Consider the following 57,671-nt stretch of genomic DNA (forward strand, 5'->3'; position numbering starts at 1 on the left):
ATGGTGCATCCGGGAGGATTCGAACCTCCGACCGCTCGGTTCGTAGCCGAGTACTCTATCCAGCTGAGCTACGGATGCAAATGGCGGTGAGGCGGGGATTCGAACCCCGGATGCAGCTTTTGACCGCATACTCCCTTAGCAGGGGAGCGCCTTCAGCCTCTCGGCCACCTCACCAACACGCCTCTTGCGAGTGCTTCGAAGAACTTGTTTCTGCTCATCGTCGCTGCGTGGCGCACATATTACTTTCTGGGACTTATAAGTCAAACAATTTTTCCAGAGCTTTTATCGTTTGCACATTTCACGCGCAATTAGTCTGCAAAAACGGCAAAAAGAGTGTTTTATCAACAGATAAATTGGCGATTTCCTGAAGGAGTGAACAAACGGAAACTTCGCAGGAAAAGGCATTACGCGCAGTGGAATCGAAAAAATGGGGAAGACGAAGAAGAAAAGAGAAGAAAAAGAGTAACTCAATCAGGTTGCGCCTCACCAGACAGGTGAGACGCGGAAACCTTAGTAACTGGACTGCTGGGATTTTTCAGCCTGGATACGCTGGTAGATCTCTTCACGATGGACAGAAACTTCTTTCGGGGCGTTGACGCCAATGCGCACCTGGTTGCCCTTCACCCCTAAAACTGTCACGGTGACCTCATCGCCTATCATGAGGGTCTCACCAACTCGACGAGTCAGAATCAGCATTCTTTGCTCCTTGAAAGATTAAAAGAGTCGGGTCTCTCTGTATCCCGGCATTATCCATCATATAACGCCAAAAAGTAAGCGATGACAAACACCTAAGTGTAAGCAGTCACGGCATCACATTCTGTTAAACCTAAGTTTAGCCGATATACACAACTTCAACCTGACTTTATCGTTGTCGATAGCGTTGATGCAAACGCTGCGGATTGAAGTCCGCAGCGTCGACTTACGCTTATAATTTTTACAGTTTTGCGCTAACCCAGCCTTTCACACTGGCTAACGCTGCCGGCAGAGCAGCAGCATCCGTACCACCGGCTTGCGCCATGTCCGGACGACCACCACCCTTGCCGCCTACCTGCTGAGCGACCATCCCAATCAGTTCCCCTGCTTTCACGCGGTCTGTCACATCCTTAGACACGCCCGCAATCAGAGAAACCTTACCTTCAGCAACTGTTGCCAGTACGACAACAGTAGAACCCAGCTGATTTTTCAGATCATCAACCATGGTACGCAGCATTTTCGGTTCAACGTCCGCAAGCTCGCTGACCAACAGCTTCACGCCGTTGATATCAACTGCTTTGCTGGAAAGGTTCGCACTTTCCTGCGCTGCGGCCTGTTCCTTCAATTGCTGCAATTCTTTTTCGAGCTGACGCGTACGTTCCAGTACGGAACGAACTTTGTCACCGATAGTCTGGCTATCACCTTTCAGCAGCTGCGCAATATCGCTTAAGCGATCGCTCTCAGCATGCACGGTATTCAGCGCGCCTTCACCGGTCACGGCTTCGATACGACGAACGCCCGCAGCGGTGCCAGACTCGGAGATAATACGGAACAGACCGATATCGCCCGTACGGCTGGCGTGAGTACCACCACACAGTTCGGTAGAGAAATCACCCATACTCAGAACACGCACGTGGTCATCGTATTTCTCACCAAACAGCGCCATTGCACCTTTGGCTTTCGCCGCCTCGAGATCCATGATGTTCGTTTCAATCGGCAGGTTACGACGAATTTGCGCATTCACCAGATCTTCAACGGCACGGATTTCGGCAGGCTTCATCGCTTCGGTATGCGAGAAGTCGAAGCGCAGCACTTTATCGTTAACCAGTGAGCCTTTCTGCGCCACGTGCGTGCCCAGAACCTCGCGCAGCGCCGCATGCATCAGGTGCGTTGCGGAGTGATTGAGACGGATCCGCGCACGACGCGCTTCATCCACATCAGCCTGCACCGCATCGCCCACTTTCAGAGAACCCGCAGACAGTTTGCCGATGTGACCAATCGCCTGACCATATTTTTGCGTGTCGTTCACGGCAAATGCAAAACCAGCACCTTTCAGTTCGCCTTTATCGCCAACCTGACCACCGGACTCTGCATAGAATGGCGTCTGGTCCAGAACAACGACAGCGTCCTGACCGGCGTTAATGGCATCTACCGCTTTACCATCAACAAACAGCGCGGTGACTTTGCCGTTCAGTTCCAGGTACTCGTAGCCTTTAAATTCAGAAGCACCATCAACGCGAATCATCGCATTGTAGTCTGCACCAAAGCCGCTGGCTTCACGCGCACGACGGCGCTGTTCTTCCATTGCAGCTTCAAAGCCAGCTTCATCAACCTTAATGTTACGCTCGCGGCAAACGTCTGCCGTCAGATCAACCGGGAAACCGTAGGTGTCATACAGACGGAATGCGGTTTCGCCGTCCAGCGTATCGCCGGACAGTTTCGCCAGTTCTTCATCCAGCAGCGCCAGACCACGCTCCAGCGTACGCGCAAACTGCTCTTCTTCGGTTTTCAGAACCTGCTCAACCATAGCCTGTTGACGCTTCAGCTCTTCGCCCGCAGACCCCATCACGTCTACCAGTGGACCAACCAACTTGTAGAAGAAGGTATCTTTCGCACCCAGCATGTTGCCATGACGTACCGCGCGACGAATGATACGACGCAGCACATAGCCACGGTTTTCATTCGACGGAACAACGCCATCGGCAATCAGGAACGCACAGGAACGGATATGGTCGGCGATAACGCGCAGTGACTTGTTGCTCAGATCGGTCGCGCCGGTGACTTTCGCCACGGACTCAATCAGTGAACGGAACAGGTCAATTTCATAGTTGGAGTTAACGTGTTGCAGCACGGCCGCAATACGCTCCAGACCCATACCGGTATCCACGGACGGTTTCGGCAGCGGTTCCATGGTGCCGTCAGCCTGACGGTTGAACTGCATGAAGACGATGTTCCAAATCTCAATGTAGCGATCGCCATCTTCTTCCGCGCTTCCCGGAGGCCCACCCCAAATGTGGTCGCCGTGGTCATAGAAAATTTCGGTGCACGGACCGCAAGGACCGGTATCACCCATCTGCCAGAAGTTGTCGGAAGCATAAGCTGCGCCTTTGTTATCACCAATGCGGATGATACGTTCGCGCGGAATACCGACTTCTTTTTCCCAGATTTCATAGGCTTCATCGTCAGTTTCATAGACGGTGACCCACAGACGTTCTTTTGGCAGGGCAAACCAGTTTTCACCGGTCAACAGTTCCCATGCGTATTGAATGGCGTCGTGTTTGAAGTAATCGCCGAAGCTGAAGTTGCCCAGCATTTCGAAAAAGGTATGGTGACGTGCAGTGTAACCGACGTTTTCCAGGTCGTTGTGCTTACCGCCCGCCCGCACGCAACGCTGCGAGGTGGTTGCGCGGGAATAATTACGCTTGTCGAGGCCAAGGAAAACATCCTTGAACTGGTTCATCCCGGCGTTGGTAAACAACAAAGTAGGGTCATTGTTCGGTACCAGGGAGCTGCTGGCAACTACCTGATGTCCTTTACTATGGAAAAAATCGAGAAACGCCTGACGGATCTCAGCGGTGCTCTTGCTCATAATTATCCTGAAGAAATCAAGCTAACGAAATGTCATTACCAGCATCGGCATGCAAACTGCGCCTCTGGCAATCGAAAAGTGGGAATAAGATAAGTTTTCTTTACTGGGAAGTAAAATCCCGTATGCGCTCAATCGTCAAAATTTCGCCATATTGCCTGAATATCTTCCATCAGATAGCCGCGATAGAGCAAAAAACGCTGGACCTTTATCTTATCTGAAAAATCCACAGGTAAAGGTTCTCCGTATTTCCGGACGGCCTGCTCACGCGCAAGCAGCGCCCAGTCAATTTCACATTCGCACATAGCACGCTCAATGGCCTTACGCGCGATCCCTTTCTGATTTAGTTCCTGGCGCACGCGGGCAGGTCCGTAGCCCTTACGGCTACGGCTGGCGATAAACTGCTGAACAAATCGGTCATCATCAAGATAACGGCTTTCAATACACCAGGCGATGACCTTGTCATAATCCTCCGGCGTAGCATCAATGTCTTCCGGTCCATTTTTTCCCATCACCGGAGCGGCCAGCTTGCGCCGCAGTTCCTGCTCGCTGTGATCGCGCATCGCAAGTATTCGCACGGCGCGGTCAAGTAATCGGGAGTAAGCAGAGCGGCGGGAAGTTGAATCTGTCATATTGAGCCTTCAGAAATGGAAAAGGGCTGCATGATATGCAGCCCTTTTGTATGCGATTGCGTCAGACTATCAGAAATCTTCGTTGGTTTCTGCTACGTCTTCACCACTGTCATCAACGGAGAAATTGGGCGTTGAATCCTGGTTATTGAGCAGTAACTCGCGTAATTTTTTCTCAATTTCTTTTGCGGCAGCCGGGTTTTCTTTCAGCCAATTGGTTGCGTTCGCTTTACCCTGACCGATTTTCTCACCGTTATAGCTGTACCATGCACCGGCTTTTTCAATCAGCTTCTCTTTCACGCCCAGGTCAACCAGTTCGCCGTAGAAGTTGATACCTTCGCCGTAAAGAATCTGGAATTCAGCCTGTTTAAACGGTGCTGCAATTTTGTTTTTCACGACCTTAACGCGGGTTTCGCTACCGACCACGTTATCGCCCTCTTTCACCGCGCCAATACGACGGATATCCAGACGGACGGAGGCGTAAAATTTCAGGGCATTACCACCGGTAGTGGTTTCCGGGTTACCGAACATAACGCCAATCTTCATACGAATCTGGTTGATGAAAATCAGCAGCGTGTTGGACTGCTTCAGGTTACCGGCCAGCTTACGCATTGCCTGGCTCATCATACGTGCCGCAAGACCCATATGAGAGTCACCGATCTCACCTTCGATTTCAGCCTTCGGCGTCAGTGCAGCAACGGAGTCAACAACGATAACGTCGACTGCGCCAGAACGCGCCAGCGCGTCACAGATTTCCAGAGCTTGTTCACCCGTATCCGGCTGAGAACACAGCAGGTTATCAATATCAACGCCAAGCTTACGCGCATAGACAGGATCCAGCGCGTGTTCTGCATCGATGAACGCACAGGTTTTACCTTCGCGCTGTGCGGCGGCAATAACCTGTAATGTCAGCGTTGTTTTACCGGAGGATTCTGGCCCGTAGATTTCGACGATACGGCCCATTGGCAAACCGCCCGCGCCCAATGCGATATCCAGAGAAAGCGAACCGGTGGAGATGGTTTCCACGTCCATGGAACGGTCTTCACCGAGGCGCATGATGGAGCCTTTACCGAATTGCTTTTCGATCTGGCCCAGCGCTGCCGCCAACGCTTTCTGTTTGTTTTCGTCGATAGCCATTAATTACTCCTGTCATGCCGCTTTCGGGTTAAACCGTGAAACGTGATAGATAAAGTTCTGTTGAGGCAATTATACTGTATGCTCATACAGTATCAAGTATTTTGTAGAAATTGTTGCCACAGGGTGTGTAACGCATACGCAGTCGCCTGACGGCGTACCGACTCACGGTCGCCGCTAAAGCATTCCCGGCGGGTAATCCCCTCGCCGCTTGCGCTGGCAAAGGCAAACCATACCGTCCCCACAGGCTTTTCTTCGCTACCGCCATCGGGTCCTGCGATACCGCTAATCGAGACGGCGAAGTCTGCACGGGCGGCTTTTAGCGCGCCAATCGCCATTTCAACGACCACCGGTTCACTCACCGCCCCATGCTGAGCCAGCGTTTCTTCGCGCACGCCAATCATCTGCGCTTTGGCTTGGTTGCTGTAAGTGACAAACCCGCGTTCAAACCAGGCGGAGCTTCCGGCAATATCCGTAATAACTTTAGCCACCCAGCCGCCGGTGCAGGATTCCGCCGTCGTCACGGTTGCACCGCGCGTTTTCAGCGCCAGGCCAACCTGCTCGCTTAACTGCATCAGTTCACTGTCGGTCATTTCAGCCTCTGTCAGTTAAAAAAATATGCCGGACAAGATAGCACTTTCATAACCAATGTGGGGATGAGGAGAACGTTTTACGAGGGGGATTCCAAAAATTGCTCCGTTGCAGAAATAAGACCTGCCGGATAGCGATGCCAGAGCATCTTATCCGGCCTGCAAGTAAAATCTTCCTGTAGGCCGGTAACGCGCGATTACTGCACACGCGCCAGCGCCACCGCCTGGCCCAATTGCCACACGGCCATCGCGTAATGCGTGCTGTGGTTGTAACGGGTGATGGTGTAGAAGTTCGGCAGTCCATACCAGTACTGGTAGCCGGTGCCAACATCCAGACGCAGCAGGCTGGCCTGCTGATGATTCCCCAACGACTGCTGCGGTGTCAGGCCAGTAGCGGCAAGCTGAGAAATGCTGTATTGGGTTTTAAAGCCATTCGCAAGACCCGGTGCCTGTCCATTTGCAGGTACTGCCACGGTATCGCCTTTCACCCAGCCGTGCCCTTTGAAATAGTTCGCCACGCTACCGATGGCATCAACCGGATCCCACAGGTTAATGTGACCATCGCCATTGAAATCAACGGCATATTGTTTATAGGAAGATGGCATAAACTGGCCGTAGCCCATTGCCCCCGCGAAAGAACCTTTCAAATCGAGCGGATCGTCGCTTTCATCCCGCGCCATCAGCAGGAAGGTTTCCAGTTCGCCAGAGAAGTATTCCGCCCGACGAGGATAGTTAAACGACAGCGTCGCCAGCGCATCCAGAATCCGCGTTTTACCCATCACGCGGCCCCAGCGAGTCTCTACGCCAATAATGCCAACGATAATTTCCGGCGGTACGCCGTAGACCTGCCACGCGCGGTTCAGGGCATCTTCATATTGGTTCCAGAACGCCACACCATTTTGCACGTTGTCCGGGGTGATGAACTGTTTGCGATAGCGCAGCCATGCGCCGTTAGGTCCGGCTGGCGGCTGCGTTGTGGGTGCCTGGCGATCCATCAGACGCAATACTGAGTCCAGGCGCTTGGCCTGCGACAGGATTTCCTGCAACTGCTGGCGGTCAAAACCATGCTTGTTCACCATTTTCTCAATGAACTGCTGCGCGTTCGGATTATTGGCAAAATCGCCGCCCGTTTGCATGACATTGTGCTGCGGCTCAAGCAGGAATCCGCCGGATGGCGTACCCGTAGTCGTTTGAGTCTCTGAAGGTTTAGGTTTGCTGCTACAGGCAGCGAGCAATACGAAAAGGGGAAGTAACGCTACATAACGACGCTTGAACATGAGACATCCATTAAACAAATTCAGCCTGGGGGAAGTATGGTAAAGCATCCTCCGTCACACAAGGAAGCAGTTGTCGCTCTCCTTCACAGAATTTCCCCCCTCTTGCACTTCCGCCCGGCACAATTGCGAGCCTTCACGCATTATCTTTCAAATTAAAATATTTATCTTTCATTTTGAGATCAAAATAACACTTTTAAATCTTTCGATCTGATTAAAATTAATTACCGTTTGGCAAGATAACTAAAAACCCCTACAGGAGAGAATAATGATCGACACCATCACACTCGGTGCTGAGTGGTTTATCGGGTTGTTCCAGAAAGGCGGAGAGGTCTTTACCGGCATGGTGACCGGTATTCTCCCCCTGCTGATCAGTTTGCTGGTCATCATGAATGCGCTGATTAACTTTATCGGTCAGCAGCGTATTGAACGTTTTGCCCAGCGCTGCGCCGGAAACCCGCTGTCCCGCTACCTGCTACTGCCGTGCATCGGCACATTCGTTTTTTGTAACCCTATGACGCTGAGCCTGGGCCGCTTTATGCCGGAAAAATACAAGCCCAGCTACTACGCCGCCGCCTCTTACAGTTGCCATTCAATGAACGGCTTGTTCCCACACATTAACCCCGGCGAACTGTTTGTTTATCTGGGGATCGCCAGCGGACTGACTACGCTGGGCCTGCCGCTCGGCCCGCTCGCGGTGAGCTATTTGCTGGTCGGTCTGGTAACCAACTTCTTCCGCGGCTGGGTAACCGATTTCACTACCACCATCTTTGAGAAAAAAATGGGCATCCAACTTGAGCAGAAAGTCCATCTGGCGGGGGCAACATCATGACGCATATTCGTATTGAAAAAGGTACCGGCGGCTGGGGCGGCCCGCTTGAACTGGATGCCGTTCCGGGCAAGAAAATTGTCTATATCACTGCCGGAACGCGCCCGGCGATTGTCGACAAACTGGCGAATCTGACCGGTTGGCAGGCCGTTGATGGCTTCAAAGAAGGTGAACCGCCGGAGAATGAAATTGGCGTGGCGATCATCGACTGCGGCGGCACGCTGCGCTGCGGGATCTATCCAAAACGTCGTATCCCGACGGTGAATATTCACGCTACGGGTAAATCCGGCCCGCTGGCTCAATACATTATCGAAGATATCTATGTCTCTGGCGTAAAAGAAGAAAACATTACCGTTGTCGGTGAAGCGTCCGCTACACCAACGCCGACAAGCAGCACTATCGGTCGCGATTACGACACCAGCAAAAAAATCACTGAACAGAGCGATGGCCTGCTGGCAAAAGTTGGGATGGGTATGGGTTCCGCCGTTGCGGTACTGTTCCAGTCCGGACGCGACACGATTGATACGGTGCTGAAAACCATTCTGCCGTTTATGGCATTCGTCTCGGCGCTGATTGGCATCATTATGGCTTCTGGTCTGGGAGACTGGATCGCCCATGGACTCGCGCCACTGGCCAGCCATCCTCTGGGACTGGTGACGCTGGCCCTGATTTGTTCTTTCCCGCTGCTGTCGCCTTTCCTCGGCCCCGGTGCGGTCATCGCCCAGGTTATCGGGGTACTGATCGGCGTGCAAATTGGTCTGGGAAATATCCCGCCACATCTGGCGCTACCGGCCCTGTTCGCCATTAACGCCCAGGCTGCATGCGACTTTATTCCTGTCGGGCTGTCGCTGGCCGAAGCGCGCCAGGACACGGTTCGCGTCGGCGTGCCATCGGTTCTGGTGAGTCGTTTTCTGACCGGCGCGCCTACCGTTCTCATCGCCTGGTTTGTTTCCGGCTTTATTTACCAATAAGAGGCACCCAAAAATGACCGTGATTTATCAGACCACCATCACCCGCATCGGCCAGAGCGCCCCGGATGCACTCAGCGACCAGATGTTGATTACCTTTCGTGAAGGCGCGCCCGCGGATATCGAGGAGTTTTGCTTCATTCATTGCCACGGCGAGCTGAACGGTTCGTTGCAAGCTGGGATCCAGTTCGAACTAGGCCAGCATCACTATCCGGTCACGGCCGTTGGCAGCGTGGCGGAACAAAACTTACGTGAACTGGGACATATCACCCTGCGTTTTGACGGACTGAGTGAAGCGGAATTCCCCGGCACCGTACACGTTGCAGGCCCCGTACCGGACGGTATCGTGCCGGGCTGTATTTTGAAGTTTGTTGCTTAAGATTGAAGGAGATAAAGATGAATCAGGTTGCCGTTGTCATTGGTGGAGGCCAGACCCTTGGCGCATTCCTTTGCCGTGGGCTTGCGACAGAAGGATACCGCGTCGCGGTGGTGGATATTCAAAGCGATAAAGCCGCCAACGTGGCGCAGGAAATTAACGCCGAATTTGGCGATGGCACCGCCTACGGTTTTGGCGCCGATGCCACCAGCGAGCAGAGCGTGCTGGCGCTGTCGCGCGGAGTGGATGAAATATTTGGCCGCGTCGATCTGCTGGTTTACAGCGCGGGTATCGCTAAAGCCGCGTTTATCAGCGACTTTCAGCTTGGGGATTTCGACCGCTCGCTGCAGGTGAATCTGGTTGGCTACTTCCTCTGCGCACGTGAGTTCTCACGCCTGATGATTCGCGATGGCGTTCAGGGACGCATTATCCAGATCAACTCCAAATCAGGGAAAGTGGGCAGTAAACACAACTCAGGCTATAGCGCGGCAAAATTTGGCGGCGTGGGCTTAACCCAGTCACTGGCGCTGGATCTGGCGGAATACGGCATTACCGTGCATTCACTGATGCTCGGCAATCTGCTGAAATCACCGATGTTCCAGTCGTTATTACCGCAATATGCAACCAAGCTTGGCCTCAAGCCAGACGAAGTGGAGCAGTACTACATTGATAAAGTGCCACTCAAACGCGGCTGCGATTATCAGGACGTGCTGAACATGCTGCTGTTTTACGCCAGTCCAAAAGCCTCTTACTGCACCGGGCAGTCCATCAACGTGACCGGCGGTCAGGTGATGTTTTAATGTTGAATTGCCGGATGGCGGCTGTGCTTATCCGGCAAAATCAAAGGAGTACATTATGGTTTCAGCACTGATTACCGTCGCCGCTATCGCCTGGTGTCTGCAACTGGCGCTCGGTGGCTGGCAAATATCCCGCTTTAATCGGGCTTTCGATAAGCTCTGCCAACGGGGTCGGGTTGGCGTGGGGCGCTCCGGCGGACGTTTTAAACCCCGCGTGGTGATCGCCATTGCGTTAGATGAGCAGCAGCGGATTACCGATACGTTATTTATGAAAGGTCTTACGGTATTCGCCAGACCGGGCAAAATTGCCACAATAATGGGCAAACATCTTGATGAATTACAGCCTGATGTGATCTTTCCCCATGATCCGCTTTCGCAGAATGCACTATCATTGGCGCTTAAACTGAAACATGGGTAATTTCGTTGTGAATGCTAATAGCTTGCGAAATTATCATTTTGCAACCTATACCCTAAATAATTCGAGTTGCAGGACGGCCAACGCACATGCAACTTGAAGTATGACGGGTATATACATAAGTCAGGGTAATCACGCCTATGAAACCTCGTCAGCGTCAGGCTGCCATACTGGAGCACCTGCAAAAGCAGGGAAAATGCTCAGTTGAAGAACTGGCCCACTACTTTGACACCACCGGTACGACCATTCGCAAAGATCTGGTCACTCTGGAAAATGCCGGAACCGTCATTCGCACCTATGGCGGCGTAGTATTGAATAAAGACGAATCCGACCCGCCAATCGATCACAAAACGCTGATCAATACGCATAAAAAAGAGCAAATTGCCGAAGCCGCCGTTCGCTTTATTCACGATGGCGACTCCATTATTCTGGATGCGGGCAGTACGGTGCTGCAGATGGTGCCGATGCTCAGCCGCTTTAGCAACATCACCGTCATGACCAACAGCCTGCACATTGTCAACGCGCTTTCAGAGCTGGACAACGAGCAAACCATCCTGATGCCCGGCGGGACATTCCGTAAAAAATCTGCGTCATTTCACGGTCAGCTGGCAGAAAACGCCTTTGAGCAGTTCAGCTTTGATAAACTCTTCATGGGCACCGACGGCATCGATCTTAATGCCGGTGTGACCACATTTAATGAGGTGTTTAGCGTCAGTAAAGCGATGTGCAATGCCGCTCGCGAAGTCATTCTGATGGCTGACTCGTCAAAATTTGGGCGCAAAAGTCCCAATGTTGTGTGCAGTCTGGAAAGCGTCGACAAATTGATTACCGATGCGGGTATCGACCCTGCATTTCGTCAGGCGCTGGAAGCAAAAGGGATTGAAGTAATCATAACCGGAGAAACCAATGAGTGATGCACTACTGAACGCGGGCCGTCAGACGTTAATGCTGGAGCTACAGGAAGCCAGCCGACTACCAGAACGACTGGGCGATGATTTTGTCCGCGCTGCCAATACTATCATCCACTGTGAAGGCAAAGTGATTGTTTCCGGGATTGGCAAGTCAGGCCATATTGGCAAAAAAATCGCGGCAACCCTCGCCAGCACCGGCACACCCGCCTTTTTTGTGCATCCGGCAGAAGCGCTGCACGGCGACTTAGGCATGATTGAAAGCCGCGATGTCATGCTGTTTATCTCCTACTCCGGCGGGGCTAAAGAGCTGGATCTCATCATTCCACGCCTGGAAGACAAATCCGTCGCTCTGCTGGCCATGACCGGAAAACCGACCTCGCCGCTGGGTCTGGCAGCCAAAGCGGTGCTGGATATTTCAGTAGAGCGTGAAGCCTGCCCGATGCGCCTGGCGCCAACCTCCAGCACCGTCAACACGCTGATGATGGGCGATGCGCTGGCCATCGCCGTGATGCAGGCGCGCGGGTTTAACGAAGAAGATTTCGCCCGTTCCCATCCGGCAGGTGCACTGGGTGCGCGCCTGTTAAATAAAGTGCATCACCTGATGCGCCGTGACGATGCTGTACCACAGGTAACGCTCACCACCAGCGTCATGGATGCGATGCTGGAACTTAGCCGTACGGGTCTTGGCCTGGTGGCAGTCTGCGACGATGCCTCGCTGGTAAAAGGCGTCTTTACCGACGGCGACCTGCGCCGCTGGCTGGTTGCCGGTGGGGCGCTCACCACTGAGGTTAGCGAGGCGATGACCCACAATGGCGTTACGCTGCAGGCGCTGAGCCGCGCCATTGACGCCAAAGAAGTCCTGATGAAGCGCAAAATCACCGCCGCACCGGTGGTCGATGAAAACGGTAAACTCACCGGTGCTATCAACCTGCAGGATTTCTATCAGGCCGGTATTATCTAATCCTTCAGCCCCAGACGTTTCGCCAGCCGGTGCAGGTTGGCGACGTCTGTTTCCAGCGCCCGCGCGCTCGCCGCCCAACTGTGATTATTTTGCGCCATCGCCCGGCGGATCATCTCCCGCTGGAATGACTCCGTTGCTTCACGCAAGTTATGATGCAGCGGAACCTCAGGAAGAACCTCCGGCGGCGGGACAGAACTGTCATCCTGTAAAGCAAAATGCTGCGTTTCCAGAACCACTTCACCCCCTGCCCTTGTCGCCCTTGCCAGAACCACCGCCCGGTGAATGGCATGTTCCAGTTCGCGCACGTTTCCGGGCCAGCCGTAACTCAACAGATGGCTACGCGCACCGGGGCTTAACACTACGCGGGAAAGTCCCAGCCGCAGCCGACATTGCTCGCAAAAATAGCCGGCCAGCAGCACCACATCTTCGCCGCGTTCACGCAGCGGCGGCACGAAAAGGGGAAAGACGCTCAGCCGGTGGAACAAATCCGCACGGAAATTTCCGGCCAGCACCTCTTCGCGTAAATCACGGTTGGTTGCTGCCAACACGCGTACGTCAACGCGCAGGCTGCGATCGTCACCCACGCGCTGAATATCACCGTACTGCAACACGCGCAGCAGCTTAGCCTGTAGCGCCAGCGAGAGTTCGCCAATCTCATCTAAAAACAGCGTCCCGTTATCGGCCATTTCAAACTTACCGCTACGATTGCTGATAGCCCCGGTAAAGGCCCCCTTTACGTGACCAAACAGTTCGCTTTCCGCTACGCTTTCCGGCAACGCAGCGCAGTTCAGGTACACCAGTGGATTTACCGCACGCGGCGAACCTTCATGGATAGCTTTAGCCACCAGTTCCTTCCCGGTTCCCGTCTCACCGCTGATCAAAACATTGAGATCGGAGCCCGCAACAATCTCGATCTCTTTTTTCAGTTGCATCATATTGGGCGACAGGCCAATCATCTGGGTTTCCGTCACCTGCTCGAAGGCCGTTGACGAGCCTGGCAGCATGTTCTGGCTTTCCAACTGTTCAATCAGCAGCGCATTACTGAGCGCGCCCGCCGCCAGCGCGGCAATCAGCCTGAGTTCTTCATCGCTGAACACATCGAACTGATCAGGCTCCATGCCATCCAGCGTGAGCGCCCCGATCAGATTTTGTCCGGCAAACAGCGGCAATCCGATACAGGCATGCACCTTCAGGCTCTCCTGGCCTGGGATCAGCCCGTCGTAAGGATCGGGCAAATCGCTGTCGGCAGGAAAACGTACCACGTCTCCGGCACGGGCAATCGCTTCCAGACGAGGATGCCCTTCCAGCGTAAAGCGCCTGCCGAGAACATCCTGCGCCAGCCCATCGATTGCCAGTGGAATAAACTGTCGCGACTCATAGCGCAGCAATGCCGACGCATCGCACTCCAGTACCTGACGCAGGGTGGTTATCAGGCGTTGAAAACGATCCTGATGTCCAATACCGCTTTGTAATTCAATGGCGATGCCCGCCAGCACGTCTACGGAAAAGCTCATGGCTACCTCATTGTCATTTTGACAATTCATATTGTCATATTGACAATAAAATACATAGTCATTTTGACTACCACCTTATAGGCAATAAACAGTAAACACTTTAAAATCAAATAAATACAAAGTTGGCACACAACCTGCAGTTAGCAAAACATCTTTTTTGAAAAACGCTGAATTAATTGAGGTTGCTATGTCTATTCTGGTTAAAAATAACATTCATTGGGTTGGCCAACGTGACTGGGAAGTGCGTGATTTCCACGGAACTGAATACAAAACACTGCGCGGCAGCAGCTACAACAGCTATCTCATCCGTGAAGAAAAAAATGTCCTGATTGATACCGTAGACCACAAGTTTAGCCGTGAATTCGTGCAGAACCTGCGCAGTGAAATTGACCTGGCAGATATCGACTACATCATCATTAACCACGCGGAAGAAGACCATGCCGGTGCGCTGACCGAGCTGATGTCCTGCATCCCGGACACGCCAATCTACTGCACCGCTAACGCCATTGACTCTATTAACGGACACCATCATCACCCGGAATGGAACTTCAACGTGGTAAAAACTGGCGACAGCCTGGACATCGGCAACGGTAAACAACTGATCTTCGTTGAAACGCCGATGCTGCACTGGCCGGACAGTATGATGACCTACATGACCGGCGACGCCGTGCTGTTCAGTAACGATGCCTTCGGCCAACACTACTGCGACGAACGTCTGTTTAACGACGAAGTTGACCAGACCGAGCTGTTCGAACAGTGCCAGCGTTACTACGCCAATATCCTGACGCCGTTCAGCCGTCTGGTGACGCCGAAAATTACTGAGATCCTCGGCTTCAACCTGCCGGTCGATATGATTGCCACTTCCCACGGCGTAGTGTGGCGCGACAACCCGACACAAATCGTTGAGCTGTACCTGAAATGGGCGGCGGATTATCAGGAAGACCGCATCACCATTTTCTACGACACCATGTCCAATAACACCCGCATGATGGCGGACGCAATTGCCCAGGGCATCAACGAAGTCGACCCAAATGTAGCGGTGAAAATCTTTAACGTCGCCCGTAGCGACAAAAACGAAGTCCTGACCAACGTCTTCCGCTCTAAAGGCGTGCTGGTCGGTACTTCCACAATGAACAACGTGATGATGCCGAAAATCGCTGGTCTGGTGGAAGAGATGACCGGCCTGCGTTTTCGTAACAAGCGTGCCAGCGCCTTTGGTTCACACGGCTGGAGCGGCGGTGCAGTAGACCGTTTGTCCACACGTTTGCAGGATGCCGGTTTCGAGATGTCGCTGAGCCTGAAGGCCAAATGGCGTCCGGACCTCGATGCGCTGGAACTGTGCCGCCAGCACGGCCGTGAAATTGCGCGTCAGTGGGCGCTTGCTCCACTGCCAGAAACCCCTGTCAAAGCCGCATCCAAAGAAGAAGAGTGCGCCTGCGCCGCTGCGGCTGCCGCCGATCTTGGTCCCAGCATGCAGTGCAGCGTGTGCCAGTGGATTTACGATCCAGCAAAAGGTGAGCCGCTGCAGGATGTCGCACCGGGTACACCATGGAGCGAAGTTCCGGACAACTTCCTGTGCCCGGAATGTTCATTAGGTAAAGACGTCTTCGACGTACTGGCAACGGAGGCAAAATGAGTCACGGCATTGTCATCATTGGTTCGGGCTTCGCCGCCCGCCAGTTAGTCAAAAATATCCGGAAGCAGGATGCGAATGTTCCGCTGACCTTGATTGCCGCGGACAGCATGGATGAGTACAACAAGCCCGATCTCAGCCATGTTATCAGTCAGTCGCAGCGTGCAGACGACCTCACCCGCCAGTCGGCGGGGGAGTTTGCCGAACAGTTTAATTTGCGCCTGTTCCCACATACCTGGGTAACCGACATCAACGCCGATGCCCACGTAGTGAAAAGTCAGGACAAGCAGTGGCAGTACGACAAACTGGTGCTGGCGACAGGGGCTTCAGCCTTTGTACCACCGGTTAGTGGGCGTGAGTTAATGCTTACATTGAACAGCCAACAAGAGTATCGCGCCTGTGAAACGCAGTTGCGTGACGCCCGGCGAGTGCTGATTGTTGGCGGTGGCCTGATTGGTAGCGAACTGGCGATGGATTTCTGTCGTGCCGGTAAAGCGGTGACGCTTATCGACAACGCCGCCAGCATTCTGGCCTCGTTAATGCCGCCGGAAGTCAGCAGTCGTTTACAGCATCGTCTGACCGATATGGGTGTGCATCTGCTGTTGAAATCCCAGCTTCAGGGGCTGGAAAAAACGGCCTCGGGTATTCGCGCCACGATCGATCGTAGCCGCAACGTAGAAGTCGATGCGGTGATTGCCGCCACCGGCCTGCGCCCGGAAACCGCGCTGGCGCGTCGCGCCGGATTGAACATCAATCGTGGCGTCTGCGTCGACAGCTACCTGCAAACCAGCCACCCGGACATTTATGCCCTCGGCGACTGTGCGGAAATTAATGGTCAGGTTCTGCCGTTCCTGCAGCCGATTCAGCTGAGCGCCATGTATCTGGCGAAGAACCTGCTCGGCGGCAATGCGCCATTGAAGCTGCCAGCGATGCTGGTAAAAGTCAAAACGCCAGAGTTGCCATTGCATCTGGCCGGGGAAACCCAGCGCCGCGATCTAAACTGGCATATTGCCGCCGAAGCGCAGGGTATGGTAGCCCGAGGGATGAACGACGAAGGTCAATTGTGTGCCTTCGTCGTCAGTGAAGACCGGATGAAAGAGGCCTTTGCGCTGCTGAAAACGTTGCCCGTGTAAGTCTGTGATGCCGGATGGCGCCGCTTCTCGTCTTATCCGGCCTACGAGTGAGTATCTATTTGTAGGCCGGATAAGGCGCAGCCGCCATCCGGCATTCTACGCTTCACTTAACACCCGCGCTGCAGCAATCACGCCCTGCCCCAATGACAATCCACCGTCGCCCGCCGGTAAACGCTGCGGGAACAATAAGGTAAAATCATGCAGATAAAATGCCAGCCGGGATGACAATAAGCGGTTATGCATCACGCCGCCGCTGAATACTAACGTTTCAATTCCGCGCGTTTCGGCCTGCTCACGCATCAGCGTGGCAAAACCGCGCGCCAGCGCATCGTGAAACGCCCACGCTCTTTCTGCAGGGGCGGTCTGCCAGGTCAGCCATTGCTGCCAAAAAACCGCTAAGTCCAGTTGATTGCCATTAAGCGGCACCGTAACAGGGTGATCAACGCCTGCACACTGCGATGCCAGCGCCTCCAGCGCGCAGGCAGCCTCACCTTCATAACTCAACGATTCCGGCGCACAACGCAGCGCGGCGGCAACCGCATCAAACAAGCGCCCGCACGACGATGCCAGTGGGGCATTGATTCCCCGCTCGATGGCGCGCGCCAGTACGTTCCAGTTTTGCCGTTGCAGCGCCGATGTTTCCGGGTAACCCTGCCAGTCAGGAACAAAGCGCAGGCACTGCGCGAGCAGATTGCGCCATGGCTGTTTTGCCGCCAGATCGCCACCCGCCAGCGCTACCGCTGGTAAACCGCCAAGGTGTTCGCATTCACGATAGTTGACCCGCAGACATTCGCCGCCCCACAGCTCGCCATTTTCCCCCATGCCGATACCGTCCAGCGTCAGAGCAATCACGTCGCCACCGTCGAGCGGCCAGCCGTGCTCGGCCAGACATGCCGCAGCATGCGCATGGTGATGCAGTACCGTTTCGGTTGGCAGATTCATTTCGCTGGCCCACTGGCTGGAAACATAGCCAGGGTGCGCATCATGCACGATACGCTGTGGCGTAAAATCATAAATGTTCTGGATCAGACGTAACGCATCACGCCACTGCAGCTGAATGCCATCATCGCTGAGATCGCCTAAATGCTGGCTGATAACCGCCTGTTCGCCGCGCACTAGGCAGAAAGTATTTTTCAGATCCGCGCCTAAGCACAGCACTGGCGGCACGTCACGAAATCCCGGCGGCAGTGCTATCGCATCCGGCACGTAACCCCGGGAACGACGCAGCATTTCCCCGCTGTCACGCACCACGGAGTCATCCATCCGCTGCACAATTTCGCGGTTATGCAGCAGAAAACCATCGGCAATCTCACGTAAATCTTCCAGCGCCTGCGCATTGGTAATAGCAGGTGGCCTACCGCTAAGATTGCCGGAGGTCATTACCAGCGGACAATTCATCACTTGTAAGAGCAGATGCTGCAACGGATTCGCGGGCAGCATGACGCCTACTTCCGTTAACCCTGGCGCAATGCCCTCGCTCAATGCAGCGACATAGCATTTCTGCACCAGCACGATTGGCGCGGCAGGCGTTGTCAGCAAACGACGCGCGGGTTCAGGTAATCCGTCATCAGCAGGCAGCATTACCGCCAGCGGTTTCGCCGGACGGTGTTTACGCAACCTGAGCAGCGCGACGGCGTCATCATTGCGCGCATCGCACACCAGATGAAACCCACCAATCCCTTTAACGGCCACAATGCCGCCTGCTTTCAGCTGTGCCACCGCCGCCTGCAGGGCGTCTTCTTTTTCAGCCCGCACGTCAGTACTGATCCATTCCAGATGCGGGCCGCATGCCGGACAGGCAACGGGCTGGGCGTGGAAGCGACGGTCATACGGATCGCGATACTCTTTGTTGCACTGCGGACAGAGCGGGAATGACGCCATGACGGTCAGCGGACGGTCATACGGCATGGCGCGGATAATGGTAAAACGTGGACCACAGTGGGTACAGTTGATAAAGGGATAACGATAGCGGCGTTCGTCGGGGGTGTTCATTTCAATCAGACATTCGGGACAGGTCGCGGCGTCCGGAACGATCTGCGTATTCATCGTACCGCCAGCGCTTTGGCGAATAGTGAAATCGGCAGGCTGTTGCGTCCAGGCGAAAGGTTCGCGCTCAACGCTATCAATGCGCGCCAGCGGCGGGCAGTGTTGGTGCAACTGCGCAATAAACTCCGCCGGATCTTCTTGTAAGCGCACAACCACACCGTCACCGTCGTTACACACGTCGCCATGTAGCTGTAACCGTTGCGCCAGTTGCCAGACGTAAGGGCGAAATCCGACGCCCTGTACCTTGCCGCGAATACGCAACTGTACGCCGGAGGGGGTGTTTATTGTCATTAGATTATTCCCGCAGTCATCAATCCCGGTTAGCCTGATGGCGCGATGCTTATCAGGCCTACGGGGATGCGAACAGTAGGCCGGATAAGGCGAAGCCGCCATCCGGCATAAGTACTACCGTATTTTACGCGGAATTTCAGATATCAGAACAGCAAAGATGCGGTGGAATCCAGCGCCGCGCGACGGCGTTTTTCAGCGCTCAGTTGCTCAAGTTTATTGCGATCCACATAAATCAGCGCGTGAGTCGGGCAGACTTCCATACAGGCAGGACCGGCCTCACGGTGGTGGCACAGATCGCACTTATTGGCTTCGGCTTTTTCTGCGCGGACGTTCAGACCTGCCCCACTATTACGTACAACCGGGCGCACAACCACTTCCATTGCGCCATAAGGGCAGGCCACAACGCAGGTTTTACAGCCAATACAGCGTTCCTGCATTACGTGGACAAAGCCTTTATCACGGCTGATTGCACCGTTCGGACAGACATTAGCGCACGGCGCGTCTTCACACTGGCGGCACAACGTCGCCGTGGAGACATTAACGCCTTTGATGACGTGAATGCGGGGTAAAAAGGTTTCAGGGGTCAGCGATGCGCAGTCCTGGTTATCCTGATGGGATACCACGCAGGCCACTTCACAGGTACGGCAACCAATGCATTTATTGGCGTCTGCAATGATGAAACGGTTCATCAATTTCTCCAGCAATGACAGATTATCTGCCGAAGCATTCACAAATCGTGCCAGATTTTAATTTACTGTTATTAAAGGTTTTTTATTTTTATGAATACAAGAAAGGCGTGTCATCGTCACTAGTGACGATGACAAATGACAGCCGTCAGGACGACACGGGCGGCGCAACAGAGTCGCGTTGAATGAGTTCACCGGTGAAGGTTTTTGGCGGGGTAAACGCCCCGTCCCCTAGCATAAAAATCAGCCGTCCAATCGTTTCCTGGATCATTTCCGTCACCGGGATTTTGACGCTGGAAAGCGCAGGAATAGTGTATGGTGCAATGGCGATATCATCGAAGCCAATCACCGACACCTGTAAAGGCACGCGCACACCATGGGCGTGTAACTGCTTCATCGCGCCAATCGCCATATCGTCATTGCTGGCCACCAGCGCTGTAAAATTGACCTTACGTGAAAGCAAAGCCTCAACGCCCGCAGCACCGCAGGCCGGCGTCCACTTTCCTTTAACAATCAAGTCATTATTAAGCGAAATACCATGATGCGCCAGCGCATCTTTATAGCCTGAAAGTCGCTCCACGCCGGTAGGTGAATCCATCGAGCCGGTAATAAAACCAATCTCTTTGTGCCCGGCGGCAATGAGCTGAGTAACGGCGTTAAAGCTGGTCTGCTTTTGATCGCACCACACGCAGTGGCTGGTGTTTTTCCGCAGTCGTCGGTTAAGCACCATAATCGGCTGACTATGGGCGTCGATGATATCGTCTATCTCATCCACGCTGAGAAAACGCGGATAAATCATAATCGCGTCGCAGCGTAAGTCCAGAAGGTATTGGATCGCCTGGCGTTCTTCCTCAGCGCTATGCTTACCATCAGCCAGCAACAGCTGACGTCCCTTATCCTCCGCCATGCGTGCGGTATGAAACAACAGTTCGCTGAAATAGACGCCGTGATAAAGGGTGTTCGTCACCACCAGTCCCAGCGTCTGCGTGGTTTTCGCCGCCAGACTGCGCGCCAGCAAGTTAGGGCGATAACCACTCTCTTCAATGGCCTGAAACACGCGGTCTTTGGTCTCCTGGCTGACGTAGCCGTTCCCGGAAAGCACCCGGGAAACCGTCGCTTTCGACACACCGGCACGCTTCGCCACCTCCAGCATCGTGGTCATATTACTCATCCCTTTTTTCTCAATGTGACGCAGTGTACTGCACCGTTTCGCCGCTGTCCTTGCTGCTAAATCGCAGACGCTGACATCTGGTGATCGGAGTCACAATTACAAAAAATGATCAAAATTAAACCTTGCTCATTACTCATAAATTAAACATGATTTTGTGGAACCGGTTTCCTATCTGCGTTTCATAACCCAGAAAAGCGACCCAACGTAAACGGATAAAACATAACGTACCCTACTGATAAAACAGGATTAAATCCGATGTCCAAGAATTATGCAGCGCTGGCGCGCTCCGTTGTGACGGCTCTGGGAGGCGTCGACAACATCACAGCAGTGACCCACTGTATGACCCGTTTGCGTTTCGTTATCAAAGATGACTCGCAGGTCGACAGCGCGACGCTGAAGACGCTTTCTGGCGTACTTGGCGTGGTGCGTAGCGATAACCAGTGCCAGGTGATCATCGGCAACACCGTTTCACAAGCGTATCGCGAAGTGGTCAGCCTGTTGCCTGCCAATATGCAGCCCGCTGAGCCACAAACCAAACCCCGACTGACGCTGAAGCGGATTGGCGCGGGGATCCTTGACGCGCTGATCGGCACCATGTCCCCGTTGATCCCGGCGATTATCGGCGGATCAATGCTCAAGCTGCTGGCAATGATCCTCGAAATGACCGGCGTGCTGGAGAAAGGATCGTCCACGCTCACTATTCTGACCGTTATCGGCGACGGCGCATTTTTCTTCCTGCCGCTGATGGTCGCCGCTTCGGCAGCCATCAAATTCAAAACCAACATGTCGCTGGCAATCGCCATCGCAGGTGTACTGGTGCATCCCAGCTTCATCGATCTGATGGCGAAGGCCGCGCAGGGTGAGCACGTTGAGTTTGCCCTGATCCCGGTGACGGCGGTGAAATACACCTACACGGTGATCCCGGCGCTGGTGATGACCTGGTGCCTGTCATACATCGAGCGTTGGGTGGATCGCATCACCCCGGCAGTAACCAAAAACTTCCTGAAACCAATGCTGATCGTGCTGATCGCCGCGCCGCTCGCCATCGTCATCATTGGCCCGATCGGCATCTGGATCGGTAGCGCAATTTCAGCGCTGGTGTATACCATTCACGGCTATCTCGGCTGGCTGTCGGTGGCCATTATGGGCGCATTGTGGCCGCTGCTGGTGATGACCGGTATGCATCGCGTCTTCACGCCAACCATTATTCAGACCATTGCCGAAACCGGAAAAGAAGGCATGGTGATGCCGTCTGAAATCGGCGCCAACTTGTCGTTAGGCGGTTCATCACTGGCAGTGGCATGGAAAACCAAAAACCCGGAACTGCGTCAGACGGCATTAGCGGCCGCCGCCTCTGCCATCATGGCGGGGATTTCCGAACCCGCGCTGTATGGCGTAGCGATCCGCCTGAAACGACCACTGATTGCGAGTCTTATCAGCGGTTTTATCTGCGGTGCCGTTGCCGGCATGGCCGGGCTGGCGAGCCACTCCATGGCGGCTCCGGGCCTGTTTACCAGCGTACAGTTTTTCGATCCGGCCAATCCGATGACTATCGTCTGGGTGTTTGGCGTGATGGCGCTGGCGGTGGTGCTTTCCTTTGTATTAACACTGATTCTCGGCTTTGAAGATATTCCTGTCGAAGATGCCGCCGCGCAGGCCAGAAAAAACCAGGCCGCACAACCGGGCAATATCAATGGAGCCAGCATTTGACTGGTATGAACTGAGGTTAATTATGTCTGTTTTTCCGCAAGGATTTTTATGGGGCGGCGCACTGGCCGCCAACCAGTCTGAAGGGGCGTACCGGGAAGGTGGCAAAGGGCTGACCACCGTCGATATGATCCCCCATGGCACAAACCGCATGCCCGTCAAACTGGGACAGGAAAAGCGCTTTACGTTGCGGGATGACGAATTTTATCCCAGCCATCAGGCGATCGACTTTTATCATCGCTATAAAGAAGATATCGCGCTGATGGCGGAAATGGGGTTTACCGTTTTCCGTACTTCCATTGCCTGGAGCCGCCTCTACCCCAACGGTGATGAGCTGACGCCGAATGCAGAGGGTATCGCGTTTTACCGGGCGGTGTTTGCCGAGTGTAAAAAATACGGTATTGAGCCATTAGTCACGCTGTGTCACTTCGATGTGCCGATGCATCTGGTCACCGAGTACGGTTCATGGCGCAACCGTAAAATGGTGGAGTTCTTTACCCGCTACGCCCGTACCTGCTTCGAGGCCTTTGACGGGCTGGTGAAGTACTGGCTGACATTCAACGAAATCAACATCATGCTGCACAGCCCTTTTTCAGGTGCCGGACTGGTGTTTGAAGAAGGCGAAAATCAGGATCAGGTGAAATACCAGTCCGCCCACCACGAACTGGTAGCCAGCGCGCTGGCGACGAAAATTGCCCATGACGTTAATCCGCACAACCAGGTCGGATGCATGCTGGCGGGCGGTAATTTTTATCCTTATTCCTGTAAACCAGAAGATGTGTGGACCGCGCTGGAAAAAGACCGCGAAAACCTGTTCTTTATTGATGTGCAGGCGCGCGGGGCTTATCCCGCATACTCAGCCCGCGTGTTTCGCGAAAAAGGCGTTGTGATTGAAAAAGCCCCGGAAGATGACGATATCCTGAAAAACACCGTCGATTTTGTCTCGTTTAGCTATTACGCATCGCGCTGCGCCTCGGCGGAAATGAACACCGGCAATACCAGTGCTGCCAACGTGGTGAAATCGCTACGTAATCCATACATTGCCGCCAGCGAATGGGGCTGGGGCATCGATCCGCTCGGTCTGCGCATTACCATGAATATGATGTATGACCGCTACCAGAAGCCGTTGTTTCTGGTGGAAAACGGGCTGGGGGCGAAAGATGAAATTGATGCTAACGGTGAGATCAATGACGATTATCGCATCAGCTATTTACGCGAGCACATTCGCGCCATGGCCGACGCGATTGAAGATGGCGTGCCGCTGATGGGTTACACCACCTGGGGCTGTATTGATCTGGTTTCAGCCTCGACCGGTGAGATGAGTAAGCGTTACGGTTTTGTGTATGTGGATCGCGATGATGCGGGCAATGGCACGCTGGCGCGCACCCGTAAGAAATCATTCTGGTGGTACAAAAAAGTGATCGCCAGTAACGGCGCCGATCTGGCGTGACGGAGCTGCCGGAGGGGTCCACTGCCCTCCGGCAGACGTGCGTATTTTCATTTATTGCATTCAAAATGTGGAATCGTCCTTCCAGTTTCAGGTTTGCCCCCACGCGTTTTTACTGGCATTTTATTCAGTAGTTTTTAATCCTGGTCGTTCACCACAAGGAAACGTGCATGTCTGATAAAAATGGCACAACAGCAGTGGCTATAACCAAACCCGTACGTCGATTGAAAGTTGGCTATGTCAGAAAACGCCATGAAGATCCCAAAACGGGTTACACGCGACGAATCAGTCGGCACGCTTCACTCACGCTGAATGGCGACTGGCTGGAACAAGCTGGGTTTCCTACCGGTACGGCAGTGAGTGTGTCAGTGATGCAGGGGAAATTAATTATTGAGCAGGTCATTGAGTAACGAGGAAGGCGGGAAACAGGCCGGATGTCACTCACATCCGGCACTGATACGGTTTACTCTTCCGGCGCTTCAAGCTCGGAGAATCCACCGTGTCCTTCCCAGTCGGCTAATCGCTGATAGACGGTATCGACCGCATCTTTGATCGGTTGTGTCATCGGGTAGTAAAAACCGACAATATCCGGCTGAATGCCAAGGAAAATCACCTCGCCAACGTCATCTCTCAGCTGATCGACCAGGTAGTTCAGCGGCATGTTGTGGGTGGTCATCATGAACATCTCGGCAATATCATCAGGATCGATAATACGGATTTCACCGGGGTTGAGGCCCATGTCGGTGGCATCCACAATCAACAGACGCTGCGGGCGCAGTTCACGGATCGCGACGATGTCGTTTTCCGGCGCGCTGCCGCCGTCAATGACCACCCAGTTGCCTTGAGGGTTTGCGGCACACATTTCGGCCAGCAGGGGACCCGCACCGTCGTCGCCCATCATGCTGTTACCCACACATAATAAAACGTCAGTCACGGTGTCTCCTCACCATCAGATAGATGGCGCTTTCCTGGTGAATGTCGTGCAGCATGCTGAGCATCAGTTTGCTCCACTCCTGCTGCTGCGGGGTCTGCACGGCACGCGCATCGTCGAACGCGCGCGCCAGCATTTGCACATGGTTGAAATCGATGACGATCTCGCCGTACTTCGGCACACCTTCCATTTTCCGGCGGGCTTCACTGCCTTCGGCAAGCGTGGCAATCCACGCCAGATAGTCATCCCACGGACAAGTCAACGCCGCTTCCAGGCAATCGATGATCCCGAGGTGGTGACCAATCGCCAGGCTGTAATAGACAACCTGCTGCGCCTCGGCGGGCGTCGCATCGTTCTCATCAATAAACTTACGGCTCAGTTGGCTGAACACCACCGTTTCACTCATCGGATACGTGCCTCTTCAACAACATGGTTAAGATGGGTGACGATCTCGGTCAGACGCGGATCGTTTTCCGCTTCCAGCCAGCGCGTCACCTGGTGCTCGCCCTGCCCTAACTGCGTCATATAGTCATCAGCAATCTGACGGCCGTAGCGATAACCCGCCAGACGGCGAGCTTCGCGATCAACCTTCACGCGCAGTGGTTGAACCATATCCGGATGCAGAATTTCGGCAGGCTGCCCATCCAGTTCACCTGGCGCTCGCGCGTGAATTTTCTGTTCCAGCAGACCCAGCGCCATGGCAAAACCGTACAGCGTGGCTGCAGGCGTTGGCGGGCAGCCAGGGATATACACATCCACCGGTACGATTTTGTCCGTGCCGCCCCATACGCAGTATAAGTCGTGGAAGATACCGCCGCTGTTGCCGCAGGCACCGTAAGAGATACAAATCTTCGGGTCTGGCGCAGACTGCCAGGCGCGCAGCGCCGGAGAACGCATGGCACGGGTTACCGCGCCGGTAAACAGCAGGATATCCGCATGGCGTGGGGACGGTACCACTTTGATGCCAAAACGTTCGGCGTCAAACAACGGAGACAGCGTGGCGAAGATTTCGATTTCGCAACCGTTGCAGCCGCCGCAGTCCACACGGTAAACGTACGCTGAACGCTTGATGCTTTTTAGCAGCGACGCTTTCATGCTGGCAATGGATTCATCCACCGTCATCGGTACCGGAATACCGTTGGCGTCACGTGGGCCTAATAAATTGCTCATCAGCTGGCCTCTTTCATATGGCGAGTCAGTTCAATACGGTCAGACGGCACCAGACATTTCTGGCGCTTACAATCCGGGCAGGTCTCAAAACTTTCACGGTGGTTTTCCGCACGGGAATCGCCGTTGTGCTTCAGCAACGCAATGGCGTAATCAATCTCTTTTTGTACCGCAAACGGGCGGTTACATACGCGACAATGACACAGCGCAAAGCGAGACTGCTGCAGGAAATCCTCTTTCTTCCACACCGCCAGCTCATATTCCTGCGACAGCTTGATTGCCGCCGTCGGGCAAACTTCTTCGCAGCGGGCGCAGAAGATGCAGCGACCGAGATTGAACTGCCACGCCAGTTCATTGGTGACCAGATCGGTTTCAACCGTCAGCGCATTCGACGGGCACGCATTCACACAGGCCGCGCAGCCAATGCACTGCTGCGGATTGTGTTCCGGTTTGCCACGGAAGTTTTTATCGACCGCAATCGGCTCCAGCGGATACGACGACGTCGGTGCCCCGGTTTTGATGACTTTTTTGATAAAGGTAAACATGGCGATTCCTTATTTCAGCGGCGAGTTTTTACGCTCGATGCTGTAGCGCTCAAGTTCTTTGTACGGCACGACTTTGCTCTTCTTCTTACGCACATCAACCACGGTCATACGGTCAGTACAGGAGTAGCAAGGATCGAGACTACCGATAATCAGCGGCGCATCGGAAACGGTATTGCCACGCAGCATGTAGCGCAGCGTCGGCCAGTTGGCGTAGGTCGCCGCACGGCAGCGCCAGCGATACAGTTTCTGGTTGTCGCCGGTCATGCTCCAGTGGATGTCATCTCCACGCGGCGCTTCAGCAAAGCCCAGTGCGAAACGGTGAGGAATATAGGTAAAGCCTTCTACCATCAGCGGACCGCCCGGCAGGTTATCCAGACCAAAGTCGATCATATTCAGTGCGGTGTAGACTTCATTAATACGAACTTTCAGACGAGAAATAACGTCGCAGCCCTGTTCGCTATGAACTTCCATCGGCAGCAGACCATAGCCGACAAACGGGTGATCGGCGCGGGTATCACGCGCGTGGCCGCTGGCGCGTACCATCGGGCCGACGTTACTGAAGTCGCGGGCAATTTCCGGATCCAGACGACCAATACCGACAGTACGCTGTTCCATGTTCGGCGTGCTGAGCAGCATATCGACCAGTTCCTGCACGTCACGACGCATCTGCTGCGCCAGTTGACGGGTCTGGATCATATCTTCTTTCAGCAGATCACGACGGATACCGCCGATCAGGTTCAGACCGTAGGTTTTACGTGCCCCGGTGAGGATCTCCGCCATTTTCATCGACGTTTCACGCACGCGGAAGAACTGCATAAAGCCGGAGTCAAAACCGGTGAAATGGCAGGCCAGACCGAGGTTCAGCAGATGCGAGTGCAGACGTTCCACTTCCAGCAGAATGGCGCGGATCATCTGCGCACGCTCCGGCACCACGATGCCCATCGCATTCTCAACGGAGGTGGTATAGGCGGTGCTGTGGGCAAAGCCGCAAATGCCGCACACACGGTCGGACAGGAACGTGACTTCGTTGTAACCCATGCGGGTTTCCGCCAGTTTCTCCATGCCGCGGTGGACATAGAACAGGCGGTAGTCGGCGTCGATGATGTTCTCGCCGTCAACAAACAGACGGAAGTGGCCTGGTTCATCGGAGGTGACGTGCAGCGGACCGATCGGCACCACATTGTTTTTCTTGTCGCCCAGCTCGTTGATGAACTCGTAGGTTTCCGCATCGGTGGTCGGCGCCGGACGCTGACGATAATCCATGCTGTCTTTACGCAGCGGATAGAGTTCGTCCGGCCAGTCATCCGGCAGTACCAGGCGACGCTCATCCGGCAAACCAACTGGGATCAAACCGTACATATCGCGCACTTCGCGCTCGCCCCAGACCGCAGCCGGAACGCGCGGCGTGACGGACGGGAACTCCAGTTTATTGGCATCCACTTCAACGCGGACGGTTATCCAGCACTTGGTGCCCTGCTCCATCGACATCACGTAGTAAACGGCATAATGGCCGCACAGCTGGCGCTCGTCGTTACCAAACAACACGGACAACCAGCCGCCCTGTTTGTAGTACAGGAATTCCACCACTTCCGGCAGGTAATTCACCTTGACGGTGATCGTCAGTTGATCTTTGGTCTGCCAGGCTTCATCCAGCACCACACCCGGGAAGGCCTGGTGCAGCGCAGCGAGATAGTGTTGACCTAATTTTTCTTCAGACATGCTCAAACTCTCTTAAATCACGCCACCAGCAAGGAGACGAACGCTAAAAACGCAAACCCAAAACCGGCCCAGGTCACGCGTGAAGTGGCGCAAAAACGCAGACGCGCCATGCTGTTTTCGAACAGGGCGATGACCAGCACGCCGAGAACCAGCTTGACGACGGCAATCACCAGCGCCAACAGCAGTCCACCTGCGGTAAAGGTTTCCATCTGCCCCCACGGTAAGAACACGCCGACGAACATTTGCAGAACGACCAGTTGTTTAAGGCTGATGCCCCATTTCAGCACCGCAAAACCGCTGCCACTGTATTCGGTCAATGGACCTTCCTGCAGTTCCTGCTCGGCCTCTGCCAGATCGAATGGCAGTTTGCCCATTTCGATAAAGGTGGCGAAAGCACAGGCGCACAGCGCCAGAATCAGCGGGATGCTATACGCGGCAGGCCAGTGATAAACGGTATCGGCAATGTTGCTGATATGGGTCGAACCGGCAACCTGCGCCGCGACCCACAGCCCCAGCAGCAGGATAGGTTCAACCAGCACGCCGAGCATCGCTTCACGGCTGGCACCAATGGCGGTAAACGGGCTACCGGTATCCAGTCCCGCGATAGAGAAGAAGAAACGGGCAATGGCGAACAGGTAAATTAAGGTGATCAGATCGCCCAGTTGCGGCAGCGGCGAACCCACGGTCACCACCGGCAACGCGGTGGCAATAGTCAGCATCACGCCCACCATCACAAACGGCGTCAGGCGGAAGACCCAACTGGAATCCGCAGGCGCAATGCTCTGACGACCCAGCAGTTTGATAATGTCGCGGTATTCCTGCAAAACGCCCGGACCCCGGCGATTGTGCAAGCGCGCACGCGCCACACGGGTAACGCCGGACAGCAGCGGCGCAACGGCAAACAGCACCAGCGCCTGAATTAACGGATATAAAACACTCATTCTCAGGCTCCTCGTGAAACCACAATCACCACCAGCACCGCCAGCTCAATCAGCGCCAGGCGACGGAACAGCACCGGCGCAGCCGCATTCTGCCAGCCCGGAACCAGTGATACCGGATTCAGCCATTTACGCAGTTTGAGTACTGGTGCAAAGGCTTCTTTCACCGGCATGGCAAAACCGTGCGCGGTAATGACCATTGACTGCTCGTGATCGTAACCACAGACCCATGCCGCACCGCGTGAACGTGACGGCAGACGGTTGCCTTTGAAAATCGCCATGATGATGAACGGCAGTAGCGGACACGCGATCAGCAGCAGCGTGATCATCGGCTGAGAAACGGTGGTGTTCGCGGTTTCCAGCGGCAGCGGAACGGCAGAGGAAATCATCGGCAGCAGCCACGGCGCAGCAACACCGCCAATCACACAGCAGATCGCCAGCGCAACGACGCTCACGCCCATCAGGATTGGCGCGCAGCAGGCATTTTCAGCTTCCTTCGTGCGCGGTGCGCCAAGGAACGTAACGCCATAGACTTTCGCCATACACATCACCGCCAGCGCGCCGGTAATTGCCAGCCCAACCGCCAGCAACGGCCCTAACAGACGACCGACAAACGCACCGCTGTTACCCAGCTTGAAGAAGGATTGATAGATAACCCATTCGCCGGCAAAACCGTTCAGCGGCGGCAGCGCGGCCATCGCCATCAGGCCAACCAGCATCGCCAGAGAAATCACCGGCATGCGTTTACCGATCCCGCCCAGTTTTTCGATATCACGATGACCGGTACGGAACCAGATGCTGCCCGCGCCCAGGAACAGAACGCTTTTGAACAGGCTGTGGTTGACCAGATGGTACAGACCGCCGGTTAAACCCAGCGCAATCAGCGCAGGTTGATTCAGGGAAATTCCGGTCACGCCAGCCCCCAGACCCAGCAGAATAATGCCGATGTTTTCCAGGGTGTGGTACGCCAGCAGACGCTGGATGTTGTGCTCCATCAGCGCATACAGACCGCCGACAAACGCGGTGATCATGCCCAGTACCAGCAGCGTTATGCCCCACCACAGCGGCGCGTTACCGCCCAGCAGCGACAGCGACAGAATACCCAGCAGACCCACCTTCATGACGACGGTAGAGAACAGCGCCGCAGCCGGTGCGCTGGCGTTGGCGTGTGCCTGCGGCACCCATCCGTGCAGCGGAATAATTCCGGCCAGCAGGCCAAAACCCGCCACGCCCAGCAGCCAGATGTCAGCGCCGAGCGGCAACTCCTGAGTACGCAGGTCAAGCAGACGCAGCTCCAGGGTGCCGTAGCGTTGCCACACCAGGTAGCAGGCAATCGCCAACAGCAGCGTACCGATACGCCCCAGTGCAAACCACAGTTTGCCCTCTTTGCTGCAGCCGGTGAGAAACACGGCACACAGCGCCATGATTTCCGCCATCACCACCAGCGTCCCGAGGTTGCTGGCTACCACCGCACATACCGCCGCGGCCATCAGCAGATTGACCAGCAGGCCGTTAGCTAAAACCAGCGGGTGACGATGCCAGTCAATGTTGTACAGGCTGACAAACAGGCCGCACAGGCCCAGCGTAATCAGCCAGATAGCGTTCAGCGGCGTCATTTGCAGACTGTGACCAATAAACGGCATCACACCACTTACCGCCAGCCCATTAATCAGCACGCTAAAACCCGCAGCCGCCGTACACAGGCTGCCGACCGCGCCGCCAACCCCGGCAATCCAACCGCTCAACGATTTATGAAACGAAAACAGAAATGCCAGAACCGCAGCCGCTGTAAACCAGGCCACGCCGCTGTTAATCAGTGAAATTGCGCTCATTTTGCATCCCCACTCTGAGCCTGCTGAAACAAGGTGAGATCGCCGAAATCGGTGTTGAAAGTCAGCTCACGCTTACGTTTGCTGGCGCGGGCGATATCCATGTTGCTCACCAGGTGCAGGGCTTTGGTTGGGCACATGCGCACGCAGGCCGGACCTTGTTCGTCAAAACTGCACAGATCGCATTTCACCGCGATGGCGCGAACGCCCGGAACCCAGTCCAGCAGCGTGCTCACGCGAGCAGGCGCTGGCGGAGCCGGAGGCGCTTTTGGCGTGTTGGCGTTTGCCGGGATATGCAGCGGACGGCTACCGGAAAACTCAATTGCACCGAATGGACAGGCAATCCCGCACAATTTACAACTGACGCACAGGCTTTCATTCAGCTGCACGGCACCGTCAACACGATTAATCGCATTAACCGGACAAACGGTGGCGCAAGGCGCATCTTCGCACTGGTGGCAAAGCTGCGGCGCGGATTCTTTTTCATTTAACATCACTTTCAGGCGCGGCATTGACTGCAGGCCATGCTGGCGATGTGTCTCTGAGCAGGCGGCTTCACAGGTGTGGCAGCCGATACAAAGAGTGGAGTCAGCAATTACAAAACGATTCACCAGGCATTCCTCAGGTGATAGTCATTTTTGACGAAAACATGTCTGCGAAATGTCATTTCGACATTTTTCGACATGCCCATTCCCTAAACTGTCGTGACGCAGAATGAAAACGCATCATGACAAAAGTGGGCGGCACCCGAGGCTTAAGCCGGGCTTTGTCCCTCATCAACCAGCTGGCTTAAATTCACCGGCATATTGTTCTCAACCGCGGTGTACAGGCTGTCGTAGACGGTGGCGATTTTTTCGAGATAGTGCTCCAGCACCTGTTCACGATCGCGGTTGCTGATGCGCTCATCGACTTTACCGTCGAGGGTCAACTGTGCCTGTGCAATCAGTTGCTTATCATCACCGTCTTTCGTTTCAACGTAGTACTCGATGGTATGGCTATTGAAGCCATCTGCCAGCGTGACGTAGATAGTGAAGTGTTCAAAAAGGACGAAGCAGAGATCTTTGTCCGGTGCACAGCTCATTGCATGATGCAAACGCGCTTTCGACAGGGTGATCCCCTGAACCAGCGAGTTACAGTAAATACGCCACTGGTCCTGTAGGCGACGATGCCGTTCAGCGATGTAATCGGCTTTTTCGCTTATTTCCCAAATAGTCATGTCAGGTTACCCGTTTAGCAGAGATGAACAGCCTTAAGCACATTTCATGCCAAAATTAAAATCATTTATTTTCATATGGTTATGAATTCACAGTGCGGTGACGACATGTCATTTCGTCATCGTCGACATTGTCACGAACGTGAAAATTCAACCTGGCATGTTTATTGCTTTTAAAACGGCGACATCTTAGGAGGCGATATGCACGAAATAACCCTCTGCCAACGGGCACTGGAATTGATTGAACAACAGGCCACCCAACACGGCGCAAAGCGGGTAACTGGGGTCTGGCTCAAAATTGGCGCATTTTCTTGCGTAGAAACCAGCGCTCTCGCCTTTTGTTTTGATCTGGTATGCCGTGGCACCCTTGCAGAAGGTTGTAAACTCCACCTCGAAGAACAAGAAGCCGAATGTTGGTGCGAATCTTGTCAGCAATACGTCACCTTACTGACGCAACGTGTGCGCCGTTGTCCGCAATGTCATAGCGATATGCTGAGGATCGTGGCCGATGACGGCCTACAGATTCGACGAATTGAAATTGATAATAATCCAACGCCGGATGGCGACGCGTAAGCGTCTTATCCAGCCTACAGGAATGGTCTGAGTTGTAGGCCGGATAAGGCGAAGCCGCCATCCGGCAACAGATATACCGCAAGATAAAGATCAGGAGTGAGCGATGTGTACGACATGTGGTTGCGCTGAAGGCAACCTATATATAGAGGGTGATGAACATAACCCCCACTCGGCGTTTCGCAGCGCGCCATTTGCCCCGGCGGCTCGCCCGGCACTGAATATTACCGGTGTGAAAACCTCCAGTTTCACGCCGAGCCAGACCGAAGAAGGCGACTTGCACTACGGTCACGGTGAAGCAGGCACCCACGCGCCAGGCATGAGCCAGCGCCGTATGCTGGAAGTGGAAATTGACGTGCTGGATAAAAACAACCGTCTGGCCGAACGCAACCGCGCCCGCTTTGCCGCCCGTCAGCATCTGGTACTGAACCTTGTCTCAAGCCCGGGTTCCGGTAAAACCACGCTGCTGACCGAAACGCTGATGAAGCTCAAAGACAGCGTGCCATGTGCCGTCATTGAAGGCGACCAGCAAACGGTTAACGATGCCGCACGTATTCGCGCTACGGGCACGCCCGCCATCCAGGTCAACACCGGCAAAGGTTGCCACCTCGACGCGCAAATGATTGCTGACGCCGCGCCGCGTTTGCCGCTTGAAGACAACGGTATTTTGTTCATTGAAAACGTCGGCAACCTGGTTTGCCCGGCCAGTTTCGACCTCGGTGAACGCCATAAGGTCGCCGTGCTTTCCGTCACCGAGGGTGAAGACAAACCGCTGAAATACCCGCATATGTTTGCCGCCGCCTCGCTGATGCTGCTCAACAAAGTGGATCTGCTGCCGTACCTCAATTTTGATGTAGATAAGTGCATCGCCAGCGCCCGGGAAGTGAACCCGGAAATTGAGATCATCCTGATTTCCGCCACCAGCGGCGAAGGGATGGACCAATGGCTCTCCTGGCTGGAGACGCAGCGATGTGCATAGGTGTTCCGGGTCAAATCCGCACCATTGACGGCAACCAGGCTAAAGTCGACGTTTGCGGTATTCAGCGCGACGTCGATCTAACGCTGGTCGGTAGCTGCGATGAGCATGGTCAACCCCGTTTGGGCCAGTGGGTACTGGTTCACGTCGGCTTTGCCATGAGCATCATTAATGAAGCAGAAGCGCGCGACACGCTCGATGCGCTACAAAACATGTTTGACGTTGAGCCGGATGTCGGCGCGTTGCTGTATGGCGAGGAAAAATAATGCGTTTTGTTGACGAATACCGCGCACCAGAACAGGTGATGCAGTTGATAGAGCACCTGTGTGAACGTGCTGCACTCCTCCCCTACACAGCTGAACGCCCGCTGCGCATCATGGAAGTTTGTGGGGGTCATACCCACGCAATCTTCAAGTTCGGTCTCGATCAGTTACTGCCTGAAAACGTCGAGTTTATTCATGGTCCAGGCTGCCCGGTTTGTGTGCTGCCAATGGGCAGAATCGACAGCTGTGTAGAAATTGCCAGCCATCCGGAAGTAATTTTCTGCACCTTTGGCGATGCGATGCGCGTCCCGGGTAAACAAGGTTCCCTGCTACAAGCCAAAGCGCGCGGCGCGGATGTCCGTATCGTCTATTCACCGATGGATGCGCTGAAGCTGGCGCAGGAAAACCCAACGCGTAAGGTGGTGTTCTTTGGCCTGGGTTTTGAAACCACCATGCCAACCACCGCCATCACTCTGCAGCAGGCCAAACAGCGCGATGTGCAGAACTTTTACTTTTTCTGCCAGCACATCACCTTGATCCCAACGCTGCGCAGCCTGCTGGAACAGCCGGACAACGGTATCGACGCCTTTTTGGCGCCGGGTCACGTCAGTATGGTGATTGGCACTGACGCCTATAATTTCATTGCCTCAGATTTCCATCGCCCACTGGTGGTCGCCGGTTTCGAACCGCTCGATCTCCTGCAGGGCGTGGTGATGTTGATTGAGCAGAAAATTGCCGCGCACAGCCAGGTAGAAAATCAGTATCGCCGCGTGGTACCCGACGCCGGTAACGCGCTAGCGCAGCAGGCGATCGCCGACGTGTTCTGCGTCAATGGCGACAGCGAATGGCGCGGTCTGGGCGTCATTGAATCATCAGGCGTTCACCTGACGCCTGACTATCAGCGTTTTGACGCCGAAGCGCATTTCCAGCCAGCGCCGCAGCAGGTGTATGACGATCCGCGTGCGCGTTGCGGAGAGGTATTGACCGGCAGATGCAAACCGCATCAGTGCCCGCTATTTGGCAAAACCTGTAACCCGGAGACCGCATTTGGTGCCCTGATGGTCTCCTCAGAAGGCGCATGTGCCGCCTGGTATCAGTATCGTCAGCAGGAGTGTGAAGCATGAACAGCGTACAACTCGCCCACGGTAGCGGCGGTCAGGCTATGCAGCAGTTGATCAACAGTCTGTTTATGGAGGCATTTGCGAATCCGTGGCTGGCGGAACAGGAAGATCAGGCACGTCTGGAACTGGCGCAACTGGTCGCTGAAGGCGACCGTCTGGCGTTTTCAACCGACAGCTATGTTATCGATCCGTTGTTCTTCCCGGGCGGTAATATCGGCAAGCTGGCTATCTGTGGTACAGCTAACGACGTGGCGGTCAGCGGCGCGATCCCGCGCTATCTCTCCTGCGGTTTTATCCTCGAAGAAGGTTTACCAATGGAGACGCTGAAAACCGTCGTTAACAGCATGGCGGCAACCGCGCGCGAAGCGGGAATTGCCATCGTCACCGGCGACACCAAGGTTGTACAGCGCGGCGCGGCGGACAAGCTGTTTATCAACACCGCTGGAATGGGCGCGATCCCCGCCAACATTCACTGGGGCGCACAGACCCTGAGCGTGGGCGATGTGCTGCTGGTCAGCGGTACGCTTGGCGATCATGGCGCAACTATCCTTAACCTGCGTGAACAGCTGGGGCTTGATGGCGAACTGGTCAGCGACTGCGCGGTATTGACGCCGCTTATCCAGACGCTACGTGATATCCCCGGCGTGAAGGCGCTGCGTGACGCGACCCGTGGCGGCGTGAATGCGGTAACGCATGAATTTGCCGCATCATGCGGGTTTGGCATTGAGCTGTCTGAAGCGGCCCTGCCCGTGAAGCCCGCGGTGCGTGGCGTTTGCGAACTGCTGGGTCTGGATGCGCTCAACTTTGCTAACGAAGGTAAGCTGGTGATTGCCGTTGAGCGTCAGGCTGCTGAAACGGCGCTTGCCGCACTGCGCGCGCATCCGTTAGGACGCGATGCCGCAATGATTGGCGAAGTGGTAGAACGCAAAGGTGTGCGTCTGGCCGGACTTTACGGCGTGAAACGAACCCTCGATTTACCACACGCCGAACCCTTACCTCGTATATGCTAGCAGCCAGTTGGCAGCATACTGTAGGCCGGATAAGACGCATTTGCGTCGACATCCGGCATTAACGCTGCATTATCGCCTGATGGCGCTTTGCTTATCAGGCCTACGGATTGCGTGACCAGCGAGTTCGCGGTCAGCTATCCGGCAATAATTTACGACTTATACCTATAATTCATTTACCGTTTTCGCACCGTTCTGCGGTGCTTTTCCTGGAAAAGCAATATGTCGTATACACCGATGAGTGACCTCGGGCAGCAAGGCCTGTTCGATATTACTCGTACATTATTACAGCAGCCCGATCTCCCGTCTCTCAGCGAGGCGCTTTCGCAGCTGGTCAAGCGTTCAGCGCTGGCCGACTGTGCGGCTATTGTCTTATGGCAGGCACAAACGCAGCGTGCGCGTTATTTTGCGGCGCGTGAAAATGGTAAACCCATCGATTATGAAGACGAAACGGTACTGGCCCATGGCCCGGTACGCCGTATTTTGTCTCGTCCCGATGCGCTGCACTGCAACTATCACGAGTTTACTGAAACCTGGCCACAGCTGGCCTCTGGCGGATTGTATTCTGAATTTGGCCACTACTGCCTACTGCCGCTGGCGGCGGATGGGCGTATCTTTGGCGGCTGTGAATTCATCCGTAACGAAGATCGTCCGTGGAGTGAAAAAGAGTACAACCGGCTGCAGACCTTCACCCAGATAGTCGGCGTCGTTGCTGAACAAATTCAAAGCAGGGTCAGCAACAACGTCGATTACGATCTGCTGTGTCGCGAGCGTGATAACTTTCGCATCCTGGTCGCCATCACCAATGCGGTGCTCTCCCGTCTGGACATTGACGAACTGGTCAGCGAAGTCGCCAAAGAGATCCACCACTATTTCGACATTGATGCCATCAGCATCGTGTTACGCAGCGATCACAAAAACAAGCTCAGCATTTATTCCACCCACTATCTGGATGAACATCATCCGGCGCACGAACAAAGTGAAGTGGATGAAGCGGGTACGCTTTCTGAACGCGTTTTCAAAAGCAAAGAGATGCTGCTGATTAATCTGAGCGAACGCGATACGCTCGCCCCTTACGAACGGATGCTGTTCGAAACCTGGGGCAACCACCTACAGACTCTGTGCCTGCTGCCGCTGATGTCCGGCAATACTATGCTCGGCGTCCTTAAGTTAGCGCAGTGCGAAGAGAAAGTGTTCACCACTGCCAATCTGAAACTGTTGCGCCAAATCGCCGAACGCGTGGCGATCGCCGTGGATAACGCCCTCGCCTATCAGGAAATTCACCGTCTGAAAGAGCGCCTGGTCGATGAAAACCTGGCGCTGACAGAACAACTCAACAACGTGGAGAGCGAGTTCGGTGAAATCATTGGCCGCAGCGAAGCCATGTACAGCGTGCTCAAGCAGGTCGAAATGGTGGCGCAAAGCGACAGCACCGTCCTGATTCTCGGCGAGACCGGAACCGGTAAGGAGCTGATCGCACGCGCAATCCACAACCTGAGTGGACGTAACGCCCGCCGGATGGTGAAAATGAACTGCGCGGCAATGCCTGCCGGATTACTGGAAAGCGATCTGTTTGGTCACGAGCGCGGCGCGTTTACCGGTGCCAGCACGCAGCGGATTGGTCGTTTCGAGCTGGCGGATAAAAGCTCGCTGTTCCTCGATGAAGTCGGTGACATGCCGCTGGAGCTTCAGCCCAAACTGCTGCGCGTACTGCAAGAGCAGGAGTTTGAACGTCTGGGCAGCAATAAACTGATCCAGACCGACGTTCGCTTGATCGCCGCCACTAACCGCGATCTGAAAAAGATGGTCGCCGATCGCGAGTTTCGTAACGATCTCTACTATCGACTGAACGTCTTCCCGATCCATCTGCCGCCACTGCGCGAGCGCCCGGAAGATATTCCGCTGCTGGTTAAAGCTTTCACCTTTAAAATTGCTCGTCGGATGGGGCGCAATATCGACAGCATTCCCGCCGAGGCGCTGCGTACGTTGAGCAGCATGGAGTGGCCGGGCAACGTGCGCGAACTGGAAAACGTGGTGGAGCGCGCAGTTCTGCTTACCCGAGGCAACGTGCTGCAGCTGTCCCTGCCGGATATTGCCGCGTTGACGCCGTCTGCACCACCGGTAGCCACCGAAGTTGCGCAGGATGGCGAGGACGAATACCAGTTGATCATGCGCGTTCTGAAAGAGACCAACGGCGTGGTTGCCGGTCCTAAAGGCGCGGCGCAGCGCCTGGGACTGAAGCGCACCACGTTACTCTCGCGCATGAAGCGATTGGGCATCGATAAGGATGCGCTGGTTTAGCCAGTGAGACTATACTGGGTGATAACTCAACGAAAGGAGGCAGTATGGCGGTATCAGCACGTAATCAATTAACCGGTACAGTCAGTGCAGTTGCCACTGGCGCAGTAAATGATGAAGTTGAACTGACGCTGGCTGGCGGCGCAAAACTGGTCGCAATTGTGACCCATAGCAGTCAGCAGGCACTGGGTCTGGCGAAAGGAAAAGAAGCCATTGCGCTGATCAAAGCGCCGTGGGTGACGCTGGCGACTGAAGACTGTGGCCTGAAATTCTCTGCCCGTAACCAATTTGCCGGTAGCGTTTCACAGGTAACCGAAGGCGCCGTTAACGCCACCGTACACATCGAAACTGATGCCGGTTTTGACATTGTCGCGGTCGTGACGAACGAAAGTCAGCAAGAGATGAAACTGAGCCAGGGAAGCCGCGTTATTGCGCTGATCAAAGCCTCAGCCATTCTGATTGCCACCAAAGCGTAATATCCATTCATCATCGCATGGCAAGATTGCCCGATGGCGCTACGCTTATCGGGCCTACGCACAGGTGAGCTTGCTGGCCGGATAAGGCATCGCCGCTATCCGGCACAAAATAACCAGATTACTTCTTGCGCTGATATTTCTCAGGTAATTCCGGGACAGGACGCTTGTCATCAATCAGATGGCGAACGGTCAGAACCGGGTGACGCCAGAGCATTCTCGGCCCGGCCCAACGCATAATTTGCTTCATCTCTTCGCGTTTGGCAGATTGATAGCAGTGCACCGGACACTGCTTACAGGCCGGTTTTTCCTCACCAAATACGCACTTATCGAGGCGCTTTTGCGCATAAGCAAACAACGTATCGTAATGCCCTGGCTCGTCTGAAGCTTCCGGACACTGGCTTTCGTACAGCGAGATCATCTTTTGGATCGTCATTTTTTCACGAGCAATACGTTTGCCGGACATGATGCCTCCATAGCTAAGTTGCATAAATAATACACCTTAAAAATACGCAGCACTATTACCTGAAGGTGATACATCCTCACCCCATGCAAATAAGAATTATTTTCATTTATTTATGCCATGTGCTATATAACATAGCAAAGGCTATATTCGATGATAAATTAACCATTTTGTTGTGAGGGATACTATGCCGCATCTGCCCCATCTGAAATCGTTTCTCCTTGCCAGCGTAATCACGGCGCTGACGCTGTCTCCTGCCTGGGCGAAAGATAAATTTAAGGTAATAACCACCTTTACGGTGATTGCCGATATGGCGAGCAACGTGGCTGGCGACGCAGCAGAGGTCAGTTCCATCACCAAACCCGGCGCAGAAATTCACGAATATCAGCCCACACCAGGGGATATTAAACGCGCACAGGGTGCACAACTGATCCTCTCCAACGGCCTCAATCTGGAGCTGTGGTTTACCCGCTTCTACCAACATCTGTCCGGCGTACCGGAAGTGATGGTCTCAAATGGCGTACAACCAATGGGTATCAGCGAAGGGCCGTACAACGGCAAACCGAACCCGCATGCCTGGATGTCAGCGGAGAACGCACTCATCTACGTGGATAACATTCGCGATGCGCTGATGAAATACGATCCAGACAATGCCGCCACTTACCAGAAAAATGCGGAGAATTATAAAGCGAAAATCCAGCAGACCCTGGCGCCGCTGCATGCTGAACTGGTAAAACTCCCCGCCGATAAACGCTGGCTGGTCACCAGCGAAGGCGCATTCTCATACCTGGCACGTGATAACGGCCTGAAAGAGCTGTATCTGTGGCCGATCAATGCCGATCAGCAAGGGACGCCCAAACAGGTACGCAAAGTGATCGACGCGATCAAGGAGCATCAAATCCCCACTGTATTTAGCGAAAGTACCGTTTCCGACAAGCCTGCGCGTCAGGTCGTCCGTGAGTCTGGCGCGCATTATGGCGGTGTGCTGTATGTCGATTCGCTCAGTGCTGCCGACGGTCCGGTACCGACCTATCTGGATTTACTGCGCGTAACGACAGAAACCATCGTCGGCGGCATCAACGACGGGTTAAGGAGCCAAAAATGAGTCAATCTGCGATTACCGTGAATCAGGTTACGGTGACGTATCGCAACGGGCACACCGCACTGCGGGACGCCACTTTTCAGGTTCCGGGCGGCTCAATTGCCGCCCTGGTCGGCGTCAACGGTTCGGGGAAATCAACGCTATTTAAAGCGCTGATGGGGTTTGTCCGTCTGGCGAAGGGGGAAATATCTATTCTGCAGCAACCGGTGAATAAGGCGCTCAAACAGAATCTGATCGCCTATGTCCCCCAGTCAGAAGAGGTGGACTGGTCGTTTCCGGTACTGGTGGAAGATGTGGTGATGATGGGACGCTTTGGCCATATGGGCTGGTTGCGTCGGCCAAAACAGATCGACCACGACTGCGTGGATGCGGCGCTGGCGCGGGTTGACATGCTGGACTATCGCCACCGCCAGATTGGTGAACTCTCTGGTGGGCAGAAAAAACGCGTCTTTCTGGCGCGCGCCATTGCACAGGACGGCCAGGTTATTTTACTGGATGAACCCTTCACCGGTGTGGATGTAAAAACCGAGGCGCGTATCATCGACCTGCTGCGCGAATTGCGTGATGAGGGCCGGACGATGCTGGTCTCCACCCATAACCTGGGCTCGGTCACCGAGTTTTGTGATTACACGGTAATGATTAAAGGCACCGTGCTGGCAAGCGGCCCAACCGAAACCACCTTTACCACCGAGAACCTTGAACAGGCATTTAGCGGCGTTCTGCGTCACGTTGCCCTGAGCGGCGGCGAACAACACGTGATTACCGATGATGAACGTCCGTTTATTTCGCGACGCCCGGCAAGCGAGGGGGAATAATCATGAACTGGCTGACAGAGCCGTTTGGTTACCAGTATATGCTCAACGCCATGTGGGTCTCGGCGATGGTCGGTGGCCTGTGCGCGTTTCTCTCCTGCTATCTGATGCTTAAAGGCTGGTCGCTGATTGGCGATGCGCTATCGCACTCTATCGTGCCGGGCGTGGCCGGAGCCTATATGCTAGGGCTTCCCTTCGCGCTGGGTGCATTTCTTTCCGGTGGACTGGCTGCGGGCAGCATGCTGTTTCTCAATCAACGTTCACGCCTGAAGGAAGATGCGATTATCGGGCTGATTTTTTCGTCTTTTTTCGGTATCGGGCTTTTTATGGTGTCGCTCAATCCGATGTCGGTGAACATCCAGACCATTATTCTCGGTAATATCCTGGCAATTGCGCCGGAAGATATTCTGCAACTGGCGATCATCGGCGTGGTATCGCTGACCATCCTGCTATTGAAGTGGAAAGATTTGATGGTGGTCTTTTTTGATGAAAACCACGCCCGGTCTATCGGTCTGAATCCAGGTCGGCTGAAGCTGCTGTTTTTTACCCTGCTCTCCGTTTCAACGGTAGCCGCCCTGCAAACCGTCGGCGCCTTTCTGGTGATTTGCCTGGTAGTCACTCCCGGCGCCACAGCCTGGCTGTTGACCGATCGTTTTCCTCGCCTGCTGGCGATCGCCGTGGCTATCGGTAGCCTGACCAGCTTTTTCGGCGCCTGGCTGAGCTACTGGCTGGATGGTGCAACCGGCGGAATTATCGTCGTACTGCAAACGCTGCTGTTCCTGCTGGCGTTTGTCTTCGCCCCCAAACACGGTCTGCTGGCGAATCGCCGCCGCGCCCGCCAGGTCAATAAGGAGCTGGTATGATCTTAACAACGCTGCTGGAACCCTTTCAGTTTAGCTTTATGGTCAATGCGCTGGTCATCTCCACTATTGTGGCTATCCCCTGCGCGTTGCTATCGGTTTTTTTGGTGCTCAAGGGTTGGGCGTTGATGGGTGATGCCATGAGCCATGCGGTTTTTCCAGGGATCGTTCTGGCGTATATCGCAGGCATCCCGCTGGCAATTGGCGCATTTATCGCTGGATTGTTCTGCGCGATAGCAACCGGATACCTCGACGATAACAGCCGCATTAAGCGCGACACCATCATGGGCATTGTTTTCTCCGGGATGTTTGGTGCGGGACTGGTGCTGTATGTTTCCATTCAGTCGGAAGTGCATCTGGATCATATTCTGTTCGGCGATATGCTCGGCATATCACTGAGCGATATCGTGCAAACAACGGCGATTGCTTTGGGGATCGCGCTTATCATCGGGCTGAAGTGGAAAGATCTGCTGCTGCATGCGTTCGACCCACATCAGGCCAAGGCCAGTGGGCTTAACACCGCCCTGCTGCACTACGGCCTGTTGTGCATGATCGCCCTGACGATTGTCGCCACGCTAAAATCAGTTGGGATTATTTTGTCGATTTCTTTACTGATTGCGCCCGGCGCCATCGCGATTTTAATGACGCGAAAATTTTCTCACGCCTTGTGGCTGGCGGTGGTGATGTCGGTCATTACCTCATTTATGGGGGTGTATCTGTCATTTTTCATCGACAGCGCACCGGCTCCCACCATCGTCGTATTATTTTCCCTGCTGTTTGTGATTACTTTTATTTATGCAACCCTGCGCGATCGGCGTTTAGAGAATCAACTTCAGCTGCATGATGTATAAATAATGCTTCATGGTATGTCAGCTAATGATGTTTATGCCTCTAAAGCCTCGTTTCCACATCCTGACGGGTATTATCGTTATTCCATAAGATAAAAAGAGCAACCACGAAATGAAAGAGTAATTTGATACAAACTTCACCAACCACACTTCAATGGTACATTGGGGTGTGGCATTGATATTTGAATTTCACCTATTAAAGATAAAGAAAATCGACTCATTAACCGGTGTTTTATTAACCATCTAACTTTATGATCATTGTTTCGATACTCACTGAAGAAGGATAAGTTGCAGGTTTATAGATAAACCCATACAACATCGGCAAAATTCATATCACACACAAAAAAAATAATTAATAATTTCTTATTAAGCCATACTACTGGCGGGTTATGGCTCCAAAACCCTTCGCCGCCCCCCCCATAACTGAGCCGTATATGCACTCTGAGCATTCAGCCACGCTCTTTGAGCAGCCTGGACAGACATTAATCTCAAAGGTTAAATCACATCAACATCATTATTTAGCCTGCACTTCTGAAAATGATATCAGGCATAAAAGCAATGCTGAGAGGGACTCGTCCCACACCATTAAAAATTGAAATTTAACCCTTCACAATCAAACAATCAAAGAATAAAAAACTATAATAATCAATTTTTATGAATTATATGGCTAGAAAAATAAAAATACTGTTTCATATCAGTCATCCAATCCGACCTGTAACCAGGCTCATTAATCAGGAAAGTTAATATGACGTTAAGAAAGACATACATGAAACTTGCGCTGGCTATTTTGTTCGAAATATTTGCAACAACTATGCTAGTCCTTTCTGAAGGATTTACCCGCATCCTTCCTTCTGTTTTAGCCATAATAGGATATGGGCTTTGCTATTATATTCTAACTTATGTGTTTCGCAGAATGCACCTTGGCGTTGCTTATGCGATCTGGTCTGGTGTGGGTATCGTCGCAGTAAATATAATTGGCATGTTAAATTTCGGCCATTCAATAAGTGGGGGCCACTTACTGGGCATGTGGTTAATCGTTGCCGGAGTTATTGTTATTAATTTTTCCGCAAAATATAAAACGATGGAAAACACATGATTCAAATAATACTCATGAGTACAACGTGGTTATTTATTGCCATTCTTACTGAGGTTTTTGGCACTGCCATGCTACCCAAAACCCGACATTTTCAGAGACTCGTCCCAACCATATTTTGTGCGTTAAGTTACGTAGTCTGTTTTTATGCCCTGGGGCAGGCAATGAAATTAATGACACCAGGTATCGCTTACGCAATCTGGTGTGGTATGGGCACAGTATTAATTACTGTGATAAGTAGTATTTATTACGACATGCATACCAGCATATTTGAAAAAGCAGGTATTGCACTGATCCTGAGTGGCACGCTGCTGATGGGATTTGCATAAAAGGAGTTATTAAATGGAAAAGCAACTTACCGATCGTATTGACGCCCTGAAAGTCCAATATTTCAGCGCAAAGCCGTTTATCTCTGTTTCAAGGGCACAGGCGGTTACAGAAGTCTATAAAAACAACCCCGGGCTGGATCTGATTATGTTACGGGCACTGGCCTTTCGGCGCGCCTGCGAACAGGCACCTTTATGGATTGCCGAGAATGAGCTTATTATCAGCCACCCGGCAGGCGGTCCGCGCGGTGGAGAAGTATCACCAGAGCTCAGCTGGCGCTGGGTGGCTGAAGAACTGGATACCGTAAAAGAGCGTAAACAGGATCCCTATCAGATAAGTGACAGCGCAAAGCGTATTCTCAGAGAAGAAATCTTCCCTTTTTGGCGCGGTCGCTCGCTGGATGAAATCGCAGAAACGCAACTCCGTCATGCAGGCCTCTGGGAATGGTGCAATGAGTACGGCGTCTGCGACGTGACCATTAAAACCCAGAATGGCGGTGGTGATACCTGTCCGGGTTACGACACGTTATTACTGACAGAAGGTATGGGCGGTTTACGTGACAGGGCTATTCACGCAATTGAACAGCTAAGTTTAACCTGCGCAGAAGATATGGAACGCCACCAATTCTATCTGGCAATGAAAGAGACCTGCGATGCGGTGATCCATTACGCCCATCGTTACAGCGACTACGCCGCACAACTGGCTGCTGAACAAACCGATCCTCAACGCAGAGTAGAGTTGAACCGTCTCGCTGACATTTGTCGCCGTGTACCGGAACACGCGCCGCGTAATTTTTATGAGGCGCTTCAGTCCCTGTGGTTTGTACAGTCTCTGTTTTGTCTTGAAGAAAACCAGACCGGTATTTCACTGGGACGCGTCGATCAGTATCTCTGGCCATTACTGGAGCGTGACCTGGCAGAAGGGACATTGACTCATGCCCAGGCAGAAGAGTTACTGTGTTGCTGGATGATTAAAATGGCAGAGAGTTTGTGGATTTGTAGTGAGTCTACAGCAAAATATTTCGCTGGGTATCAACCATTTATCAATATGGTTGTTGGCGGGCAAAAACGTGAGGGCGGCGATGCCACCAATCCGCTGACAATGATGATTATGGCCTGCTCACGCAAGTTGAAAATTTATCAACCCAGCCTGGCTGTAAGGATACATAACCAGTCACCGTGGCACTATCTGCGCGAAATTGTGGAAGTTATCCGCGGGGGAACAGGTTTTCCGGCCTGCCATTTCGATGACGCGCATATCAAAATGATGCTGCGCAAGGGATTTGATTATGAAGATGCCCGTGATTATTGCCTGATGGGCTGTGTTGAGCCTCAAAAGTCCGGGAAAATGTATCAATGGACATCTGTAGGCTATACCACGTTTACTCGGCCGCTGGAACTGGCGTTTAGTAATGGTTATGGGCCGCAAGGTGAGCGTATCGGTCCGCAGACCGGCGAACTGACAGAGATGACCACTTACAACGATTTTGAAGCGGCAGTAAAACAGCAACTGGCGGCTATTACGGCTAAAGCGGCCCAAGCCACACTCATCATCCAGAAGTTGCACAGACAGTATGCGCCAAAACCGCTTATTTCCTGCCTGATTGAGGGATGCCTGGAAAAAGGTCGCGATGTTACCGCGGGCGGAGCGTGGTTAAACAACGGCCCCGGGCTTATCTGGACAGGTCTGGCTGATTTAGCGAACGGGTTGATGGCCATTAAAAAAGTGGTGTATGAGCAAGAGCAGGTCACTCTGACTGAGCTGGATGAAGCGTTGAAAGCCAATTTTGTTGGGCATGAAGCGCTTCGTCAGCACTGCCTGCGAGCACCGAAATACGGCAATGATATTGCAGAAGTTGACGAACTGGCGCGTTCCCTTATTCATTACACTGAGCAAGAGCATCGCCGCTATCACATGCTTTATGGCCGCTTCACGCACGGCACGCTATCTATTTCAAATAATACGCCGTTCGGACTGGCAACCGGTGCGTTGCCTGGCGGCAGACTGGCTCATAAACCTCTGGCCGACGGGATAAGCCCATCGCAGCAAACCGATATCAATGGCCCGACGGCAGTGATTAACTCGGTGAGCAGGATAAACGTTGAAGAGATGGAAATCGGCATGGTGCATAACCTCAAACTAATGCACGGTATGTTGGAAAGCGATGAAGGCATTAATCAGCTGATTAACCTGCTTCGCACCGCCAGTATGCTTGGTAATGGGCAAATGCAGTTTAGCTACGTCGATAATGAAGAGCTGAAGCGCGCGCAGGCACGCCCGGAGGAGTATCCGAATTTGATGATTCGTGTGGCCGGATATAGCGCATTTTTTGTTGAACTCAGCCGTGAGGTGCAGGATGAAATCATTAGCCGTACCGTTCAACATGAATGCTGAGCCGCTAACAGGCCGCGTCTTTAATATTCAGCGCTTCTCGTTACATGATGGCCCGGGTATTCGCAGCGTCGTATTCCTTAAAGGATGTCAGATGAGCTGTATTTGGTGCGCGAATCCCGAAGGATTGCGCCAGGATAATGACGTGCTGTGGCGTGCCAGTAGTTGCCAGCACTGCGGGGCCTGCGTTGATGCCTGCCAGAAAGGTATTCATCAGTGGAGTAATAAGCATCACGTTATTGATCCCAGTATGTCGTGTGATGGCTGCCGTCTTTGTGAAGAAGCTTGCCCGTCCCAGGCGCTTAAGATTGTCGGACGTCAGATGTCAGTTGATGAGGTACATCAAGAGGTCGTAAAAGATGTAGCTTATTATCAGTTATCAGGAGGAGGCGTTACGCTCAGCGGCGGTGAAGTGATGCTTCAACCGGATTTTGCAGTCCAGGTACTACAAAACTTACGCCGGGAGGGTATCCATACCGCGGTGGAAACGGCAGGGTTCGCCCCCTGGTCAGCGGTTGATAAAGTCAGCACGGTGGCTGATCTGGTGCTCTATGATCTCAAGCTGGCGGATGACACACTTCATCAACGATTTACCGGGGTCAGTAATATCCGTATTTTACGCAATCTTGAAAAATTACTGACGTTGAATACTCCAGTGCGCCTGAGGATCCCAGTGATTCCCGGCGTTAACGATTCATCACATGAAATAAATAATATGCTCCAGCTTATCAGCAATCTTACTGCCGGAAAGACATCCTTTCAGGGTATTGATTTATTGCCTTACCATGCTTACGGCGTACAAAAATACTCACTGCTGGGACGCGATTACCCGGCCAGTACTATTATCAGGAAGGGTACAGAAAGTAATGGCGCAACATTCCTTCAGATTGCAAAAGACAGAGGAATCTCCGCTACGCTTTCAACCAGCCTGGTGGGTTAAAAGAACTGTACCGCAATTGCACAACTTTGGTTTAACAACATTACTCATTTTTTCAGCAAACTGTCTGTTATCTGTAGTAATTTTGTTGATAAGCTAATAACAGAGAATATTACCACTTCGGGCTAAATTCATTAGCGACTGTTAAATTCGTTAATAATTACCAGTTATATTGATGAGAAATTTCATAAATGTAACCAATGTACGGGAGGCAATTTAGCGCATAATCACCCGGATATCTGTGTTATAATTTTCTGTAATAACGCAGGTATCTGGTAATTGCCAATATGATTTTTTTAATTGCGGAGAAAATAAAGTTTAATCCAGAGGATGGATCGCTAACCCATTGTGCCACACAGGAAACGGTAAAACTCACCCTAACGGCCAGTCGCTTGCTGGAAACCCTATTAGGGGCGTCTGAAGGGATACTATCACGTGAGAAATTATTAACTATGGTATGGGACGATTATGGCTTACAGGCGTCCAATAGCAGCCTTAATCAGTATATCAGCATCTTACGTCGCACATTATCTGCATTCGGCTGTGAAGAACTGATAATTACTGTACCGAAGATGGGGTTCAGGCTAAATCCTGACATCACGCTTCAGTTAACCCAGACAGTGCCGTTCAGTATACCTGAACAGGTCAATTCTCAACGTGCCGGGAAACTGTTTTCTTTAAAAAATGCGTATCTCACGGTGATTATCGTTCTGACATTATTCATTTGCGGTGCGATCGTTTTTTTTAATACCGTCTCATCGGTCAGTACCAGCCACTACCCGTTGTATAAAGACAGTCTGGCGACCGGGTGCGAGGTGGTGTATATGAAAAATCTGAGTGAGCGAGATCGGGAGAAAGCCAGGCAGAATATTGCTGCCATTCTTAAGGACAATGCTGCCACCTGCGGCCCTGAACAAAAGGTGATATTTGACAGCAATGACTCCTTTACCGCGCGAAGCGCCGGGCGCACCCTTTTTTCGCTTTGCACCGCAGGAAAAAATCATCAAATTATCGCGTGTGACAACGTCTACTACCACAACTGGAAGCAATCATGAAAATTAAATGGATAGTGTGCATGGGTCTTGTCCTGATTGCTGTCTGCCTGGGTGTTTCATTTAACTATGCCCATGGTATCAGTAACTTCAAATGTACGAATCAGTCACGCTATCGTATAACAAGAAATTCAGTGGTATATGATTTCTATGTTAAGCAAACCATTCAATTATATGAAGATAATACGGGTTTTATTTCATTTAATGGTAAGGTTGTGGGAGGCGATGTAACACAAAGCGTGAGCCGTAAAATTCTTCTGCGGGATGGCCGCCAGATAGATAACCATACTCTCCAGTACCAGAATGACGGTGTTCGCAGATTACCGGCAGATCATGTTGAGGATGATATTTTTCAAATCTTACTGGCAGAAGTCGGCGGTGATGACGCAACCCTGATTTTTGAGCGTGAAAGAATTGATAACCACGCCTGGCTTATCGGTAATCCGGATGCCTAGGTTCTGACTTGTGTTGAATATTAAAACAATAAAAGCGTGACTACAGAGTTAAATAATTAAACCTGCAATGACATTAAGTCACCGCCCTTGTTTTAATATTAAATTATAGCAGTATTAAACAACATCCTGAATTTATCATACCGTGTACCAATGGCTACCCCTCATTACGGTTGCGGGTACACAGTGATATTGAATGCGGTGACTGAACTTTTACCAATAAGCATTTGAATTAACTCGTCCATGCCTCCGGAGTAAGGACCGTGTTGTATCTGTTTCTTCTTGTACGACAAGAATACGTGTAACTAGCGGAAAAATAAAGGAAGTTATATACCAACCAAACTGAGTCTGCATTGTGCCAGCCTCTGGCTGGCATTCTGTTTTCGTCCGCTCACATATATAACCCTACAAAATTAATTACATCATTATCGCTGAGGATATAAAATTGTTTCGTTATTTACCCCTGATTATCTTTGCCGCTTTTTTAATTACAGCGTGCGAGCAGAAAGAAATAGATTTACCCATTCAACCTCGCACAATTAAAGTTGTGGAGGTGGGAAAGTCTGAAAAGGCCCGTCAACGTATTCTCCCCGCAAGAATTGAGTACAGCGATTCCACTGCACTATCTTTTGAACGCTCCGGCCGTATTGAATGGCTTGATATCCGCCAGGGAACTCCAGTGGCGAAAGGACAAGTGATCGCCCGACTCTCTACCGATGAAGCTCGGCAACGGGTAAAAGAACGGCAGACTACAGCCGACCTTGCACAGCGACAGTTTGAACGCTTCCAGGCATTGTCTGCGCGCCATGCCGTCTCGCGTGATGAGATGGATGTACAACGTGCCAGAAAAGATGCTGCAAACGCGGCGCTACAGATCGCTCGCGAAGAACTGAACCAAATGATACTCACCGCCCCGTTCTCCGGTATCGCTGTCAGTGTAAATGCTCGAAACCATCAGGTTGTGGCAGCCGGACAGGCTATCGCCACTCTGGCTCGCACCGACATGCTCGATGTGGCATTCAGCGTGCCGGAAAACCTGTTTACCGCAATGGACATTCGCAATATGGCCTATCGACCACTGGTGCACATCACTGCACTGCCGGGCCGCCAGTTTCAGGCTGATTACAAAGAGCACTCGGCTAGCAGCAACAATAACACGCTCACCTGGAAGATGATTTTAACCATGCCACGACCGTCTGACTTCCCTGCTGTTGCTGGGGTCAGTGGTACGGTCACCATCGATCTATCAAAACTGCCAGCCAGTACCTTGCGTGAAAAGCTGGTCGTGCCAGTTGAAGCTGTGTTTAACCCGGACAACAGCCCACTCAATCACCCCCACGTCTGGGTGGTAAAGGGCAGCGGCGAGCAGCTTACGCTGGAAGAACGCAGTGTAACCACTGGTGAACTCACCGAGGGCGGTATCGTAATAACACACGGTCTAACAAACGGTGAACGGGTGGTCGCTGCCGGGGTGAATGAAATACATGCTCAGCAGCAGGTTCGTATCTGGACACGTGAGGGGGGACTGTAATGGATATCTCCCGACAGTTTATTAATAATCCCGTCCGTGTCTGGCTGCTCATTCTGTTACTAGGTATCGGCGGTATTTTTGCACTACTTAACATCGGTCGTCTTGAAGATCCAGAGTTTGCTATTAAAAGCGCCGTGGTTGTTACCCTCTATCCTGGGGCATCCGCCGAGCAAGTGGAAGAAGAAGTAACGCAACCACTGGAGAAAGCCCTGCAGCAACTGCCCTATCTGGATAACATCAGCTCGATTTCATCCAACGGGATGTCGCAAATCACAGTGAACATCGCTTCGCACTACCACTCGGATAAATTACCCCAAATCTGGGACGAATTACGTCGTCGGGTAGGTGATGCAGGACGCGTTTTTCCGCCTGGTGTCATGCAGCCCTTCGTAAACGATGATTTTGGCGATGTTTTTGGCTTTTTCTTCTCAATTTCCGGTGACAATTTCAGCAATAAAGAGCTTGCACAATATGCCGAACAGCTGCGACGTGAGCTGGTACTGGTACCTGGCGTAGGCAAGGTCATGACCGGAGGAATCATAACGTCACAGATCAATGTAGAGGTGTCACTGATAAAAATGGCTGCGCGCGGCATCACGCCGGCTCAGCTATCCGCTGCGCTGAGTCGACTGAATATTGTGTCAAACGCAGGGGTGATAAAATCTGGTACAGAATCAATCCGTATACATTCCACCGGCGAATTCGAAAATCTTGATGAACTGGGCCATCTGCTTGTTAGCCCAGCGGGTGACAGCGCCAGCACACGCCTGAAAGATATAGCCACACTCACGCGCGGTCTCGCTGATTCACCCTCCAGCATTTATCACGCCAATGGTCAACCCGCCGTGATGATGGGGGTATCATTTATACCCGGTGTTAATGTGATTGACGTGGGACAAGCGCTGAAATCTAAGTTACTACAGATGTCTGAGGAAAAACCCGCCGGTCTGCAGATCGGTGTATTTTACGACCAGTCTGCTGAAGTGGCATCTTCAGTAAATGGCTTTCTTACTAATTTTCTAATGGCGCTGACGATAGTCATCGGAATTTTGGTGATATTCATGGGTCTGCGCAGCGGCATTATTATAGCCCTGTCATTAGCGCTCAATGTGCTGGGCACGTTGTTTATTATGTATCTGTGGGGACTTGAGCTTCAGCGCATCTCCCTGGGGGCGCTGATAATCGCGCTGAGTATGCTGGTAGATAATGCGATAGTGATTGTGGAGGGATTACTCATTTCGCGTCAGCAGGGCGCGTCAGGGGTAAAAGCGCTAAACTTTATTATTCGGCGATCCGCACTTCCACTGTTGGGAGCCACAATTATTGCTATCCTGGCATTTGCTCCTATTGGCCTGTCACAGGACTCAACGGGCGAATACTGTAAATCGCTGTTTCAGGTATTGTTAATTTCACTGATGCTGAGTTGGTTCACAGCCCTAACCATTACGCCGGCACTGGTTAAATGGTGGCTATTTAAAACCGAGTCCCCTCTTAAGCAGCCATCAGAATTCGCTCCCTATAGTGGCAGTTTTTACCGACTCTATCAGCGCATCCTGAATACTCTGTTGGCACACAAAACAGTCACACTTTCAGTCATGGCAGTACTGCTGGCGTTGGCAATCTGGGGCTTTGGCTCGGTACGACAAAATTTCTTTCCTTCAGCCAGTACACCGATTTTTTTTGTGGATCTGTGGCTACCTTATGGTACAGACATCACCTCCACGGAAAAGATGGCTAGTGATATTGAAAAAATAATTAACGGTCGCCCAGGCGTGGTTTCCACGGTGTCAACGATAGGTCATGGCAGCATGCGGTTTATCCTGACTTACAACGGTCAGCGTCAGTACAGCAATTACGCACAAATCATGGTAAGAATGGACAATGAGCGCAATATTGGGGCACTGGCGAGCCAGTTGGATACCGTTATCGCGCAGGATTACCCGCAGGTCAATGCCAGTACCAATCGCGTGATGTTTGGCCCTTCGGGCAGTAGCAGTATTGAGGTACGCATCAGAGGGACAGCGCCCGATATCATGCGCCAGATTGCCAGCAAAGTAAGTACTATTCTGGCCGACAATCGCGATACCAGTAGTGTAAGTAACGACTGGCAAAACCGCAGTAAAGTCATTCGCCCGCAATATAATCCAGTGCTCGGTCAAGAGTTAGGTGTGGATAAAAAAGAAGTAGATGACGCGCTGGAAATGAATTTTTCCGGCAGTCGCATCGGACTATATCGCGAAGGCACGGATATGATGCCGATAGTGGTGCGTCCGCCCGAAAACGAGCGGCATGACATTAATCATCTTAATAATGTCCAGGTCTGGAGCCAAAATCAGCAACGCTATATTCCACTCAGTAACGTGGTCGATGGGTTCGTATTGCAATGGGAAAATCCACTGATTCTGCGTCGCGATCGCAGCAGGGTTATGACCGTCATGACCAACCCTGACCCACTGAGCAATGCCACTTCCGCCGATATTCTGGCGCGCGTTCGCCCACAGATTGAACAGATTCCGTTGCCGCACGGTTACAACATTACGTGGGGAGGAGATGCGGAAAGTTCAAGCGAGGCACAGCAAGGCCTGTTCTCTACCCTGCCGTTAGGTTATCTGGTGATGTTCACCATTACCGTGTTGATGTTTAGTTCGCTGAAAAATGCTTTCGCCATCTGGCTTACCGTGCCGCTGGCATTAATTGGCGTTACAGCGGGGTTTTTACTTATCGACATTCCGTTTGGCTTTATGGCCCTGATAGGTTTGCTGAGTCTGAGTGGAATGTTGATCCGTAACGGGATTGTCCTGGTTGAGGAGATTGAGCATCAGAAACAGGTGAAGCCGCAACATGAAGCGATTATATCCGCCGCCACTTCACGTTTACGTCCTGTTCTGCTCACAACCTTCACCACTGTACTGGGTTTCGCGCCACTGCTGAGGGATGTCTTTTTTCAGAGTATGGCCGTGGTTGTTATGTTTGGTCTGGGTTTTGCGACGATCCTTACCTTAATGGTTCTGCCGGTCATCTATGACTGCCTGCACCGTGCGGAGACACCATGAAACATCACGGGGTAAATGTTAAAAATCGACAGACTGCTTGTCGGTTTGCTTTTTTCTGGGGCATGCTGATGTTTGTTTTCAATTATGTACCAGCGCTCGGCTCCTTACTTGCCGCGATTCCGCCGGTCCTTCAGACGCTGATCTTTTTCGATATACAGGCCGGCCTGTTGGTCGCCGGATTTTTCGTGATGCTAAACCTTTCTCTGAGTTCAGTGATGGAGCCACTTATACTCGGCAAACGGCTGAATTTACCACTGACGGTTCAACTACTGGCATTCCTGATCTGGCAGGCACTACCTGGCATAACTGGAGCGATACTGGCCATACTCACCTTTTTACTGAAAAAAGTGTGGCGAGCATTACGTGAACTGGAATGGCGTATATCAGCAGACGAGAGAAGTCGTGGAAAGTTACCAATTTTAACCTGAACAAGTTTACCAGTCGGGGACTCGCGTAACGGTAGAAAAAAGAATTCATCCCGGTGGCACCACATGAGAGACGTAAACCACGATTTTCGCCTACGTCAGCTTCATCTTTGCCACCAGGCTTCATCATTTTTACCGCTTTAAACGAAAGTGGCTTTCCCTCTTGTTTTCCTGCCATAAAGACTCCGTTATCATGCACCTTATGCAGTCATGAATTCCTACTGTTAACTGTAGGATTTCATGATATTCGATGAGACAACGTGAAACCTAATGATAACCATAAAATTCACTAACTCATTAAAAATTAAGAAATATGGATATCACACTCCAATGAGTACAATAGAAAATCTAGACTCTCACACGCCTATGATGCAGCAGTATCTCAAGCTGAAGGCTCAGCATCCGGAAATACTGCTGTTTTACCGCATGGGCGACTTTTATGAACTGTTTTATGACGATGCGAAACGCGCGTCTCAGCTGCTTGATATCTCCCTGACCAAACGCGGTGCATCCGCAGGTGAGCCGATCCCGATGGCGGGCATTCCTCACCATGCGGTCGAGAACTACCTCGCCAAGCTGGTCAATCAGGGTGAATCTGTCGCTATTTGTGAGCAGATTGGCGATCCGGCGACCAGCAAAGGGCCGGTTGAACGCAAAGTGGTACGCATTGTCACGCCGGGTACCATCAGCGATGAAGCACTTTTACAGGAACGTCAGGACAACCTGCTGGCCGCCGTCTGGCAGGACAGTAAAGGCTTTGGCTACGCTACGCTGGACATCAGTTCCGGGCGTTTTCGCGTCAGTGAACCCGCAGACCGTGAGACAATGGCTGCGGAACTACAGCGTACCAACCCCGCCGAATTGCTGTATGCCGAGGATTTCGCTGAAACTTCACTGATTGAAGGACGCCGCGGCCTGCGTCGTCGTCCGCTGTGGGAATTTGAAATTGATACCGCCCGCCAACAGTTGAACCTGCAGTTTGGCACGCGAGATCTGATTGGCTTTGGCGTGGAAAATGCCCCGCGTGGATTATGCGCCGCCGGCTGTCTGCTGCAATACGTCAAAGATACCCAGCGCACTTCGCTGCCGCATATTCGTTCCATCACCATGGAACGTCAGCAGGACAGCATCATTATGGATGCCGCCACGCGCCGCAATCTGGAAATTACCCAGAACCTGGCGGGCGGCGTTGAAAACACGCTGGCGTCAGTACTCGACTGCACCGTGACGCCAATGGGCAGCCGTATGCTCAAGCGCTGGCTGCATATGCCTGTGCGCGACACTAAAATCCTCACCGAGCGCCAACAAACCATCGGCGCGCTGCAGGATGCCACCAGCGAATTACAACCCGTGCTGCGTCAGGTGGGCGATCTGGAACGTATTCTGGCACGTCTGGCACTGCGTACCGCGCGTCCACGCGATCTGGCACGCATGCGCCATGCCTTCCAGCAATTACCGGAACTGCGCGCGCAGCTGGAAAGCGTAGACAGTGCCCCCGTGCAAATGCTGCGCGAAAAAATGGGCGAATTTAGCGAACTACGTGAACTGCTGGAACGCGCCGTCGTCGAAGCACCACCCGTGCTTGTACGCGACGGCGGCGTCATTGCCCCGGGCTACAATGAAGAGCTGGACGAGTGGCGAGCGCTGGCTGATGGCGCAACTGACTATCTGGACAGACTGGAAATCCGTGAGCGCGAGCGCACCGGTCTGGATACGCTGAAGGTTGGGTTTAACGCCGTTCATGGCTACTACATTCAGATCAGCCGTGGGCAGAGTCATCTGGCACCGATTAACTACGTGCGTCGCCAGACGTTGAAAAACGCCGAACGCTACATTATTCCGGAACTGAAAGAGTACGAAGACAAAGTTCTGACGTCAAAAGGCAAAGCGCTGGCGCTGGAAAAACAGCTGTATGACGAGCTGTTCGACATGCTGTTGCCGCATCTGGCTGATTTGCAACAGAGCGCCAGCGCGCTGGCGGAGTTGGACGTACTGGTCAACCTGGCCGAACGCGCTTATACCCTGAACTACACCTGCCCGACCTTCACCAATAAACCCGGTATCCGTATTACTGAGGGTCGTCATCCGGTGGTTGAACAGGTGCTGAGTGAGCCGTTTATCGCCAACCCGCTCAACCTCTCGCCCCAACGACGGATGCTAATTATCACCGGGCCGAACATGGGCGGTAAAAGTACCTATATGCGCCAGACTGCGTTGATTGCGCTACTGGCCTACATCGGCAGCTACGTTCCGGCGCAGAAAGTGGAAATAGGCCCGATCGATCGGATCTTTACCCGCGTGGGCGCGGCGGATGATCTGGCATCCGGTCGTTCTACCTTTATGGTAGAAATGACCGAAACCGCCAACATTCTGCATAACGCCACCGAGAACAGCCTGGTACTGATGGATGAGATTGGACGCGGCACCTCCACCTACGATGGCCTGTCGCTGGCATGGGCGTGCGCGGAAAACCTGGCCAATAAAATCAAAGCATTAACGTTGTTTGCCACCCACTACTTCGAACTGACTCAGTTACCGGAAAAAATGGAGGGCGTCGCGAATGTGCATCTGGATGCGTTAGAGCACGGCGATACCATCGCCTTCATGCATAGCGTGCAGGATGGCGCGGCGAGCAAGAGCTATGGTCTGGCAGTAGCCGCACTGGCAGGGGTGCCGAAAGAGGTTATTAAACGCGCGCGGCAAAAACTGCGCGAACTGGAAAGCATTGCGCCAAACGTTGCCGCGACCCAGGTCGATGGTACACAGATGTCGCTGCTTTCAGTGCCTGAAGAAATCTCGCCCGCCGTTGAAGCGCTGGAAAACCTCGACCCGGATTCGCTAACACCGCGCCAGGCGCTGGAGTGGATCTACCGGTTGAAAAGTCTGGTGTAACGTTGTAATGCCCGATGGCGCTTTGCTTATCGGGCCTACGGCAACGCGAGAATGGGTGCAAGAAGACGAAACCAGACCATCAAGACGCGGGGTTTCCCCCGCGTTGTTGCTACTTCTTCAGTTCGTAAGCGAGAACAGCTTTAAACTCCATACCACGTTCTTTAATACTTAACTCGCACAACGAATCTCGCACCATTAACGTGAATCCCAGCGCCGTGAAACACAGCACTACAATTGCCACAAGGGCATATTTTGTCAGCATGTCTTGCCTCCCTGCAAAGAAGAGACTAACATCCAAGTGGTCTAGGTTTG

At 53.0% G+C, this 57,671-nt stretch carries 53 protein-coding genes, 2 tRNA genes and 1 pseudogene; 33 read left to right on the forward strand and 23 right to left on the reverse strand.

Annotated elements, in window-relative coordinates:
- Nucleotide 1 precedes the first annotated feature (1 nt).
- The 8 genes from OGX91_RS16085 to mltB form a co-directional block, all read right to left on the reverse strand.
- Nucleotides 2–78: transfer RNA gene (locus tag OGX91_RS16085), tRNA-Arg, on the reverse strand.
- 3 nt (nucleotides 79–81) lie between these two features.
- Nucleotides 82–174 (reverse strand) — tRNA-Ser (locus OGX91_RS16090).
- 336 nt (nucleotides 175–510) lie between these two features.
- Nucleotides 511–696, reverse strand: coding sequence for a carbon storage regulator CsrA (gene csrA, locus OGX91_RS16095; RefSeq protein ID WP_000906486.1), 186 nt, complete (start codon nucleotides 694–696; stop codon nucleotides 511–513).
- Nucleotides 697–934: 238 nt separating this feature from the next.
- Nucleotides 935–3,562: an alanine--tRNA ligase gene (gene alaS / locus OGX91_RS16100; RefSeq protein WP_040232253.1), complete on the reverse strand. Its 2,628-nt coding sequence runs from the start codon at nucleotides 3,560–3,562 to the stop codon at nucleotides 935–937.
- A gap of 128 nt (nucleotides 3,563–3,690) precedes the next feature.
- A complete protein-coding gene (gene recX / locus OGX91_RS16105; protein ID WP_286626839.1) occupies nucleotides 3,691–4,191 on the reverse strand; it encodes a recombination regulator RecX in 501 nt (166 codons plus the stop codon).
- A 69-nt stretch (nucleotides 4,192–4,260) separates the two neighbouring features.
- The gene (recA, locus tag OGX91_RS16110; RefSeq protein ID WP_286626840.1) at nucleotides 4,261–5,325 is read right to left on the reverse strand and encodes a recombinase RecA; all 1,065 of its coding nucleotides are present in this window, start codon (nucleotides 5,323–5,325) and stop codon (nucleotides 4,261–4,263) included.
- Between the two features lie 92 nt (nucleotides 5,326–5,417).
- Nucleotides 5,418–5,915 carry a nicotinamide-nucleotide amidase gene (gene pncC, locus OGX91_RS16115; RefSeq protein ID WP_005130547.1) on the reverse strand — a complete coding sequence of 166 codons (498 nt, stop codon included), beginning with the start codon at nucleotides 5,913–5,915 and terminating at the stop codon, nucleotides 5,418–5,420.
- Nucleotides 5,916–6,109: 194 nt separating this feature from the next.
- On the reverse strand, nucleotides 6,110–7,189 hold the full coding sequence (gene mltB / locus OGX91_RS16120) for a lytic murein transglycosylase B (protein ID WP_199947067.1): 1,080 nt from the start codon (nucleotides 7,187–7,189) through the stop codon (nucleotides 6,110–6,112).
- Nucleotides 7,190–7,454: 265 nt separating this feature from the next.
- On the opposite strand from mltB, the gene srlA reads away from it, so the two are divergent.
- The 7 genes from srlA to gutQ all read left to right on the forward strand — a co-directional run bounded on the left by srlA (nucleotide 7,455) and on the right by gutQ (nucleotide 12,443).
- Nucleotides 7,455–8,018, forward strand: coding sequence for a PTS glucitol/sorbitol transporter subunit IIC (gene srlA, locus OGX91_RS16125; protein ID WP_003037339.1), 564 nt, complete (start codon nucleotides 7,455–7,457; stop codon nucleotides 8,016–8,018).
- A complete protein-coding gene (gene srlE, locus OGX91_RS16130) occupies nucleotides 8,015–8,986 on the forward strand; it encodes a PTS glucitol/sorbitol transporter subunit IIB (RefSeq protein ID WP_040232249.1) in 972 nt (323 codons plus the stop codon). Before srlA ends, srlE begins: the two co-directional genes overlap by 4 nt.
- A gap of 13 nt (nucleotides 8,987–8,999) precedes the next feature.
- Nucleotides 9,000–9,362 carry a PTS glucitol/sorbitol transporter subunit IIA gene (gene srlB / locus OGX91_RS16135; RefSeq protein WP_005130554.1) on the forward strand — a complete coding sequence of 121 codons (363 nt, stop codon included), beginning with the start codon at nucleotides 9,000–9,002 and terminating at the stop codon, nucleotides 9,360–9,362.
- 17 nt (nucleotides 9,363–9,379) lie between these two features.
- Entirely contained in the window at nucleotides 9,380–10,159 is a 780-nt protein-coding gene (gene srlD, locus OGX91_RS16140; RefSeq protein WP_005130555.1) for a sorbitol-6-phosphate dehydrogenase, read from the forward strand.
- Between the two features lie 55 nt (nucleotides 10,160–10,214).
- A complete protein-coding gene (gutM, locus tag OGX91_RS16145; RefSeq protein WP_005130557.1) occupies nucleotides 10,215–10,574 on the forward strand; it encodes a transcriptional regulator GutM in 360 nt (119 codons plus the stop codon).
- Between the two features lie 137 nt (nucleotides 10,575–10,711).
- Nucleotides 10,712–11,485, forward strand: coding sequence for a glucitol operon DNA-binding transcriptional repressor SrlR (gene srlR / locus OGX91_RS16150; protein ID WP_005130558.1), 774 nt, complete (start codon nucleotides 10,712–10,714; stop codon nucleotides 11,483–11,485).
- The gene (gutQ, locus tag OGX91_RS16155) at nucleotides 11,478–12,443 is read left to right on the forward strand and encodes an arabinose-5-phosphate isomerase GutQ (protein ID WP_199947068.1); all 966 of its coding nucleotides are present in this window, start codon (nucleotides 11,478–11,480) and stop codon (nucleotides 12,441–12,443) included. The genes srlR and gutQ overlap by 8 nt, the downstream gene beginning before the upstream one ends.
- Here the strand turns inward: gutQ and norR are convergent.
- Nucleotides 12,440–13,957: a nitric oxide reductase transcriptional regulator NorR gene (norR, locus tag OGX91_RS16160; protein ID WP_040232246.1), complete on the reverse strand. Its 1,518-nt coding sequence runs from the start codon at nucleotides 13,955–13,957 to the stop codon at nucleotides 12,440–12,442. The genes gutQ and norR overlap by 4 nt on opposite strands.
- A gap of 187 nt (nucleotides 13,958–14,144) precedes the next feature.
- On the opposite strand from norR, the gene norV reads away from it, so the two are divergent.
- Both norV and norW read left to right on the forward strand, forming a co-directional pair.
- Nucleotides 14,145–15,593, forward strand: coding sequence for an anaerobic nitric oxide reductase flavorubredoxin (norV, locus tag OGX91_RS16165; RefSeq protein WP_005130565.1), 1,449 nt, complete (start codon nucleotides 14,145–14,147; stop codon nucleotides 15,591–15,593).
- Nucleotides 15,590–16,723 (forward strand): NADH:flavorubredoxin reductase NorW, encoded by a 1,134-nt coding sequence (gene norW, locus OGX91_RS16170; RefSeq protein ID WP_199947069.1) that lies wholly within the window; start codon nucleotides 15,590–15,592, stop codon nucleotides 16,721–16,723. Before norV ends, norW begins: the two co-directional genes overlap by 4 nt.
- Nucleotides 16,724–16,819: 96 nt before the next feature.
- On the opposite strand, the gene hypF is transcribed toward norW, so the two are convergent.
- The 3 genes from hypF to OGX91_RS16185 all read right to left on the reverse strand — a co-directional run bounded on the left by hypF (nucleotide 16,820) and on the right by OGX91_RS16185 (nucleotide 20,908).
- Nucleotides 16,820–19,060, reverse strand: coding sequence for a carbamoyltransferase HypF (hypF, locus tag OGX91_RS16175; protein WP_286626846.1), 2,241 nt, complete (start codon nucleotides 19,058–19,060; stop codon nucleotides 16,820–16,822).
- Nucleotides 19,061–19,203: 143 nt separating this feature from the next.
- Nucleotides 19,204–19,749: an electron transport protein HydN gene (gene hydN / locus OGX91_RS16180; protein ID WP_003037366.1), complete on the reverse strand. Its 546-nt coding sequence runs from the start codon at nucleotides 19,747–19,749 to the stop codon at nucleotides 19,204–19,206.
- Between the two features lie 145 nt (nucleotides 19,750–19,894).
- Nucleotides 19,895–20,908 carry a LacI family DNA-binding transcriptional regulator gene (locus OGX91_RS16185; RefSeq protein ID WP_286627032.1) on the reverse strand — a complete coding sequence of 338 codons (1,014 nt, stop codon included), beginning with the start codon at nucleotides 20,906–20,908 and terminating at the stop codon, nucleotides 19,895–19,897.
- A 264-nt stretch (nucleotides 20,909–21,172) separates the two neighbouring features.
- Between OGX91_RS16185 and ascF the strand changes: the two genes are divergently transcribed.
- From ascF to OGX91_RS16200, 3 genes are all read left to right on the forward strand, one after another.
- On the forward strand, nucleotides 21,173–22,627 hold the full coding sequence (gene ascF, locus OGX91_RS16190) for a PTS cellobiose/arbutin/salicin transporter subunit IIBC (protein ID WP_003037374.1): 1,455 nt from the start codon (nucleotides 21,173–21,175) through the stop codon (nucleotides 22,625–22,627).
- A gap of 22 nt (nucleotides 22,628–22,649) precedes the next feature.
- A complete protein-coding gene (locus tag OGX91_RS16195) occupies nucleotides 22,650–24,074 on the forward strand; it encodes a 6-phospho-beta-glucosidase (RefSeq protein WP_040232279.1) in 1,425 nt (474 codons plus the stop codon).
- Nucleotides 24,075–24,241: 167 nt separating this feature from the next.
- Nucleotides 24,242–24,481, forward strand: coding sequence for a SymE family type I addiction module toxin (locus tag OGX91_RS16200; RefSeq protein ID WP_005130577.1), 240 nt, complete (start codon nucleotides 24,242–24,244; stop codon nucleotides 24,479–24,481).
- 53 nt (nucleotides 24,482–24,534) lie between these two features.
- Here OGX91_RS16200 and hycI read toward each other — a convergent pair whose 3' ends face one another.
- The 9 genes from hycI to hycA form a co-directional block, all read right to left on the reverse strand.
- Nucleotides 24,535–25,005, reverse strand: a complete 471-nt coding sequence (gene hycI, locus OGX91_RS16205; protein ID WP_005130581.1) for a hydrogenase maturation peptidase HycI — start codon at nucleotides 25,003–25,005, stop codon at nucleotides 24,535–24,537.
- Nucleotides 24,998–25,408 carry a formate hydrogenlyase maturation HycH family protein gene (locus OGX91_RS16210; RefSeq protein ID WP_005130585.1) on the reverse strand — a complete coding sequence of 137 codons (411 nt, stop codon included), beginning with the start codon at nucleotides 25,406–25,408 and terminating at the stop codon, nucleotides 24,998–25,000. Before OGX91_RS16210 ends, hycI begins: the two co-directional genes overlap by 8 nt.
- A complete protein-coding gene (gene hycG / locus OGX91_RS16215) occupies nucleotides 25,405–26,172 on the reverse strand; it encodes a formate hydrogenlyase subunit HycG (RefSeq protein WP_005130587.1) in 768 nt (255 codons plus the stop codon). Before hycG ends, OGX91_RS16210 begins: the two co-directional genes overlap by 4 nt.
- Complete coding sequence (hycF, locus tag OGX91_RS16220; RefSeq protein WP_149692329.1) at nucleotides 26,172–26,714, reverse strand: formate hydrogenlyase subunit HycF; 543 nt, start codon at nucleotides 26,712–26,714, stop codon at nucleotides 26,172–26,174. Before hycF ends, hycG begins: the two co-directional genes overlap by 1 nt.
- Before the next feature lie 9 nt (nucleotides 26,715–26,723).
- Nucleotides 26,724–28,433: a formate hydrogenlyase subunit HycE gene (hycE, locus tag OGX91_RS16225; RefSeq protein ID WP_005130590.1), complete on the reverse strand. Its 1,710-nt coding sequence runs from the start codon at nucleotides 28,431–28,433 to the stop codon at nucleotides 26,724–26,726.
- 17 nt (nucleotides 28,434–28,450) lie between these two features.
- On the reverse strand, nucleotides 28,451–29,374 hold the full coding sequence (locus tag OGX91_RS16230) for a respiratory chain complex I subunit 1 family protein (RefSeq protein ID WP_005130594.1): 924 nt from the start codon (nucleotides 29,372–29,374) through the stop codon (nucleotides 28,451–28,453).
- Between the two features lie 2 nt (nucleotides 29,375–29,376).
- Nucleotides 29,377–31,203 (reverse strand): formate hydrogenlyase subunit 3, encoded by a 1,827-nt coding sequence (gene hycC, locus OGX91_RS16235; RefSeq protein ID WP_005130598.1) that lies wholly within the window; start codon nucleotides 31,201–31,203, stop codon nucleotides 29,377–29,379.
- Entirely contained in the window at nucleotides 31,200–31,811 is a 612-nt protein-coding gene (gene hycB / locus OGX91_RS16240; protein WP_005130602.1) for a formate hydrogenlyase subunit HycB, read from the reverse strand. The genes hycC and hycB overlap by 4 nt, the downstream gene beginning before the upstream one ends.
- Before the next feature lie 143 nt (nucleotides 31,812–31,954).
- Complete coding sequence (gene hycA / locus OGX91_RS16245) at nucleotides 31,955–32,416, reverse strand: formate hydrogenlyase regulator HycA (RefSeq protein WP_286626849.1); 462 nt, start codon at nucleotides 32,414–32,416, stop codon at nucleotides 31,955–31,957.
- 198 nt (nucleotides 32,417–32,614) lie between these two features.
- Between hycA and hypA the strand changes: the two genes are divergently transcribed.
- The 7 genes from hypA (at nucleotide 32,615) to OGX91_RS16280 (ending at nucleotide 39,124) form a co-directional block, all read left to right on the forward strand.
- Entirely contained in the window at nucleotides 32,615–32,986 is a 372-nt protein-coding gene (hypA, locus tag OGX91_RS16250; protein WP_005130604.1) for a hydrogenase maturation nickel metallochaperone HypA, read from the forward strand.
- Nucleotides 32,987–33,089: 103 nt separating this feature from the next.
- Nucleotides 33,090–33,962 (forward strand): hydrogenase nickel incorporation protein HypB, encoded by an 873-nt coding sequence (gene hypB / locus OGX91_RS16255; RefSeq protein ID WP_005130606.1) that lies wholly within the window; start codon nucleotides 33,090–33,092, stop codon nucleotides 33,960–33,962.
- Entirely contained in the window at nucleotides 33,953–34,225 is a 273-nt protein-coding gene (gene hypC, locus OGX91_RS16260) for a hydrogenase 3 maturation protein HypC (protein WP_003037411.1), read from the forward strand. The genes hypB and hypC overlap by 10 nt, the downstream gene beginning before the upstream one ends.
- Entirely contained in the window at nucleotides 34,225–35,346 is a 1,122-nt protein-coding gene (hypD, locus tag OGX91_RS16265; protein WP_005130611.1) for a hydrogenase formation protein HypD, read from the forward strand. The genes hypC and hypD overlap by 1 nt, the downstream gene beginning before the upstream one ends.
- The gene (gene hypE / locus OGX91_RS16270) at nucleotides 35,343–36,353 is read left to right on the forward strand and encodes a hydrogenase maturation carbamoyl dehydratase HypE (protein WP_005130612.1); all 1,011 of its coding nucleotides are present in this window, start codon (nucleotides 35,343–35,345) and stop codon (nucleotides 36,351–36,353) included. The genes hypD and hypE overlap by 4 nt, the downstream gene beginning before the upstream one ends.
- A 219-nt stretch (nucleotides 36,354–36,572) precedes the next feature.
- Nucleotides 36,573–38,651: a formate hydrogenlyase transcriptional activator FlhA gene (flhA, locus tag OGX91_RS16275; protein WP_005130613.1), complete on the forward strand. Its 2,079-nt coding sequence runs from the start codon at nucleotides 36,573–36,575 to the stop codon at nucleotides 38,649–38,651.
- A gap of 44 nt (nucleotides 38,652–38,695) precedes the next feature.
- Nucleotides 38,696–39,124: a TOBE domain-containing protein gene (locus tag OGX91_RS16280; RefSeq protein ID WP_005130615.1), complete on the forward strand. Its 429-nt coding sequence runs from the start codon at nucleotides 38,696–38,698 to the stop codon at nucleotides 39,122–39,124.
- 118 nt (nucleotides 39,125–39,242) lie between these two features.
- On the opposite strand, the gene OGX91_RS16285 is transcribed toward OGX91_RS16280, so the two are convergent.
- Complete coding sequence (locus OGX91_RS16285; protein ID WP_005130616.1) at nucleotides 39,243–39,587, reverse strand: nitrous oxide-stimulated promoter family protein; 345 nt, start codon at nucleotides 39,585–39,587, stop codon at nucleotides 39,243–39,245.
- Between the two features lie 184 nt (nucleotides 39,588–39,771).
- On the opposite strand from OGX91_RS16285, the gene OGX91_RS16290 reads away from it, so the two are divergent.
- From OGX91_RS16290 to mutS, 14 genes and pseudogenes are all read left to right on the forward strand, one after another.
- A complete protein-coding gene (locus OGX91_RS16290; RefSeq protein ID WP_286626852.1) occupies nucleotides 39,772–40,689 on the forward strand; it encodes a metal ABC transporter substrate-binding protein in 918 nt (305 codons plus the stop codon).
- Nucleotides 40,686–41,501: an iron/manganese ABC transporter ATP-binding protein SitB gene (gene sitB, locus OGX91_RS16295; protein WP_040232236.1), complete on the forward strand. Its 816-nt coding sequence runs from the start codon at nucleotides 40,686–40,688 to the stop codon at nucleotides 41,499–41,501. Before OGX91_RS16290 ends, sitB begins: the two co-directional genes overlap by 4 nt.
- 2 nt (nucleotides 41,502–41,503) lie before the next feature.
- On the forward strand, nucleotides 41,504–42,361 hold the full coding sequence (sitC, locus tag OGX91_RS16300; RefSeq protein ID WP_040232234.1) for an iron/manganese ABC transporter permease subunit SitC: 858 nt from the start codon (nucleotides 41,504–41,506) through the stop codon (nucleotides 42,359–42,361).
- Nucleotides 42,358–43,209 carry an iron/manganese ABC transporter permease subunit SitD gene (gene sitD / locus OGX91_RS16305; RefSeq protein WP_040232233.1) on the forward strand — a complete coding sequence of 284 codons (852 nt, stop codon included), beginning with the start codon at nucleotides 42,358–42,360 and terminating at the stop codon, nucleotides 43,207–43,209. Before sitC ends, sitD begins: the two co-directional genes overlap by 4 nt.
- A 763-nt stretch (nucleotides 43,210–43,972) precedes the next feature.
- Nucleotides 43,973–44,302 carry a DMT family transporter gene (locus OGX91_RS16310; protein ID WP_245163444.1) on the forward strand — a complete coding sequence of 110 codons (330 nt, stop codon included), beginning with the start codon at nucleotides 43,973–43,975 and terminating at the stop codon, nucleotides 44,300–44,302.
- The gene (locus OGX91_RS16315; RefSeq protein WP_040232230.1) at nucleotides 44,299–44,628 is read left to right on the forward strand and encodes a DMT family transporter; all 330 of its coding nucleotides are present in this window, start codon (nucleotides 44,299–44,301) and stop codon (nucleotides 44,626–44,628) included. Before OGX91_RS16310 ends, OGX91_RS16315 begins: the two co-directional genes overlap by 4 nt.
- A 13-nt stretch (nucleotides 44,629–44,641) precedes the next feature.
- On the forward strand, nucleotides 44,642–47,020 hold the full coding sequence (gene cutC / locus OGX91_RS16320) for a choline trimethylamine-lyase (RefSeq protein WP_188232177.1): 2,379 nt from the start codon (nucleotides 44,642–44,644) through the stop codon (nucleotides 47,018–47,020).
- A complete protein-coding gene (locus OGX91_RS16325; protein ID WP_286626856.1) occupies nucleotides 46,983–47,957 on the forward strand; it encodes a glycyl-radical enzyme activating protein in 975 nt (324 codons plus the stop codon). The genes cutC and OGX91_RS16325 overlap by 38 nt, the downstream gene beginning before the upstream one ends.
- Before the next feature lie 284 nt (nucleotides 47,958–48,241).
- Nucleotides 48,242–49,009 (forward strand): winged helix-turn-helix domain-containing protein, encoded by a 768-nt coding sequence (locus OGX91_RS16330; RefSeq protein WP_286626858.1) that lies wholly within the window; start codon nucleotides 48,242–48,244, stop codon nucleotides 49,007–49,009.
- On the forward strand, nucleotides 49,006–49,461 hold the full coding sequence (locus OGX91_RS16335; protein WP_286626860.1) for a FidL-like protein: 456 nt from the start codon (nucleotides 49,006–49,008) through the stop codon (nucleotides 49,459–49,461). Before OGX91_RS16330 ends, OGX91_RS16335 begins: the two co-directional genes overlap by 4 nt.
- 442 nt (nucleotides 49,462–49,903) lie before the next feature.
- Nucleotides 49,904–50,989 (forward strand): efflux RND transporter periplasmic adaptor subunit, encoded by a 1,086-nt coding sequence (locus OGX91_RS16340; RefSeq protein ID WP_286626861.1) that lies wholly within the window; start codon nucleotides 49,904–49,906, stop codon nucleotides 50,987–50,989.
- Nucleotides 50,989–54,042: an efflux RND transporter permease subunit gene (locus OGX91_RS16345; RefSeq protein WP_286626862.1), complete on the forward strand. Its 3,054-nt coding sequence runs from the start codon at nucleotides 50,989–50,991 to the stop codon at nucleotides 54,040–54,042. Before OGX91_RS16340 ends, OGX91_RS16345 begins: the two co-directional genes overlap by 1 nt.
- Before the next feature lie 41 nt (nucleotides 54,043–54,083).
- Nucleotides 54,084–54,470: pseudogene (locus OGX91_RS16350) on the forward strand (AI-2E family transporter); the annotation flags it as partial.
- A 327-nt stretch (nucleotides 54,471–54,797) separates the two neighbouring features.
- On the forward strand, nucleotides 54,798–57,359 hold the full coding sequence (gene mutS / locus OGX91_RS16360) for a DNA mismatch repair protein MutS (protein ID WP_040232222.1): 2,562 nt from the start codon (nucleotides 54,798–54,800) through the stop codon (nucleotides 57,357–57,359).
- A 109-nt stretch (nucleotides 57,360–57,468) separates the two neighbouring features.
- On the opposite strand, the gene OGX91_RS16365 is transcribed toward mutS, so the two are convergent.
- Nucleotides 57,469–57,621 (reverse strand): Hok/Gef family protein, encoded by a 153-nt coding sequence (locus tag OGX91_RS16365; RefSeq protein WP_182289949.1) that lies wholly within the window; start codon nucleotides 57,619–57,621, stop codon nucleotides 57,469–57,471.
- Between the last annotated feature and the right edge of the window lie 50 nt (nucleotides 57,622–57,671).

The sequence above is a fragment of the Citrobacter sp. Cpa228 genome (assembly GCF_030333085.1).
Taxonomy (GTDB): Bacteria; Pseudomonadota; Gammaproteobacteria; order Enterobacterales; family Enterobacteriaceae; genus Citrobacter; species Citrobacter pasteurii.

Coding starts and splice junctions, on each gene's coding strand:
- OGX91_RS16185 (WP_286627032.1), bottom strand. CDS start 20,908: ATGACCACGATGCTGGAGGTGGCGAAGCGTGCCGGTGTGTCGAAAGCG.
- OGX91_RS16290 (WP_286626852.1), top strand. CDS start 39,772: ATGCCGCATCTGCCCCATCTGAAATCGTTTCTCCTTGCCAGCGTAATC.
- norR (WP_040232246.1), bottom strand. CDS start 13,957: ATGAGCTTTTCCGTAGACGTGCTGGCGGGCATCGCCATTGAATTACAA.
- flhA (WP_005130613.1), top strand. CDS start 36,573: ATGTCGTATACACCGATGAGTGACCTCGGGCAGCAAGGCCTGTTCGAT.
- csrA (WP_000906486.1), bottom strand. CDS start 696: ATGCTGATTCTGACTCGTCGAGTTGGTGAGACCCTCATGATAGGCGAT.
- hydN (WP_003037366.1), bottom strand. CDS start 19,749: ATGAACCGTTTCATCATTGCAGACGCCAATAAATGCATTGGTTGCCGT.
- hypB (WP_005130606.1), top strand. CDS start 33,090: ATGTGTACGACATGTGGTTGCGCTGAAGGCAACCTATATATAGAGGGT.
- hycC (WP_005130598.1), bottom strand. CDS start 31,203: ATGAGCGCAATTTCACTGATTAACAGCGGCGTGGCCTGGTTTACAGCG.
- hypC (WP_003037411.1), top strand. CDS start 33,953: ATGTGCATAGGTGTTCCGGGTCAAATCCGCACCATTGACGGCAACCAG.
- sitB (WP_040232236.1), top strand. CDS start 40,686: ATGAGTCAATCTGCGATTACCGTGAATCAGGTTACGGTGACGTATCGC.
- OGX91_RS16310 (WP_245163444.1), top strand. CDS start 43,973: ATGAAACTTGCGCTGGCTATTTTGTTCGAAATATTTGCAACAACTATG.
- alaS (WP_040232253.1), bottom strand. CDS start 3,562: ATGAGCAAGAGCACCGCTGAGATCCGTCAGGCGTTTCTCGATTTTTTC.
- hypD (WP_005130611.1), top strand. CDS start 34,225: ATGCGTTTTGTTGACGAATACCGCGCACCAGAACAGGTGATGCAGTTG.
- recA (WP_286626840.1), bottom strand. CDS start 5,325: ATGGCTATCGACGAAAACAAACAGAAAGCGTTGGCGGCAGCGCTGGGC.
- hypF (WP_286626846.1), bottom strand. CDS start 19,060: ATGACAATAAACACCCCCTCCGGCGTACAGTTGCGTATTCGCGGCAAG.
- OGX91_RS16335 (WP_286626860.1), top strand. CDS start 49,006: ATGAAAATTAAATGGATAGTGTGCATGGGTCTTGTCCTGATTGCTGTC.
- hypE (WP_005130612.1), top strand. CDS start 35,343: ATGAACAGCGTACAACTCGCCCACGGTAGCGGCGGTCAGGCTATGCAG.
- hycG (WP_005130587.1), bottom strand. CDS start 26,172: ATGAGCAATTTATTAGGCCCACGTGACGCCAACGGTATTCCGGTACCG.
- OGX91_RS16345 (WP_286626862.1), top strand. CDS start 50,989: ATGGATATCTCCCGACAGTTTATTAATAATCCCGTCCGTGTCTGGCTG.
- norV (WP_005130565.1), top strand. CDS start 14,145: ATGTCTATTCTGGTTAAAAATAACATTCATTGGGTTGGCCAACGTGAC.
- gutQ (WP_199947068.1), top strand. CDS start 11,478: ATGAGTGATGCACTACTGAACGCGGGCCGTCAGACGTTAATGCTGGAG.
- OGX91_RS16330 (WP_286626858.1), top strand. CDS start 48,242: ATGATTTTTTTAATTGCGGAGAAAATAAAGTTTAATCCAGAGGATGGA.
- srlE (WP_040232249.1), top strand. CDS start 8,015: ATGACGCATATTCGTATTGAAAAAGGTACCGGCGGCTGGGGCGGCCCG.
- pncC (WP_005130547.1), bottom strand. CDS start 5,915: ATGACCGACAGTGAACTGATGCAGTTAAGCGAGCAGGTTGGCCTGGCG.
- OGX91_RS16285 (WP_005130616.1), bottom strand. CDS start 39,587: ATGTCCGGCAAACGTATTGCTCGTGAAAAAATGACGATCCAAAAGATG.
- OGX91_RS16195 (WP_040232279.1), top strand. CDS start 22,650: ATGTCTGTTTTTCCGCAAGGATTTTTATGGGGCGGCGCACTGGCCGCC.
- srlA (WP_003037339.1), top strand. CDS start 7,455: ATGATCGACACCATCACACTCGGTGCTGAGTGGTTTATCGGGTTGTTC.
- gutM (WP_005130557.1), top strand. CDS start 10,215: ATGGTTTCAGCACTGATTACCGTCGCCGCTATCGCCTGGTGTCTGCAA.
- cutC (WP_188232177.1), top strand. CDS start 44,642: ATGGAAAAGCAACTTACCGATCGTATTGACGCCCTGAAAGTCCAATAT.
- recX (WP_286626839.1), bottom strand. CDS start 4,191: ATGACAGATTCAACTTCCCGCCGCTCTGCTTACTCCCGATTACTTGAC.
- hycE (WP_005130590.1), bottom strand. CDS start 28,433: ATGTCTGAAGAAAAATTAGGTCAACACTATCTCGCTGCGCTGCACCAG.
- ascF (WP_003037374.1), top strand. CDS start 21,173: ATGTCCAAGAATTATGCAGCGCTGGCGCGCTCCGTTGTGACGGCTCTG.
- hycA (WP_286626849.1), bottom strand. CDS start 32,416: ATGACTATTTGGGAAATAAGCGAAAAAGCCGATTACATCGCTGAACGG.
- OGX91_RS16200 (WP_005130577.1), top strand. CDS start 24,242: ATGTCTGATAAAAATGGCACAACAGCAGTGGCTATAACCAAACCCGTA.
- mltB (WP_199947067.1), bottom strand. CDS start 7,189: ATGTTCAAGCGTCGTTATGTAGCGTTACTTCCCCTTTTCGTATTGCTC.
- mutS (WP_040232222.1), top strand. CDS start 54,798: ATGAGTACAATAGAAAATCTAGACTCTCACACGCCTATGATGCAGCAG.
- OGX91_RS16315 (WP_040232230.1), top strand. CDS start 44,299: ATGATTCAAATAATACTCATGAGTACAACGTGGTTATTTATTGCCATT.
- srlB (WP_005130554.1), top strand. CDS start 9,000: ATGACCGTGATTTATCAGACCACCATCACCCGCATCGGCCAGAGCGCC.
- OGX91_RS16280 (WP_005130615.1), top strand. CDS start 38,696: ATGGCGGTATCAGCACGTAATCAATTAACCGGTACAGTCAGTGCAGTT.
- OGX91_RS16230 (WP_005130594.1), bottom strand. CDS start 29,374: ATGAGTGTTTTATATCCGTTAATTCAGGCGCTGGTGCTGTTTGCCGTT.
- OGX91_RS16325 (WP_286626856.1), top strand. CDS start 46,983: ATGAAATCATTAGCCGTACCGTTCAACATGAATGCTGAGCCGCTAACA.
- OGX91_RS16365 (WP_182289949.1), bottom strand. CDS start 57,621: ATGCTGACAAAATATGCCCTTGTGGCAATTGTAGTGCTGTGTTTCACG.
- hycF (WP_149692329.1), bottom strand. CDS start 26,714: ATGTTTACCTTTATCAAAAAAGTCATCAAAACCGGGGCACCGACGTCG.
- OGX91_RS16210 (WP_005130585.1), bottom strand. CDS start 25,408: ATGAGTGAAACGGTGGTGTTCAGCCAACTGAGCCGTAAGTTTATTGAT.
- sitC (WP_040232234.1), top strand. CDS start 41,504: ATGAACTGGCTGACAGAGCCGTTTGGTTACCAGTATATGCTCAACGCC.
- srlR (WP_005130558.1), top strand. CDS start 10,712: ATGAAACCTCGTCAGCGTCAGGCTGCCATACTGGAGCACCTGCAAAAG.
- hypA (WP_005130604.1), top strand. CDS start 32,615: ATGCACGAAATAACCCTCTGCCAACGGGCACTGGAATTGATTGAACAA.
- norW (WP_199947069.1), top strand. CDS start 15,590: ATGAGTCACGGCATTGTCATCATTGGTTCGGGCTTCGCCGCCCGCCAG.
- srlD (WP_005130555.1), top strand. CDS start 9,380: ATGAATCAGGTTGCCGTTGTCATTGGTGGAGGCCAGACCCTTGGCGCA.
- sitD (WP_040232233.1), top strand. CDS start 42,358: ATGATCTTAACAACGCTGCTGGAACCCTTTCAGTTTAGCTTTATGGTC.